The organism is Klebsiella sp. BIGb0132 (assembly GCF_024810075.1).
In the GTDB taxonomy this organism is placed as follows: domain Bacteria; phylum Pseudomonadota; class Gammaproteobacteria; order Enterobacterales; family Enterobacteriaceae; genus Klebsiella; species Klebsiella terrigena.
Window position 1 is genome coordinate 1 of the sequence record NZ_JANUDW010000016.1, and the last position, 57,671, is coordinate 57,671.

Annotated in this window: 46 protein-coding genes, 1 pseudogene and 1 other annotated feature; of the genes and pseudogenes, 12 read left to right on the forward strand and 35 right to left on the reverse strand. The window is 46.3% G+C overall.

What is annotated here, in order from left to right; all coding sequences use genetic code 11:
* Positions 1 to 150: 150 nt before the first annotated feature.
* The 4 genes from M2416_RS25305 to M2416_RS25315 all read right to left on the reverse strand — a co-directional run bounded on the left by M2416_RS25305 (position 151) and on the right by M2416_RS25315 (position 3,552).
* Positions 151 to 1,509 (reverse strand): APC family permease, encoded by a 1,359-nt coding sequence (locus M2416_RS25305; protein WP_041146360.1) that lies wholly within the window; start codon positions 1,507 to 1,509, stop codon positions 151 to 153.
* Positions 1,499 to 1,564 (reverse strand): membrane protein YoeI, encoded by a 66-nt coding sequence (gene yoeI / locus M2416_RS27020; RefSeq protein WP_115193916.1) that lies wholly within the window; start codon positions 1,562 to 1,564, stop codon positions 1,499 to 1,501. The genes M2416_RS25305 and yoeI overlap by 11 nt, the downstream gene beginning before the upstream one ends.
* A 234-nt stretch (positions 1,565 to 1,798) precedes the next feature.
* On the reverse strand, positions 1,799 to 2,689 hold the full coding sequence (locus M2416_RS25310) for a LysR family transcriptional regulator (protein ID WP_076945652.1): 891 nt from the start codon (positions 2,687 to 2,689) through the stop codon (positions 1,799 to 1,801).
* Positions 2,690 to 2,727: 38 nt separating this feature from the next.
* The gene (locus M2416_RS25315; protein ID WP_045859504.1) at positions 2,728 to 3,552 is read right to left on the reverse strand and encodes an SDR family oxidoreductase; all 825 of its coding nucleotides are present in this window, start codon (positions 3,550 to 3,552) and stop codon (positions 2,728 to 2,730) included.
* A 175-nt stretch (positions 3,553 to 3,727) separates the two neighbouring features.
* Here M2416_RS25315 and hisL point away from each other — a divergent pair, with 175 nt between their 5' ends.
* From hisL to hisIE, 9 genes are all read left to right on the forward strand, one after another.
* Positions 3,728 to 3,778 carry a his operon leader peptide gene (hisL, locus tag M2416_RS25320; protein WP_115193915.1) on the forward strand — a complete coding sequence of 17 codons (51 nt, stop codon included), beginning with the start codon at positions 3,728 to 3,730 and terminating at the stop codon, positions 3,776 to 3,778.
* Positions 3,754 to 3,876 (forward strand) — a sequence feature (His leader region). Its footprint overlaps the gene before it by 25 nt.
* Positions 3,877 to 3,922: 46 nt before the next feature.
* Entirely contained in the window at positions 3,923 to 4,822 is a 900-nt protein-coding gene (gene hisG, locus M2416_RS25325; protein WP_076945653.1) for an ATP phosphoribosyltransferase, read from the forward strand.
* A gap of 57 nt (positions 4,823 to 4,879) precedes the next feature.
* A complete protein-coding gene (gene hisD, locus M2416_RS25330) occupies positions 4,880 to 6,184 on the forward strand; it encodes a histidinol dehydrogenase (RefSeq protein WP_259227445.1) in 1,305 nt (434 codons plus the stop codon).
* A complete protein-coding gene (gene hisC, locus M2416_RS25335) occupies positions 6,181 to 7,242 on the forward strand; it encodes a histidinol-phosphate transaminase (RefSeq protein ID WP_259227446.1) in 1,062 nt (353 codons plus the stop codon). The genes hisD and hisC overlap by 4 nt, the downstream gene beginning before the upstream one ends.
* Complete coding sequence (hisB, locus tag M2416_RS25340) at positions 7,239 to 8,306, forward strand: bifunctional histidinol-phosphatase/imidazoleglycerol-phosphate dehydratase HisB (protein ID WP_118842210.1); 1,068 nt, start codon at positions 7,239 to 7,241, stop codon at positions 8,304 to 8,306. Before hisC ends, hisB begins: the two co-directional genes overlap by 4 nt.
* Positions 8,306 to 8,896: an imidazole glycerol phosphate synthase subunit HisH gene (hisH, locus tag M2416_RS25345; RefSeq protein WP_076945657.1), complete on the forward strand. Its 591-nt coding sequence runs from the start codon at positions 8,306 to 8,308 to the stop codon at positions 8,894 to 8,896. The genes hisB and hisH overlap by 1 nt, the downstream gene beginning before the upstream one ends.
* Entirely contained in the window at positions 8,896 to 9,633 is a 738-nt protein-coding gene (hisA, locus tag M2416_RS25350) for a 1-(5-phosphoribosyl)-5-[(5-phosphoribosylamino)methylideneamino]imidazole-4-carboxamide isomerase (RefSeq protein WP_076945658.1), read from the forward strand. Before hisH ends, hisA begins: the two co-directional genes overlap by 1 nt.
* Positions 9,615 to 10,391 (forward strand): imidazole glycerol phosphate synthase subunit HisF, encoded by a 777-nt coding sequence (hisF, locus tag M2416_RS25355; RefSeq protein ID WP_041146369.1) that lies wholly within the window; start codon positions 9,615 to 9,617, stop codon positions 10,389 to 10,391. Before hisA ends, hisF begins: the two co-directional genes overlap by 19 nt.
* A complete protein-coding gene (gene hisIE / locus M2416_RS25360; RefSeq protein ID WP_041146370.1) occupies positions 10,385 to 10,984 on the forward strand; it encodes a bifunctional phosphoribosyl-AMP cyclohydrolase/phosphoribosyl-ATP diphosphatase HisIE in 600 nt (199 codons plus the stop codon). The genes hisF and hisIE overlap by 7 nt, the downstream gene beginning before the upstream one ends.
* A 110-nt stretch (positions 10,985 to 11,094) precedes the next feature.
* Here hisIE and M2416_RS25365 read toward each other — a convergent pair whose 3' ends face one another.
* The 9 genes from M2416_RS25365 to M2416_RS25405 form a co-directional block, all read right to left on the reverse strand.
* Positions 11,095 to 14,418 (reverse strand): GT99 family glycosyltransferase N-terminal domain-containing protein, encoded by a 3,324-nt coding sequence (locus M2416_RS25365; protein ID WP_259227448.1) that lies wholly within the window; start codon positions 14,416 to 14,418, stop codon positions 11,095 to 11,097.
* Complete coding sequence (locus tag M2416_RS25370) at positions 14,418 to 15,746, reverse strand: ABC transporter ATP-binding protein (protein ID WP_076945661.1); 1,329 nt, start codon at positions 15,744 to 15,746, stop codon at positions 14,418 to 14,420. The genes M2416_RS25365 and M2416_RS25370 overlap by 1 nt, the downstream gene beginning before the upstream one ends.
* Positions 15,736 to 16,569 carry an ABC transporter permease gene (locus M2416_RS25375; RefSeq protein ID WP_041146373.1) on the reverse strand — a complete coding sequence of 278 codons (834 nt, stop codon included), beginning with the start codon at positions 16,567 to 16,569 and terminating at the stop codon, positions 15,736 to 15,738. The genes M2416_RS25370 and M2416_RS25375 overlap by 11 nt, the downstream gene beginning before the upstream one ends.
* Before the next feature lie 30 nt (positions 16,570 to 16,599).
* Entirely contained in the window at positions 16,600 to 17,430 is an 831-nt protein-coding gene (locus M2416_RS25380) for a glycosyltransferase family 2 protein (protein WP_041146374.1), read from the reverse strand.
* 105 nt (positions 17,431 to 17,535) lie between these two features.
* Complete coding sequence (gene rfbC, locus M2416_RS25385) at positions 17,536 to 18,090, reverse strand: dTDP-4-dehydrorhamnose 3,5-epimerase (RefSeq protein WP_041146375.1); 555 nt, start codon at positions 18,088 to 18,090, stop codon at positions 17,536 to 17,538.
* A 14-nt stretch (positions 18,091 to 18,104) separates the two neighbouring features.
* Entirely contained in the window at positions 18,105 to 18,995 is an 891-nt protein-coding gene (rfbD, locus tag M2416_RS25390; RefSeq protein WP_259227449.1) for a dTDP-4-dehydrorhamnose reductase, read from the reverse strand.
* 32 nt (positions 18,996 to 19,027) lie between these two features.
* A complete protein-coding gene (gene rfbA, locus M2416_RS25395; protein WP_041146377.1) occupies positions 19,028 to 19,897 on the reverse strand; it encodes a glucose-1-phosphate thymidylyltransferase RfbA in 870 nt (289 codons plus the stop codon).
* Between the two features lie 17 nt (positions 19,898 to 19,914).
* On the reverse strand, positions 19,915 to 20,979 hold the full coding sequence (gene rfbB, locus M2416_RS25400) for a dTDP-glucose 4,6-dehydratase (RefSeq protein WP_041146378.1): 1,065 nt from the start codon (positions 20,977 to 20,979) through the stop codon (positions 19,915 to 19,917).
* A 385-nt stretch (positions 20,980 to 21,364) separates the two neighbouring features.
* A complete protein-coding gene (locus M2416_RS25405) occupies positions 21,365 to 21,559 on the reverse strand; it encodes a hypothetical protein (RefSeq protein ID WP_259227452.1) in 195 nt (64 codons plus the stop codon).
* A gap of 545 nt (positions 21,560 to 22,104) precedes the next feature.
* On the opposite strand from M2416_RS25405, the gene M2416_RS25410 reads away from it, so the two are divergent.
* Together M2416_RS25410 and M2416_RS25415 are read left to right on the forward strand one after the other, a co-directional pair.
* Positions 22,105 to 23,109 carry an NAD-dependent epimerase gene (locus tag M2416_RS25410; protein WP_259227454.1) on the forward strand — a complete coding sequence of 335 codons (1,005 nt, stop codon included), beginning with the start codon at positions 22,105 to 22,107 and terminating at the stop codon, positions 23,107 to 23,109.
* Between the two features lie 376 nt (positions 23,110 to 23,485).
* Entirely contained in the window at positions 23,486 to 23,605 is a 120-nt protein-coding gene (locus M2416_RS25415) for a small membrane protein (RefSeq protein WP_241782353.1), read from the forward strand.
* A 414-nt stretch (positions 23,606 to 24,019) separates the two neighbouring features.
* Here M2416_RS25415 and M2416_RS25420 read toward each other — a convergent pair whose 3' ends face one another.
* The 4 genes from M2416_RS25420 to M2416_RS25435 form a co-directional block, all read right to left on the reverse strand.
* The gene (locus M2416_RS25420; protein WP_123709250.1) at positions 24,020 to 25,396 is read right to left on the reverse strand and encodes a TolC family outer membrane protein; all 1,377 of its coding nucleotides are present in this window, start codon (positions 25,394 to 25,396) and stop codon (positions 24,020 to 24,022) included.
* Positions 25,397 to 25,401: 5 nt separating this feature from the next.
* Positions 25,402 to 26,733, reverse strand: coding sequence for an HlyD family type I secretion periplasmic adaptor subunit (locus M2416_RS25425; RefSeq protein ID WP_041146381.1), 1,332 nt, complete (start codon positions 26,731 to 26,733; stop codon positions 25,402 to 25,404).
* Between the two features lie 53 nt (positions 26,734 to 26,786).
* Complete coding sequence (locus M2416_RS25430; protein WP_259227456.1) at positions 26,787 to 28,556, reverse strand: type I secretion system permease/ATPase; 1,770 nt, start codon at positions 28,554 to 28,556, stop codon at positions 26,787 to 26,789.
* A 308-nt stretch (positions 28,557 to 28,864) separates the two neighbouring features.
* Positions 28,865 to 31,501: a beta strand repeat-containing protein gene (locus M2416_RS25435; RefSeq protein WP_259227457.1), complete on the reverse strand. Its 2,637-nt coding sequence runs from the start codon at positions 31,499 to 31,501 to the stop codon at positions 28,865 to 28,867.
* A gap of 313 nt (positions 31,502 to 31,814) precedes the next feature.
* On the opposite strand from M2416_RS25435, the pseudogene M2416_RS25440 reads away from it, so the two are divergent.
* Positions 31,815 to 32,835, forward strand: a pseudogene (locus M2416_RS25440) (integrase core domain-containing protein).
* A 1,173-nt stretch (positions 32,836 to 34,008) separates the two neighbouring features.
* Here M2416_RS25440 and ugd read toward each other — a convergent pair.
* The 18 genes from ugd to M2416_RS25530 all read right to left on the reverse strand — a co-directional run bounded on the left by ugd (position 34,009) and on the right by M2416_RS25530 (position 57,289).
* Positions 34,009 to 35,175 carry a UDP-glucose 6-dehydrogenase gene (gene ugd, locus M2416_RS25445; RefSeq protein ID WP_259227458.1) on the reverse strand — a complete coding sequence of 389 codons (1,167 nt, stop codon included), beginning with the start codon at positions 35,173 to 35,175 and terminating at the stop codon, positions 34,009 to 34,011.
* 239 nt (positions 35,176 to 35,414) lie between these two features.
* Positions 35,415 to 36,821: an NADP-dependent phosphogluconate dehydrogenase gene (gndA, locus tag M2416_RS25450; RefSeq protein ID WP_123551675.1), complete on the reverse strand. Its 1,407-nt coding sequence runs from the start codon at positions 36,819 to 36,821 to the stop codon at positions 35,415 to 35,417.
* Positions 36,822 to 36,993: 172 nt separating this feature from the next.
* Positions 36,994 to 38,013 (reverse strand): polysaccharide pyruvyl transferase family protein, encoded by a 1,020-nt coding sequence (locus tag M2416_RS25455; protein WP_259227459.1) that lies wholly within the window; start codon positions 38,011 to 38,013, stop codon positions 36,994 to 36,996.
* Positions 38,014 to 38,073: 60 nt separating this feature from the next.
* Entirely contained in the window at positions 38,074 to 39,606 is a 1,533-nt protein-coding gene (locus M2416_RS25460; protein WP_259227460.1) for an oligosaccharide flippase family protein, read from the reverse strand.
* A 57-nt stretch (positions 39,607 to 39,663) separates the two neighbouring features.
* The gene (locus M2416_RS25465) at positions 39,664 to 40,554 is read right to left on the reverse strand and encodes a glycosyltransferase family 2 protein (protein WP_259227462.1); all 891 of its coding nucleotides are present in this window, start codon (positions 40,552 to 40,554) and stop codon (positions 39,664 to 39,666) included.
* 12 nt (positions 40,555 to 40,566) lie between these two features.
* Entirely contained in the window at positions 40,567 to 41,547 is a 981-nt protein-coding gene (locus M2416_RS25470; RefSeq protein WP_259227463.1) for a glycosyltransferase family 2 protein, read from the reverse strand.
* Positions 41,548 to 41,648: 101 nt separating this feature from the next.
* Positions 41,649 to 43,079 (reverse strand): undecaprenyl-phosphate galactose phosphotransferase WbaP, encoded by a 1,431-nt coding sequence (gene wbaP, locus M2416_RS25475; RefSeq protein ID WP_259227464.1) that lies wholly within the window; start codon positions 43,077 to 43,079, stop codon positions 41,649 to 41,651.
* A gap of 122 nt (positions 43,080 to 43,201) precedes the next feature.
* Positions 43,202 to 44,356, reverse strand: a complete 1,155-nt coding sequence (locus M2416_RS25480; RefSeq protein ID WP_259227465.1) for a glycosyltransferase family 4 protein — start codon at positions 44,354 to 44,356, stop codon at positions 43,202 to 43,204.
* 84 nt (positions 44,357 to 44,440) lie between these two features.
* Positions 44,441 to 45,817 (reverse strand): phosphomannomutase CpsG, encoded by a 1,377-nt coding sequence (cpsG, locus tag M2416_RS25485; protein WP_259227467.1) that lies wholly within the window; start codon positions 45,815 to 45,817, stop codon positions 44,441 to 44,443.
* A 12-nt stretch (positions 45,818 to 45,829) separates the two neighbouring features.
* On the reverse strand, positions 45,830 to 47,248 hold the full coding sequence (locus M2416_RS25490) for a mannose-1-phosphate guanylyltransferase/mannose-6-phosphate isomerase (protein WP_259227468.1): 1,419 nt from the start codon (positions 47,246 to 47,248) through the stop codon (positions 45,830 to 45,832).
* A 56-nt stretch (positions 47,249 to 47,304) separates the two neighbouring features.
* A complete protein-coding gene (locus M2416_RS25495) occupies positions 47,305 to 48,333 on the reverse strand; it encodes a cellulase family glycosylhydrolase (RefSeq protein WP_259227470.1) in 1,029 nt (342 codons plus the stop codon).
* A gap of 11 nt (positions 48,334 to 48,344) precedes the next feature.
* Positions 48,345 to 49,397 carry a glycosyltransferase family 4 protein gene (locus M2416_RS25500; protein WP_259227471.1) on the reverse strand — a complete coding sequence of 351 codons (1,053 nt, stop codon included), beginning with the start codon at positions 49,395 to 49,397 and terminating at the stop codon, positions 48,345 to 48,347.
* A 65-nt stretch (positions 49,398 to 49,462) separates the two neighbouring features.
* On the reverse strand, positions 49,463 to 50,647 hold the full coding sequence (locus M2416_RS25505) for a glycosyltransferase family 4 protein (RefSeq protein ID WP_259227472.1): 1,185 nt from the start codon (positions 50,645 to 50,647) through the stop codon (positions 49,463 to 49,465).
* 45 nt (positions 50,648 to 50,692) lie between these two features.
* On the reverse strand, positions 50,693 to 51,880 hold the full coding sequence (locus M2416_RS25510) for a hypothetical protein (RefSeq protein WP_259227473.1): 1,188 nt from the start codon (positions 51,878 to 51,880) through the stop codon (positions 50,693 to 50,695).
* A gap of 87 nt (positions 51,881 to 51,967) precedes the next feature.
* Entirely contained in the window at positions 51,968 to 54,136 is a 2,169-nt protein-coding gene (locus M2416_RS25515; RefSeq protein WP_259227474.1) for a polysaccharide biosynthesis tyrosine autokinase, read from the reverse strand.
* 17 nt (positions 54,137 to 54,153) lie between these two features.
* The gene (locus M2416_RS25520; protein WP_310504042.1) at positions 54,154 to 54,588 is read right to left on the reverse strand and encodes an arsenate reductase/protein-tyrosine-phosphatase family protein; all 435 of its coding nucleotides are present in this window, start codon (positions 54,586 to 54,588) and stop codon (positions 54,154 to 54,156) included.
* A gap of 2 nt (positions 54,589 to 54,590) precedes the next feature.
* Complete coding sequence (locus tag M2416_RS25525; protein WP_259227476.1) at positions 54,591 to 55,727, reverse strand: polysaccharide export protein; 1,137 nt, start codon at positions 55,725 to 55,727, stop codon at positions 54,591 to 54,593.
* Between the two features lie 122 nt (positions 55,728 to 55,849).
* Positions 55,850 to 57,289, reverse strand: a complete 1,440-nt coding sequence (locus tag M2416_RS25530) for a capsule assembly Wzi family protein (RefSeq protein ID WP_259227477.1) — start codon at positions 57,287 to 57,289, stop codon at positions 55,850 to 55,852.
* Between the last annotated feature and the right edge of the window lie 382 nt (positions 57,290 to 57,671).

The window sequence follows — 57,671 nt, forward strand, 5'->3', positions numbered from 1 at the left end:
AGAGGGTAATCGCGTTGTGTGCGTTTAACATATTGGTTCATCACATCTTCCTCAGTGTGTGAGTAAAATGTGTCAACGCTATTCAGGACGGGTCAACGGAAACAAAAAAGCCGGAGGTCTCCCCCCGGCTTTTTTCATTCTGATACGCGATCAGGCAATGTCTTCGTACTGCGGAACCGGGTTACGGAAACGACGGGTTACGCAGGCCAGGTAGACCAGGCCGATGGTGCCCCAAATCAGGCCCAGAACCATAGAGCTCTGCTCCAGGTTGACCCACAGTGCGCCAACGGTCAGCGCGCCACAGGTTGGCAGCACCAGGTAGTTAACGTGGTCTTTCAGAGTCTTGTTACGCTTCTCGCGGATCCAGAACTGCGAAATGACCGACAGGTTAACGAAGGTGAAGGCCACCAGCGCCCCGAAGTTAATCAGCGCCGTCGCGGTGACCAGGTCGAATTTAATCGCCAGCAGCGCAATGGCGCCCACCAGCAGCACGTTAAACGCCGGGGTACGCCATTTCGGGTGAACGTAGCCGAAGAAGCTGGTCGGGAATACGCCATCGCGGCCCATCACGTACATCAGACGGGAAACGCCCGCGTGTGCGGCCATACCGGAAGCCAGAACGGTCACGCTGGAGAAGATCAGCACGCCCCACTGGAAGGTTTTGCCCGCTACGTACAGCATGATTTCAGGCTGCGACGCGTCCGGATCTTTAAAGCGCGAGATATCCGGGAAGTACAGCTGCAGGAAGTAAGAGGCGCCGATGAAGATCATCCCGCCAATCAGCGCGGTCAGGAAGATAGCCTTCGGGATCACGCGCTCTGCGTCTTTGGTCTCTTCAGACAGAGAAGAGATCCCGTCAAAGCCGAGGAACGAGAAGCACAGAATGGTCGCACCGGTAATCATCGGCACCACGTGAGCCCCTTCGGACCAGAACGGACGGGTGCTGGTCAGCGTACCGGCGCCTTCACCGTGCATGATACCGTAGATAATCAGGCCGACGATAACCGCCACGATGCCCATCTGCAGAACCACAATCAGGGTATTGAAGTTCGCCACGGCCTTGATGCTGCGCAGGTTGGACACGGTCATAAAGCCGACCAGCGCCACCACGAAGATCCACGACGGAACGGAAGGCATCAGCGCTTCAAAGTAAATCTTCGCCAGCAGGATGTTGATCATCGGCATAAACAGATAGTCGAGCAGCGATGACCAGCCAACCATAAAGCCTACGGCCGGGCTGATAGATTTCTGAGCGTAGGTGTAGGCGGAGCCTGCAGACGGAAAACGACGAACCAGTTTACCGTAGCTCAGCGCCGTGAAAAGAATTGCGATCAGCGCGAAGGCGTAGGCCGTCGCAACGTGACCGTCAGTCAATCCAGAGACGATACCAAACGTATCGAACAGCGTCATCGGCTGCATATAGGCCAGGCCCATCATGACAACCGGAATCAACGTAAGCGTTTTACGTAATTCCACGCGAGAGGTTTTTGGAGTAGCGTTATGCGACATTGTGGTCATCCCCTTTTACGGCGAAAGCCATCGCGTAAGCAAAAAATTGCCCCATTTCTGTGTATTCCTCAGCGACAACAACTGTCGGTTTTTAGTAAATATCTATCCGGTACGAAGCCCGGCCTCTTGGTATTGAATGATGTGTCTTTAAAGCAAAAAAATAACCGACACTTTAAAAAGCGTCGGCTAGTTTCTGTTTTTCAGGCCGCGTATTTTGCAACATTTACTGGCCGGATGACAAGCCGTAGGAGAGCCAAAAAATTGCAGAAATTATTTAACAGCCTAATATTCATACAATTTTAGTATTGTATATCCTGCGAATAGCATTATTTGCTAAAACCGCATTCTGCCACCATTCGCTGGCGAGGCCGGATGCGTCCTCATGCCAGCCAATCCACGCCCGGTAGAGCGGCTGATGGGCGGCAACCTCCTTCATTATCAGCTCGCCGAGGTCAAGCTGGGTCTGGGCCAGGTAGCGCGGCAGATAGCCCCAGCCAAGACCGGCGGAAACCAGCGCCAGCAGGCCGGGAAAATCAAACGCCGCCAGATTCTCCTGATCGTCAGCGGACGGCCAGCCGCCGCCGCAGATAATGGCCCGGTGGCGCTTCATCACCCGCCAGCTCAGCGGTTCCGGCAGCTGCGCCAGCGGATGCTGCGGGGCGACGACAAAAATATGCTCCAGTTCGCCGAGCGAAGTGAAACCGTAGCCGCTGAGGGCGGGCGGATCGCTTAACGCGCCGAGCACGATATCCGCCCGCCCCTCGACCAGCGCCTCCCAGCGGTCGCTAACGGTCTCGCGGCTAAAGCGCAGCTGCGCCAGCTGGTGCTGCTGATAAAACTGGCCCACCAGCGGCGCCAGTAAAGAGAAGGGAAAGGTGGCGTCCACGGCAATGACCAGCGCGTTTTCCCAGCCCTGGTGCAGCTTAATCGCCTGTTTTTCCAGCTCCCGCGCGGTGTGGAGCACTTCACGCCCCTTTTCCAGCAGCAGCTGGCCGCTGGGGGTAAAGCGCGCGCGGTGTCCGCTGCGGTCAAGCAGCTGAATATTAAGATCGCTTTCCAGCTTATGAATGGTGTAGCTCAGCGCGGAGGGCGTTTTATAAAGCTTTGCCGACGCCGCGGCAAAGCTCCCCTCTTTTTCCAGCGCATCGAGAATAACGAGGACATCCAGCAGTGGTTTCATCGCCGCCCCCTTACGGTTCGCGATTTCCCGCTGACTGATTACTCCATCGGCATGACCAGCGGGTCCGGGTACTGATACTCAAACCCCAGCTCGTAGCAGATGCGGTTGCCGTCGATAATCTTGCCGGTATCGCCGTCCGGGTTATCGGCAAACACCGGCGCCGGCAGGCCAAGTTCGCGGGCCATCTGCGGATAGAAGACGCCGCGAGCGGGATGCTTTGGCGCACATATATTATAGATGTGTCCGCCCTTCGGGGCCTGCAGCAGCAGCTCAATCGCAGCGATAACGTCCTGCAGATGGACCAGATTGACCCCCTGCTGGCCGTCCGGCGCCGACTTACCGGCAAAGAAACGTCCCGGATGGCGCGATGGCCCCACCAGCCCGGCGAGGCGTAAAATATCGACCGAGGTTCCCGGAAGGTTATGCAGCCAGTCCTCCAGCTCTTTAAGCACCCTGCCGCTGGCGGTTTGCGGATTGCGGGGGGCGCCCTCTTTCAGGGTGCCGCTGGCGTTGCCATACACCGAGGTGGAGCTGGTAAAAATGATCCGCGGAACGTGGTGGGCTAACGCGGTATCCACAATTTCCTGCACCGCCTGCAGGTAGAAATCCTCCCCCGGCCCGGTACGGCGAGCCGGCAAGGTGATCACCAGCGCATCGACGTTCATTAATGCATCCAGATCTTCGGTGTCGCAAACCAGCTGCGGTTCAAGACGCAGCGGATAGCCGTCAATTCCGCACATCCGCGCCGCCTCCACGCCATCCTGCGTCGTCTTACTGCCGGTCACCTCCCACCCACGCGCCATCAACGATAGCGCAAGGGGCATACCCAACCATCCTAATCCGACAATCGCGACCTTTTTCATACTCTGGCTCCTGGCTCTTTCGCTGTGCTGACTTAAGGCTACGCCAGCCGGCGGCGGCTGACAATTTCTTCGGTGAATATGAAATGAATTAATGATAGTAAAAAGCCCTTGCTTTATGCCGCTGAACTGGTTTAGGTTAAAGGCATCAAATGCATAGTCATTCAAAGAGAATTTTATGAACTGCGTTCAATCTAAAAACCACCATCATCACCATCATCCTGACTAGTCTTTCAGGCGATGTGTGCTGGAAGACGTTTGGATCTTCCAGAGGTGCATGAACGCAAAGAGAGCCCCCGGAAGATTTACTTCCGGGGGCTTTTTTTTGAATTAAATTCGGACAGATTCAGACAGGTATAAGAGGAAAAGAAGAATGTTAGACAACAGCCGTTTACGCATAGCTATTCAAAAATCAGGCCGCCTGAGCGAAGATTCACGCGAATTATTGAGCCGCTGCGGCATCAAAGTGAATCTGCACACTCAGCGCCTGATTGCGCTGGCAGAAAATATGCCGATCGATATTCTGCGCGTGCGTGATGACGATATCCCGGGCCTGATTATGGACGGCGTGGTCGATCTGGGCATTATCGGCGAAAACGTGCTGGAAGAAGAGCTGCTGAGCCGCCGCGCTCAGGGCGAAGACCCGCGCTACTTCACCCTGCGTCGCCTGGACTTCGGCGGCTGTCGCCTGTCGCTGGCTACGCCGGCGGACGAACGCTGGGACGGCCCGGCGGCGCTGGACGGCAAGCGTATCGCCACCTCCTACCCGCACCTGCTGAAGCGCTACCTCGATCAGAAAGGCATTTCGTTTAAGTCCTGCCTGCTGAACGGCTCCGTTGAAGTCGCCCCGCGCGCGGGCCTCGCCGATGCGATTTGCGACCTGGTGTCTACCGGCGCAACCCTCGAAGCCAACGGCCTGCGCGAAGTGGAAGTAATGTTCCGCTCCAAAGCCTGCCTGATTCAGCGCGATGGCGAAATCGCCGATGCCAAACAGCAGCTGATTGACCGCCTGCTGACCCGTATTCAGGGCGTTATCCAGGCGCGGGAATCGAAATACATCATGATGCACGCGCCGACCGAGCGTCTGGAAGAAGTCGTGGCTCTGCTGCCAGGCGCCGAGCGCCCAACGATCCTGCCGCTGGCGGGCGATAAGCAGCGCGTCGCGATGCACATGGTCAGCAGCGAAACCCTGTTCTGGGAAACCATGGAAAAACTGAAAGCGCTCGGCGCCAGCTCGATCCTGGTTCTGCCGATTGAGAAGATGATGGAGTAATCCAGCCAGCTCAGGCCCCACCGGGCCTGTCTCAGAGATTAAACAGGGGAAACGATCATGAGCTTCAACACAATCATCGACTGGAATAGCTGTAGCGCCGAACAACAGCAACAACTATTAATGCGCCCGGCAATTTCCGCTTCCGACAGCATCACACGCACCGTTGCTGAGATCCTTGATAACGTCAAACAAAACGGCGACGCGGCGCTGCGCGAGTACAGTGCAAAGTTTGATAAGACCGACGTCAAGGCGCTGAAGGTCAGCGACGAAGAGATCGCCGCCGCCGGCGAGCGCCTGAGCGACGAGCTCAAGCAGGCGATGGCGGTTGCGGTACGCAATATTGAAACCTTCCACAACGCCCAGCAGCTTCCGGGCGTGGACGTTGAGACGCTGCCGGGCGTGCGCTGCCAGCAGGTCACCCGTCCTATCGCCTCCGTCGGCCTCTATATTCCCGGCGGCTCGGCGCCGCTGTTCTCTACCGTATTAATGCTGGCGACGCCGGCGCACATCGCCGGCTGTCAGCAGGTGGTGCTGTGCTCCCCGCCGCCCATTGCCGATGAAATTCTCTATGCCGCCCAGCTGTGCGGCGTGCGTAACGTCTTTAACGTCGGCGGCGCGCAGGCGATTGCGGCGCTGGCCTTCGGCAGCGAATCGATTGCCAAAGTGGACAAAATCTTTGGCCCGGGTAACGCCTTCGTTACCGAGGCTAAGCGTCAGGTCAGCCAGCGTCTCGACGGCGCGGCGATCGACATGCCCGCCGGTCCGTCAGAAGTTCTGGTGATTGCCGACAGCGGCGCGACGCCGGACTTCGTGGCGTCAGACCTGCTGTCGCAGGCCGAGCACGGCCCGGATTCGCAGGTTATTCTGCTGACCCCGGACGCTGAAATGGGCCGCCGCGTCGCCCAGGCCGTTGAGCGCCAGCTGGCGGAGCTGCCGCGGGCGGAAACCGCTCGCGAGGCGCTCTCAGCCAGCCGCATTATCGTGGCGCGCGACCTCGCGCAGTGCGTGGAGATCTCCAACCAGTACGGCCCGGAGCACCTGATTATTCAGACCCGCAGGGCGCGCGAGCTGGTTGACAGCATCACCAGCGCCGGGTCGGTATTCCTCGGCGACTGGTCGCCAGAGTCGGCGGGCGATTATGCCTCCGGCACCAACCACGTGCTGCCGACCTACGGCTATACCTCTACCTGTTCCAGCCTCGGCCTGGCGGATTTCCAGAAGCGCATGACGGTGCAGGAGCTGTCCCGCGAAGGCTTTTCCGCCCTGGCGTCAACGATTGAAATTCTCGCCGCCGCCGAGCGCCTGACCGCCCACAAAAATGCCGTTACGCTGCGCGTTGCAGCGCTTAAGGAGCAAGCATGAGCATCGAAGATTTAGCCCGCGCTAACGTCCGTGACCTGACGCCATACCAGTCTGCTCGTCGCCTGGGCGGTAACGGCGACGTCTGGCTGAACGCCAACGAATTCCCGACTGCGGTTGAGTTTCAGCTGACCCAGCAGACCCTCAACCGCTATCCGGAATGTCAGCCAAAAGCGGTGATTGAGAACTACGCCCAGTATGCCGGGGTTAAGCCCGAGCAGGTGCTGGTCAGCCGCGGCGCCGATGAGGGTATCGAGCTGCTGATCCGCGCCTTCTGCGAGCCGGGACAGGACGCGGTGCTCTACTGCCCGCCAACCTACGGCATGTACAGCGTCAGCGCCGAGACTATCGGCGTGGCCTGCCGGACGGTGCCAAGCCTGAGCGACTGGCAGCTCGACCTGCCGGGCATTGCCGCCAGCCTCGACGGCGTGAAGGTGGTCTTCGTCTGCAGCCCCAACAACCCAACCGGGCAGATAATTAACCCGGACGATTTGCGCGCCCTGCTGGAGATGACCCGCGGCAAGGCGATCGTGGTGGCCGATGAGGCCTATATCGAATTCTGCCCGCAGGCGACGCTGGCCGGCTGGCTGAGCGACTATCCGCACCTGGTGGTGCTGCGCACGCTGTCGAAGGCCTTTGCCCTCGCCGGCCTGCGCTGCGGCTTTACGCTGGCCAACGCCGAGGTGATTAACCTGCTGATGAAGGTTATCGCCCCCTACCCGCTCTCCACCCCGGTCGCCGATATCGCCGCCCAGGCACTCAACGAGCAGGGTATTGCCGCCATGCGCGCCCGCGTCGCGCAGATCGTTGACGAGCGCGAGTACCTGGTTGGCCAGTTGCGCAACATCGCCTGCGTTGAACGCGTGTTCGACTCCGAGACCAACTACGTGCTCGTGCGCTTCAAAGCCTCCAGCGCGGTATTTAAATCTTTGTGGGATCAGGGCATTATCTTACGAGACCAGAATAAACAACCCTCATTAAGCGGCTGTTTGCGTATCACTATCGGTACCCGTGCAGAGAGCCAGCGCGTGATTGACGCTTTGACTGCGGAGAATGTATGACCCAGAAGTTTCTCTTTATTGACCGTGACGGTACGCTGATTTCCGAGCCACCGGTTGATTTTCAGGTAGACCGCTTTGAAAAGCTGGCCTTTGAGCCGCAGGTGATCCCTGCGCTGCTGAAGCTGCAGCAGGAAGGCTATCGGCTGGTGATGATCACCAATCAGGATGGTCTGGGCACCGACAGCCTGCCGCAGGATGAGTTTGACGGCCCGCACAACCTGATGATGCAGGTATTTGCTTCCCAGGGCGTGAACTTTGAAGAGGTGCTGATTTGTCCGCACCTGCCGACGGAAGGCTGCGACTGCCGCAAGCCGAAAACCCAGCTGGTGCTGCCGTGGCTGGAAGAAGGCGTGCTGGACAAAGCCAACAGCTACGTCATCGGCGATCGCGCCACCGACATCGAGCTGGCGGAAAATATGGGCATTATCGGCCTGCGCTACGACCGCGAGACCCTCGACTGGCCGACCATCTGCGAGCAGCTTACCCGCCGCGACCGCTACGCCCACGTTGAGCGCATCACCAAAGAGACCCAGGTCGATGTGAAGGTCTGGCTGGATCGCGAAGGCGGCAGCAAAATCCACACCGGCGTCGGCTTCTTCGATCATATGCTCGATCAGATAGCCACCCACGGCGGCTTCCGCCTGGAAATTAACGTCGGCGGCGACCTCTATATTGACGATCACCACACGGTGGAAGATACCGGCCTGGCGCTGGGCGAAGCGCTGAAGCTGGCGCTGGGCGATAAGCGCGGCATCAACCGCTTTGGCTTTGTGCTGCCGATGGACGAGTGCCTGGCCCGCTGTGCGCTGGATATTTCAGGGCGTCCGCACCTCGAATATAAGGCCGATTTTGCCTATCAGCGCGTCGGCGATCTGAGCACGGAGATGGTGGAGCACTTCTTCCGCTCGCTCTCCTACACCATGGCGGTGACGCTGCACCTGAAAACCAAAGGGAAGAACGATCATCACCGCGTCGAGAGCCTGTTTAAGGCCTTTGGCCGCACGCTGCGTCAGGCAATCCGCGTCCAGGGCGACACGCTGCCATCTTCAAAAGGGGTGCTGTAATGAACGTGGTGATCCTCGATACCGGATGCGCCAACCTCAATTCGGTGAAGTCGGCAATTCTCCGCCACGGCTATCAGCCGGCGGTGAGCCGCGATCCGGATGTGGTGCTGCGCGCCGACAAGCTGTTTTTACCCGGCGTGGGCACCGCCCAGGCGGCGATGGACCAGCTGCGCGACCGCGAGCTGATTGAGCTGGTGAAGGCCTGCACCCAGCCGGTGCTCGGGATCTGCCTCGGCATGCAGCTGCTTGGCCGGCGCAGCGAAGAGAGCAACGGCGTCGATCTGCTGGGCATTATTGACGAAGACGTGCCGAAGATGACCGACCACGGGCTGCCGCTGCCGCATATGGGCTGGAACCGCGTGTACCCGAAAGCGGGGAATCGCCTGTTCAGCGGTATCGAGGACGGGGCCTATTTCTACTTCGTCCACAGCTACGCGATGCCGGTCAATCCGCACACCATCGCCCAGTGCAACTACGGCGAGCCGTTCACCGCCGCGGTACAGCAAGATAACTTTTTTGGCGTGCAGTTCCACCCGGAGCGCTCGGGCAGCGCCGGCGCCCAGCTGCTGAAAAATTTCCTGGAGATGTGATGATAATTCCGGCTTTAGATTTAATTGACGGCACGGTAGTCCGCCTCCACCAGGGCGATTACGGCCAGCAGCGCGACTACGGTAACGATCCGCTGCCGCGCCTGCAGTCCTACGCCGCTCAGGGCGCGGAAGTGCTGCACCTGGTCGATCTGACCGGCGCGAAAGATCCCGAAAAGCGTCAGATTGCGCTGCTCAAAACGCTGGTTGCCGGCGTTGACGTACCGGTACAGGTTGGCGGCGGCGTACGTACGGAAGAGGACGTCGCGGCCCTGCTCGATGCCGGCGTCGCGCGCGTGGTGGTAGGGTCTACGGCGGTGAAATCGCCGGAGACGGTGAAGGGCTGGTTCAAACGTTTCGGCCCGCAGCATCTGGTGCTGGCGCTCGACGTGCGCATCGATGCCGAGGGTAATAAGCAGGTGGCGGTCAGCGGCTGGCAGGAAAACTCCGGGGTAACCCTCGAGGAGCTGGTAGAAAGCTATCTGCCGGTTGGCCTGCAGCACGTGCTGTGCACCGACATCTCCCGCGACGGCACCCTGGCTGGTTCTAACGTCTCTTTATATGAAGAGGTGTGCGCCCGCTATCCGCAGGTCGCGTTCCAGTCCTCCGGCGGCATCGGCGATCTTAACGATATCGCCGCCCTGCGCGGAACCGGCGTTCGCGGCGTCATTGTCGGCCGTGCCCTGCTGGAAGATAAATTCAACGTAACGGAGGCCATTCAATGCTGGCAAAACGGATAATCCCCTGCCTCGACGTTCGCGACGGCCAGGTAGTGAAAGGCGTGCAGTTCCGTAATCATGAAATCATCGGCGATATCGTCCCGCTGGCGAAGCGCTACGCCGACGAAGGCGCGGATGAGCTGGTCTTCTACGATATCACCGCCTCCAGCGACGGCCGGGTGGTCGATAAAAGCTGGGTTTCCCGCGTGGCGGAAGTTATCGATATTCCGTTCTGCGTCGCCGGTGGGATTAAGTCGCTGGAAGACGCGGCGCAGATCCTCTCTTTTGGCGCAGACAAGATTTCGATTAACTCCCCTGCCCTGGCCGATCCGACGCTGATTACCCGCCTCGCCGATCGCTTTGGCGTGCAGTGCATCGTGGTGGGTATCGATACCTGGTTCGACGCCGATACCGGCAAGTACCACGTTAATCAGTACACCGGCGACGAAGCCCGCACCCGGGTGACCCAGTGGGAAACCCTCGACTGGGTAGAGGAAGTGCAGAAGCGCGGGGCCGGAGAGATCGTGCTGAACATGATGAACCAGGACGGTGTGCGTAACGGCTACGATCTTGCGCAGCTGAGCAAAGTCCGCGCCGTGTGCCACGTGCCGCTGATCGCCTCCGGCGGCGCCGGCACGATGGAACACTTCCTTGAAGCCTTCCGCGACGCCAACGTCGACGGCGCGCTGGCAGCATCGGTGTTCCACAAGCAGATTATTAATATTGGTGAACTGAAAGCGTACCTGGCAGCACAGGGCGTGGAGATTAGGGTATGTTAACTGAACAGCTGGACTGGCAAAAAACCGACGGCATGATGCCGGTCATCGTACAGCACGCTATTTCCGGCGAAGTGCTGATGCATGGCTACATGAATCAGGAAGCGCTGGCGAAGACCGAAGAGAGCGGAAAGGTGACCTTCTGGTCGCGCACCAAACAGCGCCTGTGGACCAAGGGCGAAACCTCCGGCAACTTCCTCAACGTGGTGAGCATCACGCCGGATTGCGACAACGATACCCTGCTGGTACTGGTTAATCCGATTGGCCCAACCTGCCACAAGGGCACGTCCAGCTGCTTCGGCGAAGCGGGACACCAGTGGCTGTTCCTGTATCAGCTCGAGCAGCTGCTGGCCGAGCGTAAGCACGCCGACCCGGAGAGCTCCTATACCGCGAAGCTGTACGCCAGCGGCACCAAGCGCATTGCGCAGAAGGTTGGCGAGGAAGGCGTGGAAACGGCGCTGGCCGCTACGGTCCATGACCGGTTTGAGCTGAAGAACGAGGCCTCGGACCTGATGTATCACCTGATGGTGCTGCTGCAGGATCAGGAGCTCTCCCTGCAAGACATCATCGCCAACTTAAAAAGCCGTCATCAGTAAACCCGGCGGATTTAAGGCATAAAAAAGGCCGGAAGTTGAACAATCCTTATGAAGGATCCCGTTCAGCTTCCGGCCTTTTGCTATGCAGCACCTGAGGCCGTCGACGATGGCTAGCGGTTGCGCTTAAACTCCGCGACCTTCTTCGCCAGCAGCTCTTCACTGGCCTTGATCAGCGAGGTGTACTGCGAGTTTTCAAAGCCCCACAGCGTAGACTGCTGCTCTTCCGCATAGCCCACCAGGAACGGAACCGTGGTCACAACCACCAGATCTTCTGCCGATTCAACGTAGCGGTCGATAGTATTGGTCTCAGCATTGATGTTCGTTTCATCCCAATTTGAGATCAACTCCATCCCGCTACGGGAGTAGATATTCATCACCATGCTGGTCATTTTATCGATGTAGACGTATTCAATACCGTCAATCTCCCTGACATCAATGATTTTGGTATCGTCATGAAGGTGGGCGATGATACCGGCAAAAATATGCCATTTGATCTCAGTGGCCTGCAGGTGGTCGATAATCTTATTGAGCTTCTGGTCGTAATCAAGCGGGAAGATAACGTCATCTTCACAGATAATGCCCATTTTCGCCCTGCTGGCCAGCATCCTGGAAAGCATATATTTATAGCTCATCCCACAGCCAATCCAGCCAATACGGTAGCGAATACCGTCAAAGAAGCTGAATCCGTGGGAAGGACTTTTAAAGAAGGCCTTTCTACGCACCGGCGTTTCCGACAGCGACAGGCACAGACGCGGCATATCGCTTTCCTCGATATCATCGAAGGCGTAGCTGCTTTCGTACTGTGAGAACGTGAGCTTATCAATCGACAGCAAATAACGCTTCAGATAGACGTTATTTTTCTTATCTTCAGCGGTGAAGCGCGCAATGTCCGCCCGCTTCTCGCGGTAGTGTTGCTCATCAGACAGCAGCGTCTGGAGCTTTTCTACCATCGCCTGAATATCGCCAACCGGGCAGAAATCAATCACCCCCTGCAGGTCCTGATGTTCTTCAATATCCGCACTGCTTTCACTCACGATCGGCGTGCCTAATGACAGCGTTTCATACAAACGCGTCGTCTCAAGCAGCGCATCCTCATAGTAATGGATATTAATAACAACCCGCGCGTCCTTGACCATTTTGGTCAACCGATCGCCAAACACTTCGGAAGCAACGGTAACGTTGAAATGCTTCTTCAGCTCCTGCAGATACGCCTTACGACGTTCGCAATTGGGATCGCCGTAGAATAAAACATCAGCAGCCTTATCGCCCTTGCGATCGCTCAGGTCATAGCCGATCTGCGTGAGATAAGCGGGATAGTCCGCGTAGCTGGAGATCGGCATATAGAACAGCTTCTGATAGGGAATTCCCTGCTGCAGAAGGTATTCGATATTTTTCAGCGAGTAATCAAATATCGCTACCGCGTTATTCAGGCGGGCAAAATACTCCTCGGTAAACCATCTTGAGTTGACCGATTGTTCCATCTGGAAAGCGATATAGTGCTTAGGCAGCTGCTTAAACATCTGTGGACAGACGACGATATGCAGTTGACCGCTGTCATGTTCCTCAACGTATGACGTACTGACCTGCGCAGTAAGGCCATTCTCAAGCAGACTCTTCTCGATAAGATGAGCAACGAATAATGTGTGCTGCGTTGCGAGAATACGCACATCACCGTTATCAAGGAACGCCGCTGCCGGCGCGGAATCCGTCGCCGCGCGGTTGAATACGCGTTTAAAACCGTCCGCCGCCCCTTTCCAGTTACCGGACATAATGAGGCGCAGCGCGGTTTTATACTTCGATTTTGACAGCAGGCCACCGGAAAGCAGGAAGCGCGATAGCGTCCCGTTACCCGAGGTTGCATGATAGCGAGTCATCGCCCTTATTGTAGAAAATTCACCGCGGCAAATTCGGCCCGACATACGTACCGGCATGGTCAGCTTCCATGACAGGCTGTTACGCATGCGGTTGATCTCTTCTTGCTTGGTTTCCATAGCCGACATCAGGCCGGCTTTGGCGTGCGCCGCAACCTCAACCTTATCCTGCAGCTGTGCGAGGGTGGTGGTGAGTTTTTCACGTTCGGCGACTTCCTCATCCTGCAGCTGCGCGAGGGTAGCCGCGAGCTTCTCACGTTCGGCCGCTTCTGCAGCCAGCTGGTTTTTTAACAGGTCGAGCTGTTTGTTATGTTCCTGCAGGGAGTTTTCTAAAATCTTTCTCATCGCTTTGTCTTGGGAAATGGCTTCATTTATCAATGATGACAGGCTATGTGCGGCCTGTGAAAGGCTACCCGGCATATCAGCTGAGTAAAATTCGATATGCTTGCCGACAATCTCGCGCTCTTCCGGATGACCCAATCTGAATTCGAGGTACTCCTGATTGAAAACCAGATCGAAAGGAACCAGATACGAGAACAGGTAAAACGCGGCAGCATTGACCGTGGCTGAGGCTTCGGCTAATTCATTGATAAAGGCGTAAGAGCAGTCACCTAAAACCGTCGTTTTCTTGCCGGTTAATATTGCCTCAAGACCGACGCTTGAGTTAATGGTGAAGACTTCGTTGCACTGATTAATGAAGGCAAGGCTATTGGCTGAGTCATCGATTGTAAAAACGTCGTCCCTTAAGCGGAACAGGCTACCCGGATGCGCGCGCACCAGGATGTCCTCTTTTTCATAGCGCTGACGAACGTACGAAAGCAGCGAAATGTTAGTAAAGTCGTGATTGTAGGCGATCAGATTGGAGTCATCCTCAACCTGAAGCACGACGCCGGCCGCAGAATGAGTGGCCGCTTCTGCGGGCGGTAAAACCTCAAGAAAATAGTTGTGCAAATCGCCCAGCGAGGCCTTGATATCGAACTCGGCCTGACATTTTTCATAGCGAGCGCTGGCTTCGGTCCCGCCATTGACGCCGGCAAAGTCCAGATAGGCAGTGTTGCGATACATCGGTGCTCGCAGCGGACCAATCTCGATGTGCATCACCTCTTTCCCAAGCGTCCTGGCGACATGCTCCAGGGAAGGACAGTTGCAGATAGAGATAAAAGTGTCGATCTGGTCAATTATGTCTTTTTTGCTATCCAGCAAAGCGTGCAGTTCTGTCTCCAGGTCGGGGATCCGCTCGGTCAGGAACGCCGAAAATGATTTAATCGGATCGTGATGGTGACGAGAAAGCAGCGTTTCGTAGAAGGCGTTATCGAGCATCAGGTACTCATGACGCGCCATGCTTTGCGCATTTGGCAGTTCATAGCCAAGCGAGGCCATCGACGCCGGATCAAATTCCCAGCGTGCGCGCTGAGCTTCATCATCAGTAACGCTGAGATAATCCTCACCGGTAATAAACAGAATGCTATCCGTTGCGCAGTGAAGATATTTATAAAACATCCATAAATAAGGGGCCTTAAGCCCCCTGAACGGATAGGGAGGTAAAAATACAGCCAGCATCATTACTCTCCATTCGAAATAATTTTCAACGGAGCGTGAATCACACCACCCAACTCCCTTGCGGACCAGAATTTAACTTTCATCATCGGACGACGCTGATCGAGTTCTTCCCGATCGCCGTTGCCAACCTTGGCCAGGCCACAGTGAATGAGATAATCGCCCGAGTTAATAGGCAGCGTCGCTTTATATACGATACGCTGGCGGCCGGGTCGCAGGGTAATTGCTGAACCGGCTCCGATATTACTGTCTCCCCAGATATCGCCCCCCTGCGCTTTCGACATGGAGATGCCTAACGCGATATCTTTAATTTCTTCGCTAGCCAGAATGGTAAAATCAAAGGTCACTTCTTCGCCTGATTTAATCAGTGGCTTTTCGGCCAGAGTGGTGCCATCCGATTTATAAATCGTCAGATCTTCAATAATTGCACGCGCGCTGCCGAAGCGCTTCTCACCAGTGGCCTCATTGGTGGTGCGCAGCTGAATGGCTTTCAGCTCTTCGACGCTAACTTCTTCAGCTGAACCCTGGTCCGCCGCTCGGTTTGCGGCTGGCTTCTCGCTCCCGTTAGCAAGGATCATCCCTTTTTCATAGGCCAGAACTGCGGCCAGCACATCCGTGGTATCACCAATCAGCTTACCGTGTTCCATCACCAGACAGCGGTCCGCGTATTCAAGAATGCTGCCGGTCGAATGGGTCACCATAATGATCGTTACGCCCTTCGCACGCAGCGCTTCCATCCGCTTATAGCACTTGTACTGGAAACCAATGTCGCCAACCGCCAACGCCTCGTCGACAATTAAGATCTCCGGTTCTACGCAGGCCTGAACGGCAAAAGCCAGGCGCACGTACATCCCGCTGGAGTAGGTCTTCACGGGCTGATCGATAAACTGGCCAATGTCGGCAAATTCTTCAATCTCAGCAAATTTTGCCGCAATTTGCTCTTTCGTTAACCCCAGCACCGAACCGTTCATATAGACGTTTTCACGCCCGGTAAACTCGGGGTTAAAGCCAGCACCGAGCTCCAACAGGGCAGCAATACGCCCGTTGACCCGGACTTCTCCTGCAGAAGGCGTTAAGGTTCCGCAGATCGTTTGCAGAAGCGTCGATTTACCCGCCCCGTTACGGCCGATAATACCTACGGTTTCTCCCTTCTTGATGCTGAAGGAGACATCGTCTAATGCCCAGAACTCGCGGAAATAGCAGTTGCGTTCTCTTCTGGCAACCTGCTGAATTTTTGGCACAAAAAACTGTTTTAAACGATCGGTCGGACTGGCGTAGATCTGATAGCATTTGCTCAGATTAGTGACCTGGATAGCAATTTCATTAGAGGACATCAGCAAATCCCTTCCTTGTTTTCTGGAAGAAGACAAAACCCAGCCAGGCGACAACTGCGGCGCCCATGGAATAGAGTAAAAGACCCAGGAAATTAGGCATACCGCCCCAAATCAGAACGCTTCGGGCTTGTTCAATAATAAAGGTCAGCGGGTTGAGCATAATCCAAATATGATATTTCGCAGGCAAGGCACTAATCGGGAAAAATACCGGAGATAAGAACATCATGACGGTGGTGATAATCACCGTAGTCTGGCTGACATCGCGCAGGAAAACGCCCAATGAGGCGAGGATCCACGATAAGCCAAGACAGAAAATGACTAGCGGGAAGAAAACCAGCGGCAGGAACACAATCGTCCAGTGCAAATAGCCGTTAAAAAGCACAAAGGCCACCAGCAGAACGAACAGGCTAATGCAGGTATGGAAAAGAGCCGCCAGCAGGGAAATCACCGGCAAGGTTTCAAGCGGAAATATGACCTTTTTAACATAGTTAGTGTTGCTAAGGATGATCAGTGGCGCCTTATTGATGACCTCACTGAAGAAACCGTGCACGATCATACCGACAAACAGGATTATCGCAAACTGCGTTCTGCTCTCATCGCCACCGGCGGACCAGCGAGCTTTGAACACCACGGAGAACACGAAGGTATATACGGTTAGCATGAATAGCGGGTTCAGGAAGGACCAAAGCAGGCCCATCACCGAACCTTTGTATCTTCCGATAACATCCCGTTTAGCCATCTGGAGGATGATCCCCCGATGGCCAAAAATACTACGTGCAATCTCTACGGGTGATGATGAAAGTTTTTGATGCGGGTTTTTCATTTTAAACTCGTAATAAAATTATCTGAACAATCAACCTAACTTCCGGGGAATTTCAAGCAGCGCTTTTTTATTGTACGCATGCCTCTTGCGGTCAAAAAACCATCCCCACTTATTAAAGTAGGAAATCGCAGAGCGAACATGATACCAAAGCAACAGCTTGCTTTTATATGACCCCTTATTGAAAAGGTGAATAATTGTCGCATCCGGGAAATAATATATCTTAGTGAACGGCAGCGCGCGGCGACATAGATCAACGTCTTCTAAATACATGAAGTAGCGCTCATCAAAACCATTCAGCTTCTGGAGCAAACTATTCGTTAGCAGCATGAAGCAGCCGGAGACCGAAGGCGGTGAGAAAACCTTATCGTACTCGGCATCCATCAGCTCGTACTCAACGTCAAACTTCAGCGCAGTGGTGGGTAAAAAACGCCTTAAAAACAGGTTAACCGGCGTGGGCAGTAAGCGACAGCTGTATTGCCGGTCCCCATTTTTGTAGAGAATGGTAGGTGAGACAAAGGGGAATTGGTTATCCCAGGCAAAGGACAATAATTTATCCAGCTCGCCTCTGTCAAAACTAACATCCGGATTACAAATCAGAAAATAACCATCAAAATCAGTATTAGCTTTGATTGCCAAATTGTGACCAGCACCGAACCCACAGTTATAAGGAGATTTGATATAACTGATTTTCGGTTCGCTCAGCTCTGTAACCCATTGACATCCGCCATTATCCACTAAGACAATTTTTTCAACACCACTCTCATGACATAACGAGATCAACGTATCTTTAATATCATCATAGGAATGATTAAATAATACAATAGAAGCGATTATCTTCGGCTTCATTGCTTCATAAGTCATGAATCTATTACCTTTAGAGTAAACATCGCTATTTAATTATTATTATAATTCTTAATGAATAAAAGAGGATGCGTTAAGCATATCAAATCTACAAATGACTTACGGTCAGGCATATACTTCAGCGGTTGCCAGAGTATGAGCCTGCATATCTTTCTCTGACAATGAAAGCGCGCAGCCGCTTAGCTCAGGCCACTCAATGCCAATTTGCGGATCGTTCCAGAGAATACTGCGCTCTGACTGCGGCGCGTAGTAGTTGGTCGCTTTATAGACAAACTGCACCGTCTCGCTCAGCGCCATAAATCCGTGTGCAAACCCTTCCGGGATCCACAGCTGACGCTTGTTTTCCGCGCTCAGCACAACCCCAACCCACTGACCAAACGTCGGCGATGAGCGACGTACGTCGACGGCAACGTCGAATACTTCGCCTTCAACGCAGCGCACCAGTTTACCCTGCGCATGCGGGGCCAGCTGATAGTGCAGCCCGCGCAGCACGCCTTTCTGCGACTGCGAGTGGTTATCCTGCACAAACTCAACCTTGCGGCCCACCGCCTCATCAAAGATCTTGCTGCTGAAGCTTTCAAAGAAAAATCCGCGCGCGTCGCCAAAGACTCTCGGCTCGCAGATTAAGACCTCAGGAATGTCTGTTTTAATAATATTCATGCTTGTGTATTTACCTACTTACCTAAAACTTCAACAACAACGCGCTCAACGCCCTGGCGCCAGTCCGGGAGCGTTACGCCAAATACCCGCTGGAATTTCTCATTCGACAGGCGGGAATTCAGCGGACGTTTAGCCGGCGTCGGCCAGGCAGCCGTCAGGATCCCGTTGACTTCTTTGACCGCCAGCTCAGCTCCGTTGGCACGCGCCACATCAAAGACAAAGCGGGCATAGTCATACCAGCTGGTTTCACCGCTGGCCACCAGATGGTAGGTTCCGGCAACCGCCCTGTTACGCAGCTCTTCACGAATGGCGATGGCGGTACAGTCCGCCAGCAGCTCGGCGCCGGTCGGTGCGCCGTGCTGGTCGTTAATAATCGACAGCGTCTCTTTTTCGCCCGCCAGGCGCAGCATGGTTTTGGCAAAGTTGGCCCCACGCGTCGCGTAGACCCAGCTGGTACGGAAAATCAGATGGCGAGGGTTCGCCTGCGCCAGCGCCAGTTCACCGGCGCGCTTGGTTTCGCCATAAACGTTCAGCGGCCCGGTGGCCTCGTCTTCGGGACGATAATGCTCGCCTTCTCCATCAAAGACATAGTCGGTGGAGTAGTGCACCATCAGGGCACCCAGCTTCGCCGACTCCTCCGCCAGTACCGCTACGCCCCGCTCATTCAGCAGATCGGATAGCTCGCGTTCGCTTTCGGCTTTATCCACCGCCGTATGTGCGGCCGCATTGACAACCACATCCGGTTTAACCTGGCGGACGGTTTGCGCAATCCCGGCAAGATCCGTCAGATCGCCGCATAGTTCCTTATCGAAATAGTCAACGGCGACCACCTCACCCAGCGTGGACAGCGAGCGCTGTAGCTCCCAGCCAACCTGACCATTTTTGCCAATAAGTAAAATTTTCATTAATTCATACCCTGTATTTGGTCGGCAGACGATTAACGCTCATTAAGCAGACGTTTCAAATAAGCGCCATATTCCGTTTTCTTCAGCCGCTCGGCCTGAGCCTCAACCCCTTCTGCAGACAGCCATTTATTGCGGAAGGCTACCTCTTCCAGGCAGGCCACTTTCATACCCTGGCGCTTCTCAATGGTGTGGATGAACTGAGAGGCTTCCATCAGGCTGTCGTGGGTACCGGTATCAAGCCAGGCAAAACCGCGGCCCAGCAGTTCAACCTGCAGGTCGCCACGCTCCAGATACATCTGGTTGAGGGTGGTAATTTCCAGCTCGCCGCGCGCGGAAGGCTTCACTTCCTTCGCCATCTCTACGACGTCGTTGTCATAAAAATAGAGGCCGGTTACCGCCCAGTTTGATTTCGGCTTCAGTGGCTTCTCTTCGATCGACAGCGCCCTGAAGTTTTCATCAAACTCCACCACGCCAAAGCGTTCAGGATCGAGAACCTGGTAGCCAAAGACGGTGGCGCCCGACGTTTTGCTGGCCGCGGCCTCCAGTTTTTTACCGAAGCTTTGCCCGAAGTAAATATTATCGCCCAGCACCAGCGCGCAGGAATCATTGCCGATGAACTCTTCACCGATGATAAAGGCCTGCGCCAGACCGTCCGGAGACGGCTGGATTGCATAGGAGAAGTTGACGCCAAACTGCGAACCATCGCCCAGCAGACGCTGGAACGCCGGCATATCTTCCGGCGTGGAAATAATCAGGATGTCCCTGATACCGGCAAGCATCAGCACCGAAACCGGGTAGTAAATCATCGGTTTGTCGTAAATCGGCAGCAGCTGTTTCGACACGCCCTGAGTAATCGGGTACAAGCGGGTGCCGGAACCGCCGGCCAGAACAATACCTTTCATCCTGCAATCCACCTTAATTAGTTATTCAGACCAAGACGCTCGCCGGCATAGGAGCCGTCCAGCACGCGCTGCCACCAGGTCTGATTATTCAGATACCAGTGCACCGTTTTTTCAATGCCGCTTTCGAACGTTTCTTCCGGCACCCAGCCGAGGTCGCGCTGAATCTTAGCCGCATCGATAGCGTAGCGCAGGTCATGGCCCGGGCGGTCTTTGACAAAGGTAATGAGATCGGCAAAGTGGCTGATATTGCCTGGCTTCTGCTCCACCACTTTATCAAGGATGGCGCAGATGGTTCTGACCACATCGATATTTTTACGCTCGTTATGGCCGCCGATATTGTAGGTTTCGCCGCTATGCCCTTCGGTAGCCACCTTATACAGCGCTCTCGCGTGATCTTCGACGTACAGCCAGTCGCGGACCTGTTCACCGTTGCCATAGACCGGCAGCGGTTTGCCGGCCAGCGCGTTGAGTATAGTCAGCGGGATCAGTTTTTCCGGGAAGTGATACGGACCGTAGTTGTTCGAGCAGTTAGTCACCACCACCGGCAGTCCGTAGGTGCGGTTCCAGGCGCGCACTAAATGATCGCTACCGGCTTTCGAGGCCGAGTACGGGCTGCTTGGTGCGTAGGAGGTTTCTTCCGTAAACAGGTCATCGGTACCGTGCAGGTCGCCGTAGACTTCATCGGTGGAAATATGGTGGAAGCGGAAGCGTTGTTTCTGCGCTTCGTTCAGCGACTGATAGTAGTGACGCGCCGCCTCAAGCAGCGTAAACGTGCCGATCAGGTTAGTCTGGATAAAGGCTGCAGGACCGTCAATAGAGCGATCAACGTGACTTTCAGCCGCCAGGTGCATCACGATATCCGGCTGAAACTCACTGAACTGCCCGGCGATCCCCTGCGCGTCGGTGATATCCGTGCGTGAAAACGAATAGCGTTCATTTTGGGCAACGGATGCCAGAGACTCGAGATTACCCGCGTACGTCAGGCAGTCCACGACGCGAACGTCATCCTGGGTATTTTCAATAATATGACGAACAACGGCGGAACCGATAAAACCCGCGCCACCCGTAACAAGGATCTTCATACTTTATCTCATTTTTCAAATAGTTATATGCTAATCAACATATATCATAAATTTCAGGCACGCTACCGCCATTGGCTATCGCAACCAAAGCGCGTAACGCTGCTGTACTACTTTCATGATTATGGCTTTGGCCAGTCAGTCACAGCATGCTCTTGCTGCTACCTGACGGCTGGCCTTTACGCTGCGTTCTGCCGCCGTAAACAAAACAGGCTGGCAGACCCGCGATAAACAACTAAAAACAGAGATATATCTCGCAAGCCATATCTCTGTTTTCAGGCCCTACGCCGTACAACCGGACAGTAAATGCGCGAGCGCTACTCTCCCCGTTTTGCTGCCGGCTATCTATCGGGACTTTCTCATTTAGCAAGCTCCAGGTTCACCGACATCACCGGTACGGTCGTTGAAAGCCGGCTGCACGCGCCAGTAAAGCTGCTGTACGCATCACTAAAGCATCAAGGGTAGCCAAACTGACGCAACGTTCCAGAACATTGCTCATATTGTTCCCCCCCAGATAAAGAGTATCCATTTCCGGGTTTGTCACACGGCTCACCGGATGTTCCGAGGAAGCGATACCTTGCAAAACAACACTCCTGGGACACATAGATTATCCGCGCATTATAACGCTGGTAACTAAGAATAAAAATCAAAAAGCATGGCAAATCAATTCATGTGAAAAGCAAACAATAAGGATACATTATTTACACAATTCAAAATCATGGCCATAACCAATTGATATGTAATTAAAAAAATCAAAAAAGGCTCAATTGACATAGGAATCACGAGCATTCGGAGACGGAATGCTCGGAAATCATATAATCAGTAACAATATAGTCAGCAGGGCACGCTCAATCTCATATTGAGTACTTTATCGGCGAAACATCAATTATTGGTATAAGAAACTATAGGTATTATTATGGTGCTAAGATACATTCAAATGATAATGATTTCTATTTGCGAAAATAATACAGAAAATATCCCGCAAAAACGATCGCTGCTCCTCAAGCGCTGCCCCGCTCTGACCGCTTTATGAAGATCCTGAAACGGGAAAGCAGATGACCCCTAAGGCAACCCGGTGTAAAATCGACGATTATATATAGCGGGAAACAACGAACCCGGAGGATGAACATGAAGTTTTTAGTCACTGGAGCCGCAGGATTTATCGGTTTCCACACCTGCAAGCGCCTTCTTGAGGCGGGTCATCAGGTTGTTGGTATCGACAACATGAATGATTACTACGACGTCAATCTTAAGCAGGCGCGTCTGGATTTACTGCAATCCTCCCTTTTCAGTTTCCATAAAGTCGATCTTGCCGATCGCCAGGGCATCGCAGAGCTGTTCGCAGAAGAGAAGTTTAACCGCGTGATCCATCTGGCCGCTCAGGCTGGCGTTCGGTACTCGCTGGAAAATCCTCATGCCTATGCCGACTCCAACCTGATCGGCTATCTGAACATTCTGGAAGGTTGCCGACACAATAAGGTCGAACATCTGCTGTACGCATCGTCCAGTTCCGTCTACGGTTTGAACCGTAAAATGCCGTTCTCAACCGACGACTCGGTCGACCATCCGGTTTCACTCTATGCCGCCACCAAGAAAGCCAATGAGCTGATGGCGCATACCTACTCCCACCTTTACGGCATACCGACTACCGGGCTGCGGTTCTTCACCGTGTACGGCCCGTGGGGTCGCCCTGACATGGCGTTGTTCAAATTCGCCAAAGCCATGCTGGAAGGTAAGAGTATTGACGTGTACAACTACGGCAAGATGAAGCGTGATTTCACCTACGTTGACGATATTGTGGAAGCTATTGTACGCGTTCAGGATGTTATCCCGCAGCCGAACGCGGAGTGGACCGTCGAGAATGGCTCTCCGGCAGACAGCTCGGCCCCATATCGGGTTTACAATATCGGCAACAGCTCTCCGGTTGAACTGATGGATTACATCACCGCCCTGGAAGAAGCGCTGGGAATGGTCGCTGAGAAAAACATGATGCCTATCCAACCGGGCGACGTGCTTGAAACCAGTGCGGATACCAAACCGCTGTACGATCTTGTTGGCTTCAAGCCGCAGACCACCGTCAAAGAAGGCGTGCAGAATTTCGTCGACTGGTATAAGACCTACTATAAGGAATAATCTGGCAATCAGTTTCTCAACCGCAGCGGCATAGCTGCGGTTCTCTCTTCTGGCATCCCTCCTCCCCTCTTACGCGTAACCTTGTTCACTGGTGCGGAAAGTCTCATATCTTCAACCACGGTATCCTTGCCCTTCTTTCAATGGAAGCGCGCTTACCTCATTATGGCAGACTAAAATTGTCACTTTCACCAAAGAGCCGGAGCACGAGCCAGTTTTCTTTTGAAAGTATAGTTTTTCATTCTCCATAAAAAAAACACAATTAGCGCATAGGAATCTTCTTAGAAAGAAGATATGTTAGTGTGATAAAGATAATTTTTATCGATCTTTTAATTGCAAGCTAATCACTTACTCCCGTAACTTCGCTCTGGTAGATCCTATGGAAAACTTATTTTTCTTGGTTGTTGCTGCCATACTACTTGCCGTTTCCGTTTACTTTTTAATTTCTTATTTAAACGATCGAAAAAGATCCAGATCGTGGCTTAATAAGCATAAATAATAATACCGGCGATATTTAATTTAATGACAGAACCAGCGCGCGGTAGCATTGAAACTCATTTGATCAGCAAAGCGTTGAGTATTCGCGGCTTATTATAGAAAATTATATAGAACACAGGCTGTGTATGAATTTTAAACACAAAAAAGCCTGCATTGCAGGCTTCGTTTTACCTTCCGGCGCTTATCTCCAGCATCTACATCACAGTGACGGTAGCTCTTCACAAGGTAGAATCAACATATCCGACCTGTTTGACAGTCGCAACTCATTTGAGCGCAGACTTTAAACTACATCACATTTATTGATTAGCCGAGGGAAAACACAACTATTCCACAAACGGCCTGGCAGACAGAAGCCCATTCCTTTATCCCTCTCGCTCAACGGGGAAACCTGATACCACAAGTATGCGGCACGTACTTAGTTCCTTTGCTGCGAAAAGTATGACGCCACATGACTTATATTTTTTTCATTCAAGGTACCTGAATCACTCAAGAGCGAGATCCACGCTTTGATGTAAGTGTATTTGGCTTCTGCAAGGTCTCTCTGCGCGCCATAAAGCTGCTGCTCGGCGTTGAGAACATCGACGTTTACACGCTGGCCAGCTAACACGCTCTTGCGAGTAGCCTCAACCTGAGTTGTCGCCGATTTCACCGCAAAATCATAGGCAAGGAGCTTTGCCTGGCTGCTAATGCAAAGATTAAACTGCTTACGTAAGTCATTGATAACATCGCCTACCTGTGCATCCAGCTCATATTTAGCCTGACCATAACGAGCTGCCGCCTGCCGGGTTGATGCTGCAACACCGCCACCTGAATAGATAGGCATCGTCACCTGAACCCCAATACTATCAGTACGATATTTCTGGTTTACCGTATTGTCGCTGCTTGAGTCATTCTCAGAATGAGATGCATAAAGTTGAACTTGGGGCATAAAGCCGGAACGATTGCGTTCTACATCATACCTGGCGGCGTCAACCCCATGCCGCGATGCCGCTAACTGCGGGTTACGCTCCATCGCCACTTTCTCCCAGTCAACAAACTGGGTATAAGGTAAAGGTGATACCTGGAATTTACCCTTACGCAAAGTCTGCAAATCATCCAGCTGGTCGAGGGGAATACCGATTATCACTTCCAGTTCGCGCTGTGCTGCATCGAGGACATCCCGGGCTTCAATAAGCTGGGCCTCAGCCAGGCTGTAGCGAGCCTGTGTTTCGGCAACATCGGTAATGGTACCTTCACCGGCGCTCACCAGACGATCGTTCAGTGCCAGCTGCTCTTTATAGGCATCCTTTTGGGCCTGCGCTAACGCTATTTGGTCTTTTGCGTAAGCCACACCAACATACGCGGAGATAACGCGCACAGCCAGATCGAGATATTTGCCACGGTACTTTTCATCAGCCATCAGCGATTGCGCAACACCTGACTTATATTTCGCATACGCCTCATAGTCGAAAATGGACTGAGTCAACATCACTGAGCCAGCGTAACTGCGGTACTGCTGTCGTTTAGTCACATCGCTGACGTTCCCAAAGATATCACTGCTTTGATACTTCTGAGTTTGCCAGTTGCGTGGCGCATTTTGATAATTTAACGAGACTTTCGGCAAAAGACCCGCCCGGCCAATATTCTCATTTTCATTTCCGGCTTCTTTTTCCTTTATTGCAGCCTGAAACAGGGGATCTTTTTCCAGAGCCAAAGAGTACGCATCTAAAATGCCTAATGAGTAAACAGGTGCAGACATCATAAGCGCAAAAGAACTTATGGCCAGACCCATAATCTGCCTTTTAACCTGCATCTGGATTATTCCTCAGTCAACGATGTACGAGCACGGTCTAAAATTGGCTTGAACAAATAGCTCAGCAATGAACGCGAGCCCGTCTTAACAAATACTTCAACGGGCATGCCCGGTTTAATATCTGCACCCTGCAGCATTTTGATACCTTCGGGCGTTACGGTAACCTGCATCTGGTAATAGGGTTCTCCTGTCCCTTTATCGACAAGTCGGTCCGCAGAAATTAGCGTTACCGTTCCCGGAATTTTCGGTGTTTTGTTCTGATTGAATGCCGTAAACATTAACTCAACGGGAAGACCGTTGTAGACTTTGTCTATCATCTCAACCTTGAGCCGGGAATCAACCACAAGCGAAGCCTCGCTTGGGACTACCTCCATCAAGTGATCCCCAGCCCCCACTACGCCGCCTTGGGTAAATATATTCAGACCGACAACCGTACCGTCAACCGGCGAAACAATCGCCGTATTGCCCAAATCAAAGTTAGCCATTTCAAGCTTATTCTTGAAATCATTAACGTCCATCTGTGTTTGAGCGAGCTGCGTTCTGACTTCACGCTGGTAGTCAGCATAGCGTTGATCAATCCGCTGTTGGGATTCAAGGAGCTGCTTTTGCAACTGACCGATGCGTCCTAAAGTCTCATCAATACTGCTATTTACTTCGGCAAACTGGCGTTGGGCATCCAGATAACGGTTTCTCGGTAAATACCCTTCCGCTGCCAGCTGCTTCATGCTGCTCATTTGTTCACGAATACTGCTCAACTGGATTTGCTTATTATTACGAGAATCCTGTAGTCCTTTGAGCTGAAAGCGAATTCCGTCGATTGATTGCCTAAACCCATCCACCTCGCTGCGTAATGCCTGCTGGCGGGACGAGAACAGCTGTATCTGGAGAGCAATAATTTCCGCCACGCGAGGATGTGTCTTCACGCTGTCAAATACGCTTGAAAACTGGATTTTACTAAGATTGTCTCGTTCGGCCAGCAAACGATCTTCTGTAGCAAGGGTGGTGTAATACTGATCCTGCAAGGAATCTACCTGGGCCTGTGCCTGAACCTTACTCATTTGTACCAACACTTCGCCAGCTTTAACCTTGTCCCCTTCTTTGACGTCGATTTTTTTTACTATTCCCCCTGTCGGGGACTGAATTGTTTTGCGGTTTCCGGCAACCGTCACGGAGCCCGGTGACGCAACACCTTTATCAAGCGGAGCAAAACCGGCCCATAAGAAAAAGCCCAACAGCCCTACTCCGATTACTAGCCAACCAAGCCGGGAAAACCTCCGCTCATCCATTGAAAATTGCTCGCTATGATTATCCTGCGGCATATTGACTTGTGTAGACATACCCACTCCTTCAACTGCGAATGGTGGATTTATTCCACCGGCAAGTTCACGTTTTAATTAAGTTGCGTTTTTGGAATATTGCCTTCATGCATATCACTATTTACGGCCTGCACCGCTTGTTGCTGCGCAGCCTGAATCTTCTGCGCATTTGCCAGAGCCTGCAATACCTGATTGGTGGGGCCAAATGCGTTTACTTTGCCATTAACCAGCAACAGCAGCTTACTGGTCATCGATAAGAGGTTAGTTCGGTGGGTAATTAAAATAACCGTCTTATTTCGTTGCCTGAGCGCCGCAACGGCCTGGTTCAATGCCAGCTCTCCTGCATCATCCAGGTTTGAATTTGGTTCATCCAGCACAATCAAAGACGGGTCATCATACAAAGCACGTGCTAACCCAATACGCTGTTTTTGACCACCGGATAAGCCCGCGCCACCATTACCAATGATCGAATCATAGCCATGCGGGAATCGCAGTATTAACTCGTGTACGCCAGCTAATTTGGCCGCTTCAATAACTTTTTCAGCATCAATTTCGCTAAAGCGCGCGATGTTCTCAGCGATCGTTCCTGCAAATAACTCGATATCCTGCGGTAGGTAACCAATATAGGGACCAAGTTCATCTTTATTCCACTGGTAAATATCAGCATTATCAAGACGCACGATCCCTTCACTTACGGGCCAAATGCCGACCAGCAGGCGCGCCAGGGTTGATTTCCCTGATGCGCTCGGACCAATAATCCCGAGAACATCACCAGGTTGGATTGCAAAAGATACATTGTGCAGGACGGGTTCTCCCTGCGAACCCGGAGGGGTTGCAGTAACATTTTCTACCGCGACGGCACCTTGTGGAGGGGGCAAGGACATATTCGTTCCTCGCGGAGGATTCTGCTCCAGTAACTTCACCAGACGCTGATAGGAAAGTTTTGCCGAACTCCAGCTTTTCCAGACGTTAATCACCTGCTCAATCGGCGCAAGCGTTCTACCCATCAGAATTGAGCCTGCAATCATCATTCCCGGAGTGATATGGCCATCAATAGCCAGCCAGCCGCCAAGCCCTAAAACCAGGGATTGCAGGGAAAGCCGCACAAATTTGGTCACTGACGCAATACTGGTTGCTCTTTCGCTAGCAATGCGCTGGCTATTAAGAAATCTCTGATGTAGATCGTACCAGCGACCTTTTATGTTAGGTAGCATGCCCAACGCTTCGATCACTTCGGCGTTGCGTAAATTAGTACTTGCCAAACTCCCTGACTGCAAAGCAAGTTTACTGGCCTCAGAAAGCGGTTTTTTGGAAACCATTTCATTGATGATAGCCAGTGCAACCAGTACCAAAGAGCCGACTAACGCAAATAACCCAAGCCAGGGATTAAAAAGAAAAATGACCAGCAGGTAGATAGGAAACCACGGGGCATCGAAGAAAGCAAAAAGGGCATTTCCGGTCAAAAACTGCCGCACATTGGTTAAATCATTCAACATATGCCCGGCATCGGCAGATTTATTCTTCAGATTTTCTTCGTAGGCAGCAGTGTAAATTCGCGAATTCAGGCGCATGTCCAGCTGCGAACCGATGCGAATTACAACCATACTGCGGGCATACTCAAGTAATGCCATCATGCCAAACATTCCAAGCATGATAAGCGTTAACATCAACAACGTGATTTCATTGCCAGAAGGGAGCACCCGATCATAGACCTGGAGCATATAGATTGAGGGAACAAGCATTAATATATTGATAAACGCGGTAAAGATGCCCACCGTCCAGAATATTTTGCTGCGAGTTCGTATGACATCCGCAATTTCATTGCGCGGTATAAGTTGATCCACTTTGTTCCCTTAGTTTATGTGTACCTTAAGCCGCTCACACCTTAGCTGACCTGAGAGAACTCTCGTGCCCCAACAACCATAAGGCGGCAGATACTTTTTTTTAACTATAGATAACAAAAGTGAATAACATCAAGCTCACGAATAAAATTATTTAAACAATGAGAATACGGCAGCTTAAAGTCACATAATAAACAAGGTAAATTAAAGGTGGGTTAATTAGATCCCTATCACAAAAAAAGCGGAAAGGTCGCCCTTCCCGCTTTTAAATATAGTTACGCTCGAAATGATTAACTAAATAAGCATCATTATTATGCGTAATGCAGACTATCAACCAGCTGCTGATGATTCTGGCCAGACAGATAAACGATAGTATCCGAAGCGTCCAGGTTATGGTTATTGTTATTGTCAATAATCAAATAGGAACTGGCCGTATCGGATTGGCCTGACCAAACCACGGAAGCGAGCCCGACTTTGTTCGTCAGCGAACCGTTGCCGCCAACGCCAAGGATTTGCCCCAGAAGTGCAACAACCCCACCAGTGATCCCCCCGACCAACGTTCCCAGCAGCGCATCGACAACGTCTGTAGTGCGTGTACCGTAATCGGAAATAGCCGTTCCAGCAGTATTATCGCTAATCGTCAGACCGGAAGTAGCATCAAAGATAGTGTCTTTCGTACTGCTGAAATCGGAAATGGTTACGCCCGAGTTGACGGTACTGGATTTCAGCTGATACAAGTTCTCGCCGCTTCCGCCTGTCACCAGGGTATTACCCAGCACGTTAAAACTATCGTTAGCAGATGTGCCTTCGACGTTGATGTGGTAGCCGGTATTAAGGCCTAACAGGCTTAGCAAAGTATCGACTACAGGAACTGTTACACCACTTAATGGAAGGATCTTCAGAAGCTGAGTGATGATCCCGTCGCCGGTCCCACCTACGTTGGCATTGAGATCAAGACCACCGGTATTAGCAGAAGCATCGATATTACGAACATTGCTATACCCGGAACCTACAGTGAGATTCAGAGCATGGTCGCCTGTAACATTGACATTTTGTACCTGAGCATTGGTCCCTGTCAGGGACAGTATGTTGTCAAAGTTACCGGTACCACCGGAACCAAGATTTAATGTACTCAACGCCACATTACCGCCAAGCACAGTGCTGCTGCTGGTTAGCGACAGTGCTCCGGCATTAACATCGCTATTACTGGTTGCAGTAAAATTGACGTTAAAATGGTCAGTTGCGTTTGCCAGGAAAGTGATGCCAACGCTGCTAGCTGCAGTTGCATTACCGGTGACTTCCAGCTGTGCTGAGTTGCCGCCGGCCGCATTAATCACGCGTACCTGATCGGCAAGCCCGGATAGCACAAAGCCCTGGGAGCCGATGGTTGATGTTGCAGCCTGGTTAACTGTAGTGGTAAGGGTGCCAGTGAGTCCCGACTCGTTGGATGCATTGCCAGTCAGTATGCCAAAGTCAAAAGTATGGTTCGCCGGAGTAGATGCCCCGCTGGTACTACCGCTAAGCGTCGCTTTGCCAATATAGCCTGCAAGGTCAACCTTCTCAAAATTAGTAAACTGCGAGGAGTTGGTGCTTATAGTAACGGTACGGGTCAGTCCAGGGGCTGAAACAGCAATATTTTTAGTGAGCAGGTTTGCGGAAATGGTATCTACACCAAGACCGCCATTGGCCGTAATGTTGGTAGAAACTGTGTTAGCCCCATTCGACACGCCGTTACCTAACCATTTCAGCGAATCATTTCCCGTACCAAGATTAAACTGGCCGGTCGCGGAGGCAACAACAGCATCAGTTGTCAAAAGTACCTTATCAGCACCGGAGCTAGCGTTTAATATTATGCTTCCGTTATTGACTGTAACGTTAACGCCTGGGTTAACGCCATTATCGGAAAGATTGACAGTTGCAGCGCTCCCCCCACCAATCGACAAATCTGCAAGATGATCGGCAAATTTTAAATTGACGGTTGTCGCTGCGTTGGCGTTGAGAAGAACATTAGTCAAAACAGCAGTTTCGGCATTGCTGATTTGATGACTCGCGTTGGTGTTGACTGTACCAGTTGCATTGCCGCCGCCAGCCGTGGTCGTGAGGACTGCACCGGTCTTGTATAGTAAGCCAGTACCGATTTCGTATTCGAAAGCGTGTTGGTTCGTGACAGTGGTATTGTCTGTTGCGGTGGAGGCGCGCAAGTCATTAATTATCGCATTAGTAATGGTAACTTTATTAGTTCCTAATGCGTTATATGTAGCAAGTACTCCGGACGTTGGCAAAACACCATATACGCCTTTATAAACATAATTTATAAAGTCATTACCGGTGAGATTTGCTCCTTTACTTTGAAATTCTGATGAGGTTATCATCTGAGCTAACACAGAATCAAAAGTTTTCCCTTGAATCGTAATTGTTTTATTCCAGCCAGCTAACCCCCCCATGTCGGGGGTGCGGTCTGCTAAAGAAAGATAAACAGCAGCAAGTTTTTCTTTAGTAGACAATGCTGAATTCATTAAATTCCCAGTGCTTGTTCCGGCATCACGATACATCAACATATCAATTGAAGCATCAAAATTTTTCTGTGCAGTTAAAGTATTAGAATCAAAGCCATTATAATTTAACAACGTTGTAATAGTATTAGATATGGCGCTATTCAAGCCTCCAGAGTTAAGCAATGTCTGCAAGGCAGCATCACTGGTTACGGCGCCATTTACCGCAAGATAAACTATTTTCAATACATCAAGATCGCTTTTTCCTGAATACAGGGCCTGCCCAACTGAAGATGCAATCAAGCTTCCAATATATTGTTCTTGTGAGAGAGTTCCGGCTCTGAAACTATAAGCTACTGAGTCAAATGCAGTTCCGGTTGTGAAACTATTATTACCTAAAACCGCGAATTGAATAGCTGCAACTTGTTGCTGTGTAAGTAAAATTTGAGCTGCCATATTAATACCCTCAAAATTATTTTAAGGACACCAAACCCATTTTGCACAAAAGGGTGATGAGAGATAAGCTTTCGATTACGTTTGCTACCTACGTAATAAGAAAAGTCCAATAATCACAACATGTCAACATTCAGAGTTAAATTTTAAATACATCAAATAAAAAGAATAATAAATTGTAACTCTGGTATTATTGGTATTTATAACTAAATCAAAGAGATTTTGATCGAAATCCACTTGACCCTGCCCCAAAATCCTGCGCCATTCAGAAACACATTCCGGCATGATCTACACTCCCTGAACGGAGGTGGTGCCGATGAAAAAATCACGATTCACCGAAGAGCAGATTGTCTTTGCCCTGAAACAGGCCGAACTGGGGACGCCCGTACCGGACGTCTGTCGCAAACTGAGGATTTCCGATGCCACGTTCGATACCTGGCGCAAGAAATACGGTGGCATTTCTCCCTCGGAGTTGAAGCACATGCGTCAGCTGGAAGAGGAAAACCTGCGGCTGAAGAAACTGGTGGCCGATCTGAGCCTCGACAAGGCGATACTGCAGGACGTGCTGGCAAAAAAGACCTGACACTGGCACGCCCGCGCGAATGGGGCCGGGACCTGCATGCACGTTACGGGGCCAGCGAAAGGCAAATCTGCTTTGCTCTGCAGGTCAGCCGGAGTTCGTTCAGGTATCGTTCAGTGGCGGCAGACGACAGCGCGCTACGCCTTCGTATCAGGGAGATCACCGAAACCCGGGTCCACTATGGTTACCACAGGGTTCACGTCATGCTCAGGCGGGAGGCTGGCGGGATAATCATAAACGCATTTACCGGCTCTACAGCGAGCAGGGGTTGTCTCTGCGTCTCAAACGTCCGCGTCGGAATAAATCGGCAAAGCGGCGACAGCCCCAGCCTCAGGGGGATGTATCCGAATCATGTCTGGGGATCTGCGTGGGGCAGAATCTGCGCTCCACGGAGGTCGCAGAGATGCTGAATACCATTGCGCTCAGACGGCCCTTACCACAATGGCTGAAAACCGATTACGGCTCTGAATTTGAAGGGGAAATGCTGGACAAATGGGTGTATGAACGGGGGAGCCATATAGACTTCTCACGCCCGGGAACACTGACGGACAATGCCACGGTGGAGTCGTTCAACGGCAGGCTACGGCAGGAATGTCTGAACGAGAACTGGTTCATGTCGCTGGAGGATGCACGGCGCAAAATCGAGGCCTGGCGCATACACTATAACCAGAAGCGTCCCCACTCTGCACAGGGCTGGATGACGCCATCCGAATTTGCTGAGAAGTCTGCCGGTTGCCAGAACACGCAACCAACATGAAGCAGGTTATCCCTGATTATGACTGGGGCATATTCGGGGTCAGGGTCACACGAACTAACCTAATGTTAATCCTTTTAAATTCCTAACATTAGGTTAGGAATTTAAAAGGATTAACAGCCTACATAAAACAGGTATAAATTTAGACCTCAGCAATTCAAACAAGAGATATCGGAATAATGTATAATTAAGAATATTTTTGTTGTTGCAGACAATGGTGCCACTCTCATACAATAGCACATACGCCAAAAGCCAAAAAAAAATGGAAAAGCATGCGCCTGAACAGCCAAAGATAAAAGTAAACCCAGTATATTTATTAGACAACACAAACGCAATAAAAAATCAAATGATAAACTTTGGATTGGCAAAAAAAAAATAAATTACACCCCTCAAGTGAATATTTAACAATACAACAACATAATTGATTTTATTTTTTATTTAAAATAACAAGCAGACTGCGGATAATAATCAGATAAAAACAATCATCATTAATAATGACTTACTATCATTTAATAAAAAACAATAGAGAAAGGCTAATTAGTTGTTGAGCATTATTAGTACAGCTTATATGAGCATTAAAGTAAAGTAGCAACTATCCCAAATCATTGCGCACTTTCATGAATAAATAGATTCCACTGTATAATGCAATAACCTCTACGTAAGCAACTGAGTTTCTTTGTATATTTGCAACTGTGACATTGATGTAGTTTATTTAATTAAAAAAGAAATGCCTTCCTACACTGCGCTTATCGAACTGACATTCAGATCATTCAGCGTAGATTTTCATACCATTCTGTAACCACGAGATACCGCCAAGCCAACAAGTAAATACATCACAAATTAATATAGTACATAACTATCAAAATATCACTTGCGGAGAGCAAATAAGATGACAATAAAACTCCATAATTTTCCACTGAGGATAAAAATTTCATGAGTTAAACTACCATTATTCATTACTGATATTCCACCTCAATCATTGAAACATCAGAAAACCGCATAAATTCAAACAAGAACTTAACGGAAATAAAAAATGCATTTGAAATACGCATATCCTCATAGAAAAGCCTAAGAAAGGAGTTATAAAACTGACAAAGTTAAAGGCATGAACTAAAACTCTATAATTATAAAATTAAAGAGCCAGTAAAAAACACTGGCGCCATAATACCATCTATATTAATCACTACCAAACAAATCGCGGGTATAAACTTTATCAGCGACGTCAGCAAGTTCTTCTGCCATACGGTTAGACACGATGACATCAGCTTCCAGCTTGAAAGCTTCCAGATCGCGAACTACTCGAGAATTAAAGAACTCGTCTTCCTGCATGACGGGTTCGTAAATAATAACCGGAATACCTTTGGCCTTAATACGCTTCATAATGCCCTGGATAGAGGACGCACGGAAGTTGTCTGAGCCACTCTTCATTATCAGACGGTAGACGCCAACCACCTTCGGTTTACGGGCAAGAATAGAATCGGCAATAAAGTCTTTACGGGTACGGTTAGCATCAACGATAGCGCCAATGATGTTGTTCGGTACCGATTCGTAGTTTGCCAGCAGTTGCTTGGTATCTTTTGGTAAGCAGTAGCCACCATAACCAAACGACGGATTGTTATAGTGGTTCCCAATGCGCGGATCCAGGCACACACCTTCAATGATCTGCTTGCTGTTAAGGCCCTGGCTCTCTGCGTAGCTATCCAGCTCATTAAAATAGGCAACGCGCAGCGCAAGGTAGGTATTGGCAAACAGTTTAATCGCTTCGGCTTCAGTCGAGTCAGTAAAAAGCGTCGGGATGTCCTGCTTAATCGCCCCTTCTTTTAGGAGATTGGCAAATCGTTCAGCACGTTCGGAACGCTCACCAATAACGATACGAGACGGATGCAGGTTGTCATACAACGCACGCCCTTCGCGCAGGAACTCTGGGGAGAAAATAACGTTATCAATCCCGAGACGCTCTTTAATATCACGGATAAAACCAACAGGAACAGTTGATTTAACAATCATTACCGCCGCAGGGTTAATCTCTGCTACATCACTAATGACGGCTTCAACGGTAGATGTATTAAAATAGTTCGTTTTTGGATCGTAGTCAGTCGGAGTAGCGATAATGACATAGTCAGCATTACGATAAGCGTCCTGCTTGTCAGTTGTCGCACGAAAATTCAACGGCTTTTCGGCCAGATATTCCTGGATCTCTTTGTCGACAATCGGAGAAATCTTCTGGTTAAGCATATCTACTTTTGATTGAACGATATCAAGCGCGACCACTTCGTGGTTTTGCGCAATCAGGATGCCGTTCGATAAACCAACATAACCGGTACCGGAAATAGTAATTTTCATTCGATCACACTTTATTCAGTTAACTGGACAATGGCAATTTGCCACCCTGGAAATCTACACTTGTGGCGGTTTTACTCTCCGACTGACTGTATGTCAAGACAGACCTTTTTGTATGAGAGCAAACTGAATAGCTTAAGGGGGGACGGACAATCACAACAAGAGTGTTTGGATTGAAAGTACTTGATAGAGAAAACCCGGCCATGAAATAACCGGGTTTTAATTAGCTTAACAAGCTGTGATTATTCCATCCACTCGGTATGGAATACACCTTCTTTATCGGTACGCTTATAAGTATGCGCACCAAAATAATCACGTTGAGCCTGAATCAGGTTAGCCGGCAGAACCGCAGAGCGATAGCTGTCGTAGTATGCGATAGCAGCAGAGAAAGTTGGTACCGGAATACCATTCTGCACAGCATATGCAACGACATCACGCAGCGCCTGCTGATATTCATCCGCAATCTGTTTGAAGTACGGTGCCAATAACAGGTTAGCAATCCCTGCATTCTCTTCGTAAGCATCAGTAATTTTCTGCAGGAACTGGGCACGAATGATGCAGCCAGCACGGAAGATTTTAGCAATCTCGCCGTAGTTCAGGTCCCAGCTGTATTCATTAGATGCAGCACGCAGCTGAGAGAAGCCCTGCGCATAGGAAACAATTTTACCCAGATAAAGAGCACGACGCACTTTCTCGATAAATTCTGCTTTATCACTAGCCGGTTGCGCCTGCGGACCAGTCAACACTTTAGAAGCGGCAACACGCTGATCTTTCAGAGAAGAAATGTAGCGAGCGAATACGGACTCAGTGATTAGGGACAGAGGTTCTCCCAGATCCAGAGAACTCTGGCTAGTCCATTTACCTGTACCTTTGTTGGCCGCTTCATCAAGAATCACGTCAACCAGGTATTTACCTTCTTCATCTTTTTTAGTGAAGATGTCTTTAGTAATATCTATCAGGTAGCTGCTTAACTCACCTTGATTCCACTCAGTGAAGGTTGTAGCCAGCTCTTCATTAGAAAGCGCCAGACCACCTTTCAGCAAAGCGTACGCTTCTGCAATGAGCTGCATGTCGCCGTATTCAATGCCGTTATGAACCATTTTCACATAGTGGCCCGCACCATCAGCACCAATATATGCAACACAAGGCTCCCCATCTTCCGCTCGAGCGGCGATCTGTTCAAGGATTGGCGCTACCAGCTCATAGGCTTCCTTCTGACCGCCAGGCATAATGGATGGGCCTTTAAGTGCGCCCTCCTCTCCACCAGAAACACCTGTACCGATGAAGTTAAAACCATCAGCAGACAGTTCACGGTTGCGGCGGATGGTATCTTGGAAGAAGGTGTTACCACCATCAATGATGATGTCGCCTTTATCCAGATACGGTTTGAGGGAATCGATCGCACTATCAGTGCCGGCACCCGCTTTCACCATTAACAGGATGCGGCGCGGAGTTTCGAGGGATTCAACAAACTCTTTGACGGTATAATGCGGGACCAGTTTCTTGCCAGGGTTTTCGGCAATCACTTCCTCAGTCTTTTCACGGGAGCGGTTGAAAACAGAGACGGTATAACCACGGCTTTCGATGTTGAGCGCAAGGTTACGCCCCATCACTGCCATACCGACAACCCCGATCTGTTGCTTGGACATTACATACTCCTGTCTGGTGTGGTCACTGCGACGCGTTCGCAGTTTAAAAAATAACATTATATTAGCTTAAAGCATGGATGACGCATAGCATAAACTACATCATCATCTTGAAGAACAGATCCATTTGGCAAGCAATACTTCAAAAAAATTCATGAAAGAATTTATACGCAAATCATGATTTGTATTTTTTAACTTTATCAACACAAGACATAAGCTTACTTACGTTTTCATAAAAAATATCATCATTGCTTAAAAAAGGTTGTCCAGCCTTACAAGACTCCAAAGTTTTAACGGCGGCTTCAATATATTTCAAATCCAGCTTATTTCGAGTATTTTCCCCTAAAGATAATGCAATCTTATCGGGAATCGTCGATACTACCTTCTTTGCGATCTTATTATATTTCGGCCACCATACTTTACTTTTATACTTCCTCTTATTATAAAAATCGGTAAGGGCAGAATCGAGAGTCAAGTCTTTGATATGATAATTTTCACCATAAAAACCCAGACCTCTGCTACGAAGTGATTCGCGCAAACTGCTATTACCTAAAACAATTGGAGAATAACTCTCCTTTATCGTCTGAGTCCAATCCAACCATTTAAAGGTATTGATCTGAGGAGATGTTATTAAAGGAAGCCATGGAACCCTCATCGCGTCGGCAATAATAGCAGCATGCATTGCATCTGCTAAAACCATCTTTGCCCCCCGAATTTTATTTATAACAAGCTTAGCATCCCATTGCGGATTTACAAATTCAACGCCTGCCAGTTCACATACATACTGCCAGTTTCCAGTTAAAAGTGCATGATGATGCGGTATAAATATTACACCACTTCTTTCGCCTTCGGATAATGGTTTAAACTCCTCAAGTGTATTCAATAAGGCTGCACCATCGGTTATATATTTATCTTGTGGCAACCCGAGCACTTTGGCACTTAAAGGTCCTCTAACAGATAGAATGTCCCAAGAATCATCTCCAAAATTAGCAGGAGGATTCCCATAACCCACTCCACTAGAAAAAACAATCCACTTACCAGCCTTAGGCATTGCTGTATTTATAATAGTTCCAATTCCTGACATTCTTACAGAATCATCTTCATCGAAAAAATCAGGAAGCAGAGTGTCCCAAAGCCACGAATTCAAATCATCACCGAAATTACCAACAACATCTTTATAATAATACAGTTTCATTATAGCTCCAAAAAGAAACAAAATATCTGTCGTGCCCAAAAGCGGCCCTAAAGCACAAATCTACTTCCTTCCGCACAAGGCATGAAATTTCGAGGCCAATACCGATAAAATAATCTTCTTCTCGATATTACTTACTACAAAAATTAAAGCAATCACCATATAAACAAAAGAGTAAAAAGTACAAAAAAGCAATGTCAATAATATCCCCTGAGGCGAGATGGTTACATTAATGTAATATGAAATGACATAAGTTACGGTTGCCGAAAAAACACATGGCAAAACAATCTTAAAAAGAAAACCAATAAAATCGAAACTTGTATATCTGGCAAGAAAATACGATCTGAGAAACAAATTTATAATTGCCGTTATTATCAAAGGAATATACGCACTAAAAGGAGAGAAGCCAAGCTTGAAAAGTAAATATGACAACGGCAAGCTAATAAAAACAAAAAAACTGACAGTCAATTGATATACTTTTATTTTCCCAACTGCCTGAACCCCTGCAATTAAACTAGAAGAAAAACTATCAATTAACGCGACAACAATTACTAACCGGACAAATCCTATCGTGTAAGGTGGAATGCTAACCAACCACAAAGACAATAATTCTTTCGTACATATGAGCACAGGGCAAGATATTAGAAAAAGAAATGAAAATGTATATTTTGAACAGTATGTCACCAACGTAAGATATCTTGTTTCATTATTCTCCGCATAAGATTTAAATATCTGTGGTCGTATTGCTGATACTAGCGACTGAGTTAAAGAGTTAATAGCATTAAGAATGGTTGATGATAAAGCATATGCAGCATTAACGGTGGTTGCAAAAAAAACATTAATTGCAATATTAATACCTTGCGTTCTACAAACATATGCAAAATTACCAAATGTATTCCAAAATGAAAACATTGTAATATCTTTAATGATTTTTCGACTGAACTCGCCTCCTTTGAGAGATAAAGGGAAGCTTTTAAAGCAATAATATACATATATAGCAAAACTGGTCAAGGATGACAACAAAAGCAATAATGAATAAATAATCAACTTATTATAAGGCATAGCAATCAGGACAAATGAAACAATAAGTTTTGATAAGGAATCAAATATTGCCATATATGCGTAAAAAGACATTTTTTCATGTGCTAATACAATTGCATTGAATGGCGTCTGAATAATCGAAACGAAAATTGATAACAATGCTATTATATATATATCCTTTGCTATAGCTAACGCATTAATATCGATTGTAAGTAGATGTTCAACTACATAATTTCTAATAAGAAGTAATAGAAGGCAAAAAGCCATCCCGCCCAGAAAATAGATCAAGATACTATTTTTTATTGTGTTGCTGACTGCAACGTAATCGTTACTTCCTAAATTAATAGATATGAATCTTTGCACTGAGTCGTTCATTGCTGATACAATAAAAACGAAAAAAGCTACAGTTCCATAGATGACACTAAAAAGCCCATAATCTGATACACCTAGTTGGTGTAAAACAACTCTAGTCGTGTAAAAAGCAATAAGTAAGGAAAATAATGTTCTGGTGGCCAGAAAAATTGTATTCTTCACTATGAGTTTGTTTTTAGACATACTCTTCTCATGATTATTTAAAGTGATATTTTACAGCACCAATAATTTTAAAAATAACTATTTATCAGCATAAACCCCAGCCATATCATCACTAGAATATGTATTATTTATCTGAATATCATTCTGATTCTCCCACACATTAGCATTCATCAACCCAAGATGCTGAGTGTTATTAATGGTAAGAAAATGTATGCTCCTGTTAGTGAGTTGCTTTACTTTATAGCCATTTCTGTAGGCTATGTAATGCAGCCAAACATCGTCGGCCTTTGGACATTTATCTAGAAACTCCTCACCTGCAGATTTTAAACACTGCTGAAAATGCAGAGGATAAATAACACCAGAAACACCCGTTGCGAAATGCTTAATACTCTTGTTGGTAACTGAACATGGTTCCCACTTATTATATGAACAAAACTCGCCATCCTCATTAAATATTATTTTATGTGCACGATGACAAATTATTTCCTTGCGAGAGAGACTAGCACCCCGATAAAGGTTTGATAGCCAATACCTTGGATATATAATATCATCATCAGCAGTCACAAGATAATTTTTAAGAACCTCGCCAGAAATGAAAGGATAATACTTTGTATGAGGACCATAGTTTTTAGCCATTTTCACTTCCACACCTCGCTCTAAGAGTCGATGTAATGATAATGGTAAATTATTGAACGTATCGATGTTATCTAACCATAAAATAACTCTAGAAGGCACACTCTTCCCATCAAGAATAGATTCTATAGTGATATGAACGCTATTAATTCTATCGCCATGCGTAGTTAAGCTAACAACCACATCTTCGAGAATGTTTTCTGAGTCATTAAGATTTAAATTTGATGTCCTATTTTTCTTTTCTAGTTGCTTTGTTTTGAGTAAAGAAAGAACAGGTTCTTGAAAATGAAAAGAATAGTAACGATAGCATCTTTTGAAAAAAGTACTAATTTTCATTAAATGTGATTCTCATTTTTTAATTACGCGGATGATTTTTTTTAGTTTCTTAGACACTTGAACAAGCCCAATAGATAGCTTGACGTTAAATGCATATGTTCTTAGGATTGCATAAGCCAATGCATATCTATTTTTGAGCTCTTTTTTATGTCGTTCAACCATGTCAGAATTTATTACGGATTGTGGGTTTTGCGCTGCAAAAGCACTGCCACAGTCTAATATTGTTTTATAAACCTGACATAAAAAATAATACTCTGCAATGGAATTGACTTTTTGATCGTGGTAATTAGCACTGACATAGTCATAAATAAACTTTGAAGATTGATACCTGCCGACATATGACTGTAATGTTGGGGCAGAGGTTAAACTATTATCCCGCAAGCGGTAACGATATACAATATCACTAGTTGCATAAACCCTGTTTGCACGATTTATCAACTGAAGCAAGAAAACACCATCTTCACCATAGTTCGAATCTCCGTAATAAAACTCGGAAGAAAAAACTTTAGCATTAAATAGTTTCCCCCAAATATAGAAATTATTATATTTAATCGAGTCGGCTAGAAAATCTAAATTAGACGTGTATAACTTATCATCCCACCTAAAATGCCATTCTTCAATAGCATCACGCTCTGCCAAATGACTTCCTGAAACAATGTCACAGCGGTTGCTACTCGCTATATCATAAAGCTTGTGTAGTGTATCCGGGAGGATACTATCATCGCCATCAAGGAAAAATATAAACTCACCTTTTGCTTCCTTAATACCCAGTGGTCTTACGGTCACCACTCCACCATTTGGCTTATTTAAAACTCTTATTCGTTTATCTTTTTTTATATACTGTTCAAGTATATTACCTGAAGAATCAGTACTTCCATCATTAATGAAAATAAACTCTGAACTCTCAAAGTTTTGTTTTATAAGTGACTCTATGCACTCAGGAAGAAACTTTTCAATATTATAAACGGGAATAATGACACTTACCTTACACATTTCTACCCCTCATGAATAAGTCCTATGGCCCCATAGCATGTGAAATGAAACAACAAACAGGTTGCATATAATAAAAAAGCACTATTAACATTTATAACTTCTTAATAGGCGCCATCCTTTTTCACTACTACCCCTATAGTTTTAAACAATATAGCTATATCATTCCACATTGACCAATTCTTAACATACCATGCATCCAGGTAAACACGTGTTTCATAATCAACATCACTTCGACCACTAACTTGCCATAGGCCAGTCATTCCCGGTTTACCTAGTAAGTAATAATCCACCTCATCAGAATAACGTTCAAGTTCAGCAGTAATGATAGGCCTTGGTCCAACTAAACTCATTTCACCTCGGAGTACATTAAAAAGTTGCGGAAGTTCATCCAAGCTTGTTTTGCGCAAAAACTTACCGATACTTGTAACACGCGGATCATCTTTAAGCTTAAAAGTTGCATCCCATTCAGCCTTTGCTTGCGAATCTGATTTCAATAGTTCTTCTAAAACTTCTTTCGAATTTATGACCATTGAGCGAAATTTTAGACATTTAAATGGCTTACCATTTTTTCCGATTCGTTCATGTCCATAAATTGCTGGACCTTTGTCGCGTTTTACTTTATATGCTATATATGCAAGAAGTGGTGATAGCGCACATATAATAGACAATGAGCCAACAATATCAAACGTGCGTTTTAAAATTCTCGAAGATAATTTTGCTAAATTTTGATGCACTCGAAATATCATGACTTCATGACTAAAAATAAAAGACATATCAGTACTATCTAGCGGCATTCCGCGCAATGTCGGAATTACAGATACATATCTAAAACCATTAATCATAAAGTAGCGAAGCCAAGCATTACGAATATTTCCTTGGCTGGTCTCTAATGCAACTATGAACTGTGTTCTTTTATCTACATATTCTGGCAAGGTTGCAGGACTGCAACTAATGACGGGAATATTACTTATTGACTTGGAGCCACTGGTTCCCTCTTCTACAGCAATGAAACTTATAACATCAAAACCTAAATTTTTCTCACTATTAATTGCCTTCCAAGCTTCAAAAGCATTCTCACCATTACCCACTATGATAGCCTGTCGCTTCCATAATCCACTTCTATCAAGAATTTTTTTTGTTAGCATTCTGAATGTTGGCACCAAAATGACAACAGAAATCCATGTGACTACCCAAGCTATTCTGGAGAACTCCCAATGTGCAAAAGCCATAACAGCAATTTCAATAACGGCAAAAATAACTAACGTCCGCAGAATTTCTTTCAATTCGAACCAGAAAGTTTTGCGATAAAAATAGTGTCGCAAACGTATTGAATACCATGCGACACAGCATCCACCAAGACATATGTGAAGGAAAATCCAGTCATTCATATGTGAATTTAAAATAATAGTTTCAGCGTCAGAAATTGCAAATTTCGACAATGGTACCGCAAAAAAAATCGCAATAGTAAATCCGATAAAATCAGATAGTGCTAAAGATGCACCTGTCCAGAAGTTGCGGGCTAAACGAGTCATAGATCCTCACTATATACTCTGATAAAATGTAGTATGGATATATTATCAGCATCAGAATAATTATTAATCTATAAATAAGTGATTATCCATACAATCATTTATTAATAAGAGCGGTTGAATGGTTAATATTCTACTTTCTTCCCCTTATCAAACAACTCCCATTTCTCAGAAATATAACTATTAATCTCGTTTTTAAAACGCTGCTCAGAGAAACGAAGAGCATTTTCTCTGCAATTGTGGGGAGTTAAGAACTGGTGAATGTTATCGAAAAACTCAACGGCCTTTTTCACTGATATTGGGTCTTGTTCTTGGAAAAAAACGCCTGTAGGATTTATCACACCATAGGGGCGAATTGTTTCGAGTGCACCACCTTTGCCAAAAGCTATGACAGGCGTCCCACATGCTTGTGCCTCAACTGGAGTTATTCCGAAATCTTCTTCTGCAGCAAAGATAAATGCTTTCGCTTTTCGCATATATTCAGTCATTACATCATTTGGTTGATAGCCAAGAATTTCGACATTACTCCCTGCTTTTTTCCTAATTTTGTCCATTTCAGAACCATCACCAATAACTATTAATTTTTTATCTGGTAACAACTTAAAAGCTTCAACGATTACATCTATGCGTTTGTATGGAACCATTCGAGACGCTGTAAAATAATAATCCTCTTTGTCTTCACAAAGAGAAAATCTTTCAACATCAACTGGCGGATATATAACATCCGCATGTCTTCCATATACTTTCTTTATACGTCTTGCAATAAATTGAGAGTTTGCAATAAAATGATCCACACCGTTTGCAGTACGATAGTCCCACAAACGTATTTTATGAAGCATCCATTTTGCAATTAATCCTTTTAGATTATTAGTTAGGCCTGCTTCACGCAGGTATTGATGCTGTAAATCCCAAGCATAACGTATCGGCGAGTGGACATAACTAATGTGCAGCTGATCAGGTCCAGTGAGTATACCCTTAGCTACTGCATGGCTACTGGATATTACAATGTCATGCTTTGACACATCTAGCTGTTCAATCGCAAATGGCATTATTGGGAGATATTTTTGATATTTTTTGCTAGCGAATGGCAATCTTTGAATGAACGTAGTAGTAGCTTCTTTTCCATGGAAAGAGGCACGGTCCTGTTTGTTTAAGAAATCCACAACAGAATATAAATTTGCGTCCGGATAAATACTTAGAAACTCCTTAATAACTTTTTCTGATCCTGCATATGTAACTAACCAGTCAGCAACAATACCAATACTTTTATCCTTTAGCATATCAAGTTCCTGAAATTTACACACAGTAATATATAGTTCTCCAAATAATAAAATACAGACGGCATTAAGCCATCTGCATTCTTTCTATTTACGCAGAATTGCCAGAATTTCTTCTGTTCTATTTTTCATTAATTGATGGTTACCTCTTGACTCAACATTTAAACGAATGACGGGTTCTGTATTAGAACTACGCAGATTAAATCGCCATTCATCAAATTCAACACTAATTCCATCTGTGTAATCAACCAGCAGGGCATCAGATTTATATTCAGACAAAACACGAGCTATCGAAGCGTCTGGATCTTGTATAGTACTATTAATTTCACCGGAGGCTGGATACGATTGCATACGATCGCTGACAAGCTGGCTTAACGTTTGTCCTTTAATGCAAAGTAATTCGGCTACAAGTAACCATGGAATCATACCACTATCACAATAGAAGAAATCTCTAAAATAATGGTGGGCGCTCATCTCGCCGCCGTAGACGGCATCCTCCTGTCTCATGCGTTCTTTTATGAAAGCATGCCCTGTCTTAGACATTACAGGTACTCCTCCAGCCTTCTGAACTACATCGATTGTGTTCCAGCTTAATCTTGGGTCATGTATAATTTTAGAACCTGGGTTTTTTTCAAGAAATGCTTCCGCTAACAAGCCTACAATATAGTAGCCTTCAATAAAACGTCCTTGCTCATCAAAGAGAAAACACCGATCAAAATCGCCATCAAAAGCTATCCCCATATCCGCTTTATGCTGAATAATTGCATCAGTTGTATCCTGACGGCATTCCGGTAATAAGGGATTTGGTATACCATTGGGGAAATTACCATCAGGATGATGGTGCACTTTGATTAATTCTAGCGCGATATTACCCTTTTTAAACTGTTCTTCCAATGCATCAATTACGTGTCCTGCAGCTCCATTGCCTGAATTGACGACAAGTTTCAAAGGACGGGTAAAATTATCAAATTCAATATAGCTAAGAAGCTTTTCGATATATGCTTCTAATGTTGAGGTTTTAGTGTAACTGCCGCAATTGTTCGATTCAGGTTCAATGAAGTTATTTTCCTCCGCTAACCTCTGAATATCACGTAATCCAGTATCACCACTAATAGGCTGCGATTTCTCACGAACAAGCTTCATTCCGTTATAATCCATTGGATTATGGCTTGCAGTAACTTCAATACCGCCATCAACATTTAAATATGAAGTTGCAAAATAAATTTCTTCCGTTCCGCTAAGCCCAATATCAATCACATTTGTGCCAGAGTCTTGCAGCCCTCGGGCTAAAGCTAATTTCAGAGCTTCACTAGTTAAACGAACATCACCACCAACGACCATTGTTTGCGGCTTTAAATATTCACCATATGCTCGACCAATGCGATATGCGATATCTTCATTAAGTTCTGAACCTAATTTCCCACGTATATCATAAGCCTTAAAGCAAGTTAAATTAGTAGCCATTTCATTTCCTTATTAAATTCCGTAATGATCTTTTATTCGAATAATATCATCTTCACCAAGGTATGAACCAGACTGAATCTCAAGAAGTTCAAGAGGTATTTTACCTGGGTTTACTAGCATGTGCGTTGATCCAGCTGGTATAAACGTAGATTGATTTTCTGTCAAGTAAAAAACTTTATCCTCTAACGTAACCTCAGCTGTCCCAGAAAGTACTACCCAGTGCTCCGCACGATGTAGATGGCGTTGTAATGAAAACTTTCCGCCAGGCTTAACCGTAACTCTGTTGACATTATATTTTAGAGTATTGACTATATTATCATGATGTCCCCAAGGCCTATATGATTCGCGATGTAACCGATATTCTCGTCGCTCATTATGCTTTAAGAATTCAACAACCTTTTTAACATCCTGAACTTGATCTTTGTTTATAATAAGAACTGCATCTTTAGTATTCACTATAACTAGATTTTCTACGCCAATTGCAACAACTAAGCTATCATCGGTATTAATATAACAGTTAGATACATTATGTGTATAAACGTCGCCTTCAATCGCGTTATCATTTTCATCACGCTGATTAATACTCCACAGCGCAGACCATGATCCTACATCATTCCAACCTGCATCAAGTGGGATAACTACAGCATCCTTTGTTTTTTCCATTACAGCATAATCAACAGAGTCATCTGGACAGTTAATAAAAGTTTCCGATTCTACTCTGATGAAATCTTGAATAGCATCCTGTTTTACAGATTCCATAGATCTTACACAAGCATCTAGTATATCAGGCCTAAACTTCTGCAGTTCCTCCAAGTAGCGCGATGCTTTGAACAAAAACATTCCGCTATTCCAGTAATATTCACCATTACTGATATATTCTTGGGCCGTTGCAAGATCGGGTTTTTCAACAAAACGTTTCACACTAAACGCTGAGCAAATATCACATAAATTTTCACCACGTTGGATATATCCATAACCTGTTTCAGGTCCCGTGGCAACAATACCAAATGTGACCAATTTTCCTTGCTCAGCCAGGGGAATTGCTTGCTTGATGGCTTGATGAAACTTATTTACATCTTCTATTACGTGGTCTGCCGCCAAGATCAAAAGGATGGGATCCTCGATATCATCCGAATCAGCACTCAAAGCAGCGAGAGCTATAGCCGGTGCGGTGTTGCGGCCTACTGGCTCTAGGATAATATTATTGGAAAGTTTGTTTATTTCACGTAATTGTTCAGCAGCTAAAAATCTGTGTTGCTCATTACATATCAACAGTGGTGCGGCTGTCTCAAGCCCTTGCAAACGAACAATGGTTTCTTGCAACATAGACCTTTCGTTTGTTAATCGTAAAAACTGTTTTGGGAAAAGTTCACGCGACATAGGCCATAGACGACTTCCAGTTCCACCCGCCATAACTACTGGTATGATCATTATTTTTCCTACTAGAATCTAATGTTGGTTAAAAAAGATAGTGTACTCACAATGTTTCACTGTGCTTTTAAAGACTGAATCTGTAAAGCAGAGCTCTTTGGTTGCATTTCTTGATTAAACATCCCAAAATTATGCTCTTTATTCGATTTGTCGGGTCCATCATCAATAAGATCATAGAACCATATGCCTTTTATATATTGTCTTTTCTTGACTTCACTAATATATTTACTTATCGTTTTAGTCGCTGATGTTTCATTACTTCCACCAGGGCCATCATATATAGGAACGCCATACTCAGTAATATAAAAATTGATATCGACACCATATTCATCTAAATATTTTTGATGAAACCTATCTAGGAAACTTATATTTCCTTCAGCGCTTCTTAAAGCTTTATTCCTGTTAGAAAATGAGTATGTATGAATGGAAACACCATCAATATATTTCATTATCCCTTTATCAAGCAGAATATCAAACCATTGTGAATCTGACATACCTATTAGCTTGCTTCGTTCATTTAAGGGATTAAATGAACCAGCAAGTATGATTGCGTTTGGATCAATTTTTTTTATGGCTATACTTGTTGCTTTAACCAATTTATAATAATTTTCAGCAGATGGTATTTCATTACGAAATTTTGGCATTCCTGTCCCATATGTCCATTCATTCCAGATCTCATAATATTTAACTTTACCTTTGAATCTTTGGGCTGTCCAAGAAGCGTAATTTACAAAGCCTTTTATAGCTTCATCCGATGTTGGATAATTCCCAAAACCATAATTCGCGTTGCCATATGCCAGTATTAAAACTCCGCTCAAATTATATTTCTCGGAGTTCATAAAGGCAAAATCAACCCGTTGAAGATTCTTCCCAACCTGATATATATTTTTAGTTCTCTCTACTTTAGACCATGTATAATCATCTCTAAATGATGTGAAGCCGTACTGTTGCAGCAATTCTAGATATACAGCGCTATCATTCTTATATCGCTCTAAATGTGTGCCGACTCCTATTTCAGGACCTGAGGTTGCAAAAAATGGCAAAAAAACAAGCATGATAAAATATCTGAGTCTTTCCTTTATCATATTTTACCTCTTTAATTTAATAGCCTGTTGATAATAGTATTTACTTTTTTTGCTGATTCAGTCCAAGAGAATCGCCTGACATTATTAAATCCTTTTTCGATTAGCTGATCATGAATAATTTTATTATTTTCAATTTCTAGTATTGCTAATATAATTTCATTCTTAGACTCAGGATTGAAATATAACACACTATCTCCTAGTATCTCGGGCATAGATGCTCTATTTGATGAAATTACTGGGCAACCGCAATATTGAGCTTCAAGTGGAGGAATACCAAAACCTTCATATAGGGAAGGGAAAATGAACCCAAAAGCATTCGTATATAATGCAGATAATTCTTCATCGCTCACGCGCCCAAGAAATTGTATTCGTTCATCGCTGCATATATTTTCAACACCACTAAAAGCTTGCGCTTTATCACCTATTATTTTAAGGTTGAGATTACCCGTATAATTAGAAAACGCCTGAATTAAGGTATGAAAATTTTTATGGAAATTTTGTGAAGATACAGCCAATAAGTAATCTTTACTTCTTTCAGTTGATTTATTCTTTATTTTTTTTATTTCGTTGGTAACTGAATTATATACAACTGATATTTTTTTAGGATCCAAATTGTAGTATTTGCTTATCTCCATTAGTGAAAAATCGCTGACAGTGATAATATTCTTACTTCCTTTGATAATAAGTGGCGTTAAAAATCTATATAGCAGCCTAAACTTTAGAGAATAACTTTGAGGATATTTAATATATGTTATATCATGTAATGTGCTAATTTTATTACGATATATAACTGGAGCGACGTTACATAGATTTAATAATAAAGGGGATTTTTTTCGAAGTAAAAATAACGGCAATGTAACCTGTTCCCACAAGTGCCCTTCTGCACCACGAACCTCCTCTATATTAACCCCCTGTAAAGAATCAATATCCACAATTTTATTAATTGAGGGAACGAGGAAAATCAAATCATCTCTTTGACATGCCAATTCTTTAGAAATTTCTCGAGCAAAACGCTGTACTCCCGTAATTTTTTGAGTCATGAATCTAGCATTAACATAGATCACTATTACCCCTTACACCTTAACGTGAATATCTCAACTAGAGTTGATTATATTTTATTTTCATGATGCTATTTATTATGTATTACTTCATAATATGCATTAGCATAACTATTCGTTATATTATCTTGAGAAAAATGTTTACTGAAATTTTGTGCCTTTTCTGAGAGACTTTGATATTTTGCACTGGATGAATCGCACAAATCTTCAACTATAGAAGTAAGCGATCCTGCACATTCAACATCGAATAAGAAACCGGTCTCACCTTGTTTGACAATTTCTGAAATCCCTCCCCTGCAACTCCCCAGGACAGGAATACCATACGCATAAGATTCGATAACTACTCTTCCCATCGGTTCATTCCATAATGATGGGACTACAGTATAATCAATACTTGGATAAAATTTTTCAGCGTCTACTAATCCTATAAATTCAACATTGAGCTGTTTATATTTATTTTCAAGGTAAACCAAGTAGCTTTCCTCTACTTTTCCTGCCACTTTTATAATCAAATCTCGTTTAAGGGCAATCATTTCATCTAAAAAAAACTCAATTCCTTTTGCTTTCTCAACTCTACCAATAAAACCCAACACTATTTTTTGTTCATTAAGAATTTTGTTCGATTTAGTGATATTTGCTATAGAGTTATATATAACAAATGGCTTCGCATTTTTGAAATAAAAATTATTCGCATGTAAGGAAGAAATATATTCGCTAATGCCTACTACTGCATTTACTCTTTGTGATTTTTTTTTCTTCAACCAAGAAAATACCCAGGCCCTAAAATCGGCTGGTGATGTATTTATTCCATTAGTAAATAATGTTCCATTGGGGTTTAACAAATAGTAATCGCGAGTAGTATGTATTATCTTTATTTTCTTTCGCTGGCACCATGTCCATACAGCAACAGAAAACCCGGCTAAATTATTAGTGTGAACTATATCAAAACTTTCTTTTTTAAATTTTCTATTAACTATATATTGCATCAACAAATTATTAATATCGATGACATGCCATATAAATTTCAATATTCCTTTTTTCCCTTTAGCGTTTAGCCAATAAATATTTTTTAACGGGAAGCGCACAACCCTAACGCCATTAATTATATCCTCTTTTATTTCCTTCCCTTCATGTAAGGTTGCCACTGTCACGGTATTCCCAAATGACACAAGGGTTTCAGCTAATAATTGAACTGATTTTTCTGCCCCGCCAACCCGATAAGGATAATATAGAGAATTAAAAATTAAAATTTTCATAATAGGTTATTTGCTCAACTAATTTGTAATAAACAAAGCACTCATTTAATTAGTAGTATCTGCAGAAAAATGGTTTTTCTGGAAAATAATACCAACAAGAATTCCTGCAAATGGTGCATAAAAAACAGATTCAAACAAATTATATGTCAGGCCTCCGATGAATACGCATAATGAGCAAAGATAATATTCATTTTTAATTATCATATTATTAAAAACAGCAGTAAAGTATTTAACTAGAAAGGCAAACACTAATATGACGCTAGGAATTCCCGCAATAATATATAAATACACAAAAGCATTGTCTGCAGCGTTATAGCTTTTCGGATCAAAAAATAAAGCCGGCGTACCGATGGCACCAAATCCTCTACCAAATATCAAATCTAAATTATCATCCAGCAACCGTAAAGCCGCTGGCCAAGTCTCATACATACGCATCAAGAAAGTATTAGTAATGTAACCACCTCTGTTACCAGTTATACTGAACATGCATATGTATGAAAATATTATGGATATTAGGACAATAATTTTTGATAGTAAATTCGAGAATATTGCAGGCAATAATATCATCAATGATAAGAAGCCAAATGTTATGATCGCTGTCTTAGTTGTTGTTAAATATATAGCGTAGGACAATAAAATTACTAGAAATAAAAATGCCCCCCATAATTTACGCTGCACAAAATCATATAATACAAAGAAACCACTGATCATTATTATTGTAGCTGCATCAAATGATGCCCCTGTAAACCCAGGTATGCGGGATACTCCATTTGTGGTCCAATCGCGAGATAACACCTTTTCGTGTCCGCCGATATTTAATACGCCACCCACCCAAGGTGCACCAAACTGATTGACATAAATAACTCCAAACGCAGATATAATCGATAAAAATAAGAAAAATTTATTATTATAAAAAACCTTATCAAACAATATCTCAGAAAATGCAATGCAATATATAAAGGGGATGAATATATAAATTGCAAACACTACCTGTAATAACTTTGTATTTATAATTCCTATTATTACATATAATATAAACAACATTGTTAGCACTAAGACGGTTGGTTTATGTAAAAGTGTGCCAATCCATCTCAGAATCAGCAACCCCGTCATAAATACTACACCACTGTAGTTTATAGCTGGCAAAACCAAACCAATTGGACCGGCAAATGATTTAATTAGAATAAACCAAATAAATATGGGATATGCTAACCTCATATAAACTTTGTGCATAATATATGGCCAATTAAATTAATTCTAATTTTTTACATTTCAAAGCACAGTAGCATAGCATAAATGTTATGCTACCAGCTTCGTATTTTATTTTTTTACATCGTCCGAGTAAGAATATCCATAGTGGTTATATCCATAACTGTAGTAGCTGCTGGCTTTTTTTACCACCCCATTTAATATGCATCCTTTGACTGTAACACCACTTTGTTCAAAACGTTTTACACTGACCTCGATCTCTTTTACTGTATTTTGTTCAAACCGAGCGACAAGTAATGTTGTTCCTGCATAATTGCCGATAATTGCTGCATCTGTTACGGCCAAAATAGGAGGCGTGTCCAATATAACAAAGTCATATAGTTTACTTACTTGTAACAATACCTCACCAAAACGCTTGTGCATTAATAATTCAGCAGGATTTGGCGGTACTATTCCTCTCGGTATAAAATCAAACCCTGCTGATGTTACCTGCCTTATAGCTTGTTCAATACTTGCCTTACCCGATAATAGATCGGATAATCCATTATCATTACTAATATTAAATAATTTATGTGTATACCCTTTTCGAAGATCGGTATCGATGAAAAGAACTTTTTTCCCCGTTTGGGCAATAACTGCAGCAAGGTTAGAGCTAACAAATGTTTTACCTGCGTTTGGGCTTGCTCCGGAGATCATTAACACATTATTTCTTGCTTCCATCATTGCGAAATGAAGGCTTGTCCGCAATCCCCGAATGGCTTCTACAGCAAGATCGGCAGGGTTATCTACGGTAAGGAACCCATTTATTTCACTCTGGCTTTTTTTACGCCAACCACCTGTTTGGGATATATTTTTCGAGAAAGTTTCTGATATAGGAATACTTGCATAGACATTAATTCCTAAATCTTCAAGCTGTTCAGGCGATTCGATCCCACGACGCAAAAACACCCTCAATAATACTAGCGCAATTGAAACCATCGAGCCTAATACTATTCCAATTAAAACAATCAATGCTTTTTTTGGTTTCACAGGTTTAGGTTGCGTCACCGCGTTATCAATAATCCTAACGTTACCAATTGCGCTAGATTTAGCGATATTCAACTCTTGCTGTCTATTCAGCAATTGCATATAAACCGCTTGCCCAGAATCAACATCTCGGCTTAACCTTAATATTTCTTGCTGAGTCTCTGGCATTGCCGAAACTCTTTTATTTAATTTCGACTTCTCATCCTGTAATGTTTTTCTTTTTTCCATTAACGCGCGATAAGTCGGATGCTCTTTTGTGTATAACTGAGAAATTTCAGATTCACGAAATGTTAATTCATTAAGTTGATTATCGACATTTACTATCTGATCTAGTACTGACTTAGCCTCTAGCGATAAATCCACCGAGTCACTTTTGCGCCTAAACTGATTCAGTTTATCTTCAGCCAGATCTAAATCACTACGAACTTTAGGAAGTTGCTGATTTAGAAAGTCTAAACTTTTTGCATCCTGCGCCGCTTGTCGAGAAATATTTTGAACAAGGTAGTTATTGCTTATGCTGTTTATAATTTTTTCTATTAATTGTGGGTTGTCACCTGTGATCGAAAGATTCAATATTCCAGTATCCTTGCCCTGGTCTGACACAACAAAGGCTTCTTGCAAATTTGTGATTGCTTTTAGATGACTAACATAAGATACAGAGAATTTTGTGCCTGGAATTGCATCGATACTATCGACTTTAAGTGTAATGCCTTGCGCATCTAATAAATCACCAGTTCTTCCATCTAACTCAAATGAATCAGACGATATATGATAGTGATTTTTATCTTTGACCGTGAGCGTCAAGTCTGGAATATTTTCGTTATTCTCATCTATATACAAGCGAGAAATTACAACAGTGCCAGGCTTATTTCCCATTAATCTATCCCAGCCGCGCCCAAATACAGGGAAGTACTGCTGTTCTACGCCAACCTGGAGATTAAGATCATCTACCGTTTTTCCCAGCACCATTCGTGATTGTAGCAAAGCAATTTCTGGTGCCGACTGAGGTTGGCTATCAGGAAGCATTTGACTTAAATTACTTAATATTGCATTAGCTTGTTTTTGCTCTACTTGTATCAGCGCATCGGCTTGATAGACTGGCGTAGAAAACAATGCATATACAAGTGCGAAAAGAGTAAATAGCGATGTTACCGAGATGATCAATTTACGATGATCAATCAATTCACCAATTAATCGGCCAAAATCTATTTCATCTGACTCTTTCACGATGTTTTTTTGTTTTAACAATGACATGCTTTAATTCCTGATAATTATGCGTCCAGTTTTTCAGCCCAGAGCTTACCGGCTCGTTCAATCAACTGATATACGGAAGCAAAAGCCTCTTCGCTCTTGCGGTAGGGGTCAGGTATTTCTCGTTGATCAAGCCAATGTCCGAACAACATTGTTTTCCCGCGAGCCTCAGGTGCAATCCTGCTAATTTGCTCAATATGTTCTTTTTCCATTACTAAAATTAGATCATATTTACGGGCTAAGGATGATGTAAGCTGCCTTCCTGAATGACCATCCAATGAAAGTCCATGCTTAATTGAAATATTAACAGCACTTTCATCTGCTTCATGCCCCACCAATGCCCCTGTTCCAGCAGAGTCTATTTTTTTGTGTGGAAGCGCCATGCGTAGATAGCGCTCACCTATGGGTGAGCGACAAATATTTCCGGTACAAACTATCAGAATTGAATCAAACATAATTATGGCCAAGTCCTGATAAACTTTACAGTTTCTGTCATGTCATGTACACCGCTAATCGTAGGTACAAGCTGCGACACAACCCTGTTCCAACGAACAATTGGTGCCGTTGTAACGTAAACAATGTCATATGGTTGCAATTGGAACTCAGTACCTAGCACCATTGCAGAAGCATCTTGCGCATTTAATTGGTAAATATTTGCGATTTTTCCTTGTTTATCCCCTCTTAGCTGACGGATAACAAAGACGCCTGTCGCATCACTCATGGCCTGCGACATCCCTTCTGCATTTCCTAATGCTTCGGCTAGTGTCATACCGCTACGATCCATTTTCATCGTGCTTTGCTTCATGACCTCTCCCATAACAAAAACCTTCAGGTCATCATTACGTGGGATAAAAAGAATGTCACCAGGATAGAGTAAGTGATTCTCCGTTAAGTCTCCTTTCTGCATCAACGCATACAGAGAAACCTTGGTATCTTTTCCGTTATGTGTTAATACAACATTTCTCCAGTCCGCATCCGGAGCCAGTCCGCCAGCTGCATTAATAGCATCCATAACAGTTAATGGGATGTTGGTTATTGGTTGCTGTCCTGACTTCGCAACTTCACCGGTAATATATGCCTTTTGTGAGCGAAATGCCGCAACGCTTATGTCAACCTGAGGGCTTTCAATATAGGTCGTTAAACGACTCGCAATTTCCTGTCGTACTTGACTCAAAGTTTTACCGGCGACTTGGACCTTACCAATATACGGATAGAAAATCGTGCCATCAGCATTAACCCAGTTGCCGGTATCACTTGCACTTCGGTATTGCCCCGCAGGTGTTGTCAACTCAGGATGATCCCAGACAGTTACCATCAGCACATCACCGACTCCAATTCTGTACTCATAGCTTTTGAGTAAGTTATCCAACTGTGGGTTAGAACGTGCCATAATCGCTTCAGGACGGAGTCGTTCAACTAAACCAGGAGTCATCGGATAAACATTGACCAATTTATCCAAATCATAATCACTATCCGGTAGCTCAACAACATTCTTACGCAAGCTATTTAAACCCTGCCCAGGAATAACGGTACAGCCGGCCAAAAAACTAAGTGCTAATGCTAATGTCGAAAACCTAACCATTTTATTCTTCATAATGTCACATCATCAGTAAACCAAAAATTGCTAATCCCCGAACTGCTATCTCTCCGCCAGGTTGTTTCTACCTGACTCAGAAAAAGAACATCGATTTCTTATCATTAATAGCAGCAGTCAGCCTATAAACTAAACGGTATTTCAACCCCAGCGCTAGCTCCAACATCATTGCTATCGCTATGATTTGAGTCGGTATACCATAACGAAGTATTCAGTCGTATTGTTTTGTAGACATCTCCACTCCAGCCCAACTGAACACCCTTTAATGTGTCTGAATGTAGAAATGCTTTATTGATTGATTGGTCTTTCGGGTTCACTTTCGCATACACTAAGCGTGAACTCCAGCGCTGGTTATCTTCTGTAATCAGTTCAACCTTACCGGCAAAAAGTTGTCCATCGCCACCCATTGCATCCCCAAGCGGATACCCCTGTTGATAATAGCCATCTTTATAGATATGGTGCGTGTAGCTATAGTTGGTGCGACTCATATTTGTACGGGTGTCGTGTGCTTCTACATACCAGTTTACCGCATTCTTTCCCCAGCTATGATGCCCTTCAACTCCACCAAGGAACATATTAGCTGACGGTAAATAGCCTGACTCATCTTCACCAATCATCTGTCCATAGAGACTAACAGGCCAGCCCAGGGTCGGTTCTAACTTAAGTTTAAAATCAAACCCGGCAAGCTGGTTACCCGGTTCATTTGGATCATTGCCAGCAGTATTATCTTTGCCAGTCAGTCCATCCCAGAAGCTGCTAAAGGATTCAGGCCGCCCTTCCCCACCCCACTGCATAATGCGCGACGCTCCCAGCTCAAGCGACTGGAATGGGGTGAAGGTCAATCGGCCACCGATAATCTTGGCATGCGGCACTGCGGTATATTGATTCATCTGACTTGCAGAGATCTGATACTGCCATGGACCAATCCAGCGCAGCCACCAGGTTTCCGGTGCGGCCTGCTCGGCACGTTGCATTAAAAAGCCGGTCATCGGCCTGGCGGCGTCGCCGCGGATCAGGCTGCCCTCATAACCAGGGCCCCACCACTGCTGCACCTGGCCAAACGACAGCCACTGGTTCCAAAACTTCACGGCGCCATAGGCGCCATTCGCATTAAAGCGAGAGCCGTTGCTGATACGCTCTCCGCCTTCAACATTTCCCTGGAGATGAACGTCCCACCATTCGCCGCTATTATTAAAGGCCAACGAAAGCGAGTTATCCGCGGGCTGGCTTTGGCCAAAGCCCTGCGGCGTTCCGGGCTGATCGGTCGAGGTATAGCCGCTGACGCGGAAATCCGCTTTCAGAGAAGAGAGGCGTTGGTTAATGCGCGCCAGGACAACCTGCTCTGACGAATAGGACGGCTTTGCCTTCTTCAATGCGCGGGTAATCTCTTCCTGACTCAGTGGCCAGGTTGAAAGGCTAAGCTGGATAACGCCCCGGTCGGACAGCCACGACAGGTCGTTACGCAGTTCGTTATCATTGGTTACCAGACCAGCGGCAAAAACCGGCGAGCTCACCGAGGTAAGCAGCCCGAGAGCAAGTGCGATACGCGCAATTTTCATCATTATACAAGATCCATTTTTAGCCCCACCTGCAAACAGACACGGTTGCGGGGAATGTAGGTAGTGAGAGCGTACTCTGACGCCAGCCTTCAGTATGTTTGTGCCACATCTATACTGCCGCAACGATTACCGGGGAGCGATAGAGTAAATCATCGATGAAACGTTGCCGCCTCAGCGGTTGATAATCGTTCATATCGCATATAATGCAAGCAAAAAACGCGCGTAGCGTTATCAAGAACTATTCTTTACTGTGTTTAGCCTTGGCTGGCATGTTGCTGCAGATCGCACCGGCTATTCTCTGAAAGCGACTCAGTATATACGGGTCGTCAGGATATACACCTGCCGAGGCAGGTTTTAGGAATTTCGAACGCCTGAAGAAGGCCTT

Excerpts from the sequence above, each read along its gene's own strand:
- M2416_RS25305 (WP_041146360.1), bottom strand. The coding sequence starts at position 1,509 with ATGTCGCATAACGCTACTCCAAAAACCTCTCGCGTGGAATTACGTAAA.
- M2416_RS25310 (WP_076945652.1), bottom strand. The coding sequence starts at position 2,689 with ATGAAACCACTGCTGGATGTCCTCGTTATTCTCGATGCGCTGGAAAAA.
- M2416_RS25315 (WP_045859504.1), bottom strand. The coding sequence starts at position 3,552 with ATGAAAAAGGTCGCGATTGTCGGATTAGGATGGTTGGGTATGCCCCTT.
- hisG (WP_076945653.1), top strand. The coding sequence starts at position 3,923 with ATGTTAGACAACAGCCGTTTACGCATAGCTATTCAAAAATCAGGCCGC.
- hisD (WP_259227445.1), top strand. The coding sequence starts at position 4,880 with ATGAGCTTCAACACAATCATCGACTGGAATAGCTGTAGCGCCGAACAA.
- hisC (WP_259227446.1), top strand. The coding sequence starts at position 6,181 with ATGAGCATCGAAGATTTAGCCCGCGCTAACGTCCGTGACCTGACGCCA.
- hisB (WP_118842210.1), top strand. The coding sequence starts at position 7,239 with ATGACCCAGAAGTTTCTCTTTATTGACCGTGACGGTACGCTGATTTCC.
- hisH (WP_076945657.1), top strand. The coding sequence starts at position 8,306 with ATGAACGTGGTGATCCTCGATACCGGATGCGCCAACCTCAATTCGGTG.
- hisA (WP_076945658.1), top strand. The coding sequence starts at position 8,896 with ATGATAATTCCGGCTTTAGATTTAATTGACGGCACGGTAGTCCGCCTC.
- hisF (WP_041146369.1), top strand. The coding sequence starts at position 9,615 with ATGCTGGCAAAACGGATAATCCCCTGCCTCGACGTTCGCGACGGCCAG.
- hisIE (WP_041146370.1), top strand. The coding sequence starts at position 10,385 with ATGTTAACTGAACAGCTGGACTGGCAAAAAACCGACGGCATGATGCCG.
- M2416_RS25365 (WP_259227448.1), bottom strand. The coding sequence starts at position 14,418 with ATGATGCTGGCTGTATTTTTACCTCCCTATCCGTTCAGGGGGCTTAAG.
- M2416_RS25370 (WP_076945661.1), bottom strand. The coding sequence starts at position 15,746 with ATGTCCTCTAATGAAATTGCTATCCAGGTCACTAATCTGAGCAAATGC.
- M2416_RS25375 (WP_041146373.1), bottom strand. The coding sequence starts at position 16,569 with ATGAAAAACCCGCATCAAAAACTTTCATCATCACCCGTAGAGATTGCA.
- M2416_RS25380 (WP_041146374.1), bottom strand. The coding sequence starts at position 17,430 with ATGACTTATGAAGCAATGAAGCCGAAGATAATCGCTTCTATTGTATTA.
- rfbC (WP_041146375.1), bottom strand. The coding sequence starts at position 18,090 with ATGAATATTATTAAAACAGACATTCCTGAGGTCTTAATCTGCGAGCCG.
- rfbD (WP_259227449.1), bottom strand. The coding sequence starts at position 18,995 with ATGAAAATTTTACTTATTGGCAAAAATGGTCAGGTTGGCTGGGAGCTA.
- rfbA (WP_041146377.1), bottom strand. The coding sequence starts at position 19,897 with ATGAAAGGTATTGTTCTGGCCGGCGGTTCCGGCACCCGCTTGTACCCG.
- rfbB (WP_041146378.1), bottom strand. The coding sequence starts at position 20,979 with ATGAAGATCCTTGTTACGGGTGGCGCGGGTTTTATCGGTTCCGCCGTT.
- M2416_RS25410 (WP_259227454.1), top strand. The coding sequence starts at position 22,105 with ATGAAGTTTTTAGTCACTGGAGCCGCAGGATTTATCGGTTTCCACACC.
- M2416_RS25415 (WP_241782353.1), top strand. The coding sequence starts at position 23,486 with ATGGAAAACTTATTTTTCTTGGTTGTTGCTGCCATACTACTTGCCGTT.
- M2416_RS25420 (WP_123709250.1), bottom strand. The coding sequence starts at position 25,396 with ATGCAGGTTAAAAGGCAGATTATGGGTCTGGCCATAAGTTCTTTTGCG.
- M2416_RS25425 (WP_041146381.1), bottom strand. The coding sequence starts at position 26,733 with ATGTCTACACAAGTCAATATGCCGCAGGATAATCATAGCGAGCAATTT.
- M2416_RS25435 (WP_259227457.1), bottom strand. The coding sequence starts at position 31,501 with ATGGCAGCTCAAATTTTACTTACACAGCAACAAGTTGCAGCTATTCAA.
- ugd (WP_259227458.1), bottom strand. The coding sequence starts at position 35,175 with ATGAAAATTACTATTTCCGGTACCGGTTATGTTGGTTTATCGAACGGC.
- gndA (WP_123551675.1), bottom strand. The coding sequence starts at position 36,821 with ATGTCCAAGCAACAGATCGGGGTTGTCGGTATGGCAGTGATGGGGCGT.
- M2416_RS25455 (WP_259227459.1), bottom strand. The coding sequence starts at position 38,013 with ATGAAACTGTATTATTATAAAGATGTTGTTGGTAATTTCGGTGATGAT.
- M2416_RS25460 (WP_259227460.1), bottom strand. The coding sequence starts at position 39,606 with ATGTCTAAAAACAAACTCATAGTGAAGAATACAATTTTTCTGGCCACC.
- M2416_RS25465 (WP_259227462.1), bottom strand. The coding sequence starts at position 40,554 with ATGAAAATTAGTACTTTTTTCAAAAGATGCTATCGTTACTATTCTTTT.
- M2416_RS25470 (WP_259227463.1), bottom strand. The coding sequence starts at position 41,547 with ATGTGTAAGGTAAGTGTCATTATTCCCGTTTATAATATTGAAAAGTTT.
- wbaP (WP_259227464.1), bottom strand. The coding sequence starts at position 43,079 with ATGACTCGTTTAGCCCGCAACTTCTGGACAGGTGCATCTTTAGCACTA.
- M2416_RS25480 (WP_259227465.1), bottom strand. The coding sequence starts at position 44,356 with ATGCTAAAGGATAAAAGTATTGGTATTGTTGCTGACTGGTTAGTTACA.
- cpsG (WP_259227467.1), bottom strand. The coding sequence starts at position 45,817 with ATGGCTACTAATTTAACTTGCTTTAAGGCTTATGATATACGTGGGAAA.
- M2416_RS25490 (WP_259227468.1), bottom strand. The coding sequence starts at position 47,248 with ATGATCATACCAGTAGTTATGGCGGGTGGAACTGGAAGTCGTCTATGG.
- M2416_RS25495 (WP_259227470.1), bottom strand. The coding sequence starts at position 48,333 with ATGATAAAGGAAAGACTCAGATATTTTATCATGCTTGTTTTTTTGCCA.
- M2416_RS25505 (WP_259227472.1), bottom strand. The coding sequence starts at position 50,647 with ATGAAAATTTTAATTTTTAATTCTCTATATTATCCTTATCGGGTTGGC.
- M2416_RS25510 (WP_259227473.1), bottom strand. The coding sequence starts at position 51,880 with ATGCACAAAGTTTATATGAGGTTAGCATATCCCATATTTATTTGGTTT.
- M2416_RS25515 (WP_259227474.1), bottom strand. The coding sequence starts at position 54,136 with ATGTCATTGTTAAAACAAAAAAACATCGTGAAAGAGTCAGATGAAATA.
- M2416_RS25520 (WP_310504042.1), bottom strand. The coding sequence starts at position 54,588 with ATGTTTGATTCAATTCTGATAGTTTGTACCGGAAATATTTGTCGCTCA.
- M2416_RS25525 (WP_259227476.1), bottom strand. The coding sequence starts at position 55,727 with ATGAAGAATAAAATGGTTAGGTTTTCGACATTAGCATTAGCACTTAGT.
- M2416_RS25530 (WP_259227477.1), bottom strand. The coding sequence starts at position 57,289 with ATGATGAAAATTGCGCGTATCGCACTTGCTCTCGGGCTGCTTACCTCG.